Annotated in this window: 58 protein-coding genes (1 of these 58 running past the window's edge); 27 read left to right on the forward strand and 31 right to left on the reverse strand. The window is 73.2% G+C overall.

Features of this window, described 5'->3' with window-relative positions; translation table 11 throughout:
- The coding region (locus ACFO3M_RS11485) for a hypothetical protein (RefSeq protein WP_387988724.1) at positions 1-583 on the reverse strand (583 nt) is incomplete at its 3' end.
- Positions 584-712: 129 nt separating this feature from the next.
- On the opposite strand from ACFO3M_RS11485, the gene ACFO3M_RS11490 reads away from it, so the two are divergent.
- The 4 genes from ACFO3M_RS11490 (at position 713) to ACFO3M_RS11505 (ending at position 2,305) form a co-directional block, all read left to right on the forward strand.
- A complete protein-coding gene (locus ACFO3M_RS11490; protein ID WP_387988725.1) occupies positions 713-1,225 on the forward strand; it encodes a hypothetical protein in 513 nt (170 codons plus the stop codon).
- A 319-nt stretch (positions 1,226-1,544) separates the two neighbouring features.
- Entirely contained in the window at positions 1,545-1,715 is a 171-nt protein-coding gene (locus tag ACFO3M_RS11495; protein WP_387988726.1) for a hypothetical protein, read from the forward strand.
- Positions 1,716-1,765: 50 nt separating this feature from the next.
- Positions 1,766-2,017, forward strand: a complete 252-nt coding sequence (locus ACFO3M_RS11500; protein WP_387988727.1) for a hypothetical protein — start codon at positions 1,766-1,768, stop codon at positions 2,015-2,017.
- Positions 2,018-2,077: 60 nt separating this feature from the next.
- A complete protein-coding gene (locus ACFO3M_RS11505) occupies positions 2,078-2,305 on the forward strand; it encodes a hypothetical protein (RefSeq protein ID WP_387988728.1) in 228 nt (75 codons plus the stop codon).
- Between the two features lie 42 nt (positions 2,306-2,347).
- Here ACFO3M_RS11505 and ACFO3M_RS11510 read toward each other — a convergent pair whose 3' ends face one another.
- Positions 2,348-3,412: a glutathione S-transferase family protein gene (locus tag ACFO3M_RS11510; protein ID WP_387988729.1), complete on the reverse strand. Its 1,065-nt coding sequence runs from the start codon at positions 3,410-3,412 to the stop codon at positions 2,348-2,350.
- A gap of 212 nt (positions 3,413-3,624) precedes the next feature.
- On the opposite strand from ACFO3M_RS11510, the gene ACFO3M_RS11515 reads away from it, so the two are divergent.
- Positions 3,625-4,746 carry a DUF4236 domain-containing protein gene (locus ACFO3M_RS11515; RefSeq protein ID WP_387988730.1) on the forward strand — a complete coding sequence of 374 codons (1,122 nt, stop codon included), beginning with the start codon at positions 3,625-3,627 and terminating at the stop codon, positions 4,744-4,746.
- A gap of 66 nt (positions 4,747-4,812) precedes the next feature.
- On the opposite strand, the gene ACFO3M_RS11520 is transcribed toward ACFO3M_RS11515, so the two are convergent.
- Together ACFO3M_RS11520 and ACFO3M_RS11525 are read right to left on the reverse strand one after the other, a co-directional pair.
- Positions 4,813-5,244 carry a DUF1810 domain-containing protein gene (locus ACFO3M_RS11520; RefSeq protein ID WP_387988731.1) on the reverse strand — a complete coding sequence of 144 codons (432 nt, stop codon included), beginning with the start codon at positions 5,242-5,244 and terminating at the stop codon, positions 4,813-4,815.
- Entirely contained in the window at positions 5,241-5,927 is a 687-nt protein-coding gene (locus ACFO3M_RS11525) for a trehalase-like domain-containing protein (RefSeq protein WP_387988732.1), read from the reverse strand. Before ACFO3M_RS11525 ends, ACFO3M_RS11520 begins: the two co-directional genes overlap by 4 nt.
- Before the next feature lie 72 nt (positions 5,928-5,999).
- Between ACFO3M_RS11525 and ACFO3M_RS11530 the strand changes: the two genes are divergently transcribed.
- On the forward strand, positions 6,000-7,508 hold the full coding sequence (locus tag ACFO3M_RS11530; protein WP_387988733.1) for a class I adenylate-forming enzyme family protein: 1,509 nt from the start codon (positions 6,000-6,002) through the stop codon (positions 7,506-7,508).
- A gap of 5 nt (positions 7,509-7,513) precedes the next feature.
- Here ACFO3M_RS11530 and ACFO3M_RS11535 read toward each other — a convergent pair whose 3' ends face one another.
- From ACFO3M_RS11535 to ACFO3M_RS11555, 5 genes are all read right to left on the reverse strand, one after another.
- Entirely contained in the window at positions 7,514-8,218 is a 705-nt protein-coding gene (locus tag ACFO3M_RS11535) for a class F sortase (RefSeq protein WP_387988734.1), read from the reverse strand.
- A gap of 8 nt (positions 8,219-8,226) precedes the next feature.
- The gene (locus tag ACFO3M_RS11540; protein ID WP_387988735.1) at positions 8,227-8,649 is read right to left on the reverse strand and encodes an excalibur calcium-binding domain-containing protein; all 423 of its coding nucleotides are present in this window, start codon (positions 8,647-8,649) and stop codon (positions 8,227-8,229) included.
- Positions 8,650-8,854: 205 nt separating this feature from the next.
- Positions 8,855-9,136 carry a hypothetical protein gene (locus ACFO3M_RS11545; protein WP_387988736.1) on the reverse strand — a complete coding sequence of 94 codons (282 nt, stop codon included), beginning with the start codon at positions 9,134-9,136 and terminating at the stop codon, positions 8,855-8,857.
- A gap of 187 nt (positions 9,137-9,323) precedes the next feature.
- Entirely contained in the window at positions 9,324-10,139 is an 816-nt protein-coding gene (locus tag ACFO3M_RS11550) for a DUF6308 family protein (protein ID WP_387988737.1), read from the reverse strand.
- Between the two features lie 30 nt (positions 10,140-10,169).
- Positions 10,170-10,946: a DUF6308 family protein gene (locus ACFO3M_RS11555; RefSeq protein ID WP_387988738.1), complete on the reverse strand. Its 777-nt coding sequence runs from the start codon at positions 10,944-10,946 to the stop codon at positions 10,170-10,172.
- 117 nt (positions 10,947-11,063) lie between these two features.
- On the opposite strand from ACFO3M_RS11555, the gene ACFO3M_RS11560 reads away from it, so the two are divergent.
- Positions 11,064-11,633, forward strand: a complete 570-nt coding sequence (locus tag ACFO3M_RS11560) for a TIGR03086 family metal-binding protein (protein WP_387988739.1) — start codon at positions 11,064-11,066, stop codon at positions 11,631-11,633.
- On the opposite strand, the gene ACFO3M_RS11565 is transcribed toward ACFO3M_RS11560, so the two are convergent.
- The 4 genes from ACFO3M_RS11565 to ACFO3M_RS11580 form a co-directional block, all read right to left on the reverse strand.
- Positions 11,630-12,640 (reverse strand): NHL repeat-containing protein, encoded by a 1,011-nt coding sequence (locus ACFO3M_RS11565; RefSeq protein WP_387988740.1) that lies wholly within the window; start codon positions 12,638-12,640, stop codon positions 11,630-11,632. The two genes, ACFO3M_RS11560 and ACFO3M_RS11565, sit on opposite strands and share 4 nt — an antisense overlap.
- A gap of 108 nt (positions 12,641-12,748) precedes the next feature.
- Positions 12,749-13,291: a hypothetical protein gene (locus ACFO3M_RS11570; RefSeq protein ID WP_387988741.1), complete on the reverse strand. Its 543-nt coding sequence runs from the start codon at positions 13,289-13,291 to the stop codon at positions 12,749-12,751.
- A gap of 353 nt (positions 13,292-13,644) precedes the next feature.
- Complete coding sequence (locus tag ACFO3M_RS11575) at positions 13,645-14,235, reverse strand: hypothetical protein (protein WP_387988742.1); 591 nt, start codon at positions 14,233-14,235, stop codon at positions 13,645-13,647.
- A gap of 66 nt (positions 14,236-14,301) precedes the next feature.
- Positions 14,302-15,342, reverse strand: a complete 1,041-nt coding sequence (locus ACFO3M_RS11580) for an NHL repeat-containing protein (protein ID WP_387988743.1) — start codon at positions 15,340-15,342, stop codon at positions 14,302-14,304.
- Positions 15,343-15,467: 125 nt separating this feature from the next.
- On the opposite strand from ACFO3M_RS11580, the gene ACFO3M_RS11585 reads away from it, so the two are divergent.
- Positions 15,468-16,214, forward strand: a complete 747-nt coding sequence (locus ACFO3M_RS11585) for an enoyl-CoA hydratase-related protein (protein WP_387988744.1) — start codon at positions 15,468-15,470, stop codon at positions 16,212-16,214.
- Positions 16,215-16,220: 6 nt separating this feature from the next.
- Here the strand turns inward: ACFO3M_RS11585 and ACFO3M_RS11590 are convergent, their stop codons facing one another.
- On the reverse strand, positions 16,221-16,844 hold the full coding sequence (locus tag ACFO3M_RS11590) for a hypothetical protein (RefSeq protein WP_387988745.1): 624 nt from the start codon (positions 16,842-16,844) through the stop codon (positions 16,221-16,223).
- Positions 16,845-16,960: 116 nt separating this feature from the next.
- Entirely contained in the window at positions 16,961-18,505 is a 1,545-nt protein-coding gene (locus ACFO3M_RS11595) for an acyl-CoA synthetase (RefSeq protein ID WP_387988746.1), read from the reverse strand.
- A 212-nt stretch (positions 18,506-18,717) separates the two neighbouring features.
- Between ACFO3M_RS11595 and ACFO3M_RS11600 the strand changes: the two genes are divergently transcribed.
- Positions 18,718-19,992 carry a GGDEF domain-containing protein gene (locus ACFO3M_RS11600; protein ID WP_387988747.1) on the forward strand — a complete coding sequence of 425 codons (1,275 nt, stop codon included), beginning with the start codon at positions 18,718-18,720 and terminating at the stop codon, positions 19,990-19,992.
- 13 nt (positions 19,993-20,005) lie between these two features.
- Here ACFO3M_RS11600 and ACFO3M_RS11605 read toward each other — a convergent pair whose 3' ends face one another.
- From ACFO3M_RS11605 to ACFO3M_RS11620, 4 genes are all read right to left on the reverse strand, one after another.
- The gene (locus tag ACFO3M_RS11605; protein ID WP_387988748.1) at positions 20,006-20,788 is read right to left on the reverse strand and encodes a hypothetical protein; all 783 of its coding nucleotides are present in this window, start codon (positions 20,786-20,788) and stop codon (positions 20,006-20,008) included.
- Entirely contained in the window at positions 20,788-21,822 is a 1,035-nt protein-coding gene (locus ACFO3M_RS11610; RefSeq protein ID WP_387988749.1) for a hypothetical protein, read from the reverse strand. Before ACFO3M_RS11610 ends, ACFO3M_RS11605 begins: the two co-directional genes overlap by 1 nt.
- Positions 21,819-23,525 (reverse strand): Eco57I restriction-modification methylase domain-containing protein, encoded by a 1,707-nt coding sequence (locus ACFO3M_RS11615; RefSeq protein WP_387988750.1) that lies wholly within the window; start codon positions 23,523-23,525, stop codon positions 21,819-21,821. The genes ACFO3M_RS11610 and ACFO3M_RS11615 overlap by 4 nt, the downstream gene beginning before the upstream one ends.
- Before the next feature lie 142 nt (positions 23,526-23,667).
- Positions 23,668-26,775, reverse strand: a complete 3,108-nt coding sequence (locus tag ACFO3M_RS11620) for a DEAD/DEAH box helicase (protein ID WP_387988751.1) — start codon at positions 26,773-26,775, stop codon at positions 23,668-23,670.
- Positions 26,776-26,864: 89 nt separating this feature from the next.
- Between ACFO3M_RS11620 and ACFO3M_RS11625 the strand changes: the two genes are divergently transcribed.
- A complete protein-coding gene (locus tag ACFO3M_RS11625; RefSeq protein WP_387988752.1) occupies positions 26,865-27,779 on the forward strand; it encodes a GIY-YIG nuclease family protein in 915 nt (304 codons plus the stop codon).
- A gap of 24 nt (positions 27,780-27,803) precedes the next feature.
- Here ACFO3M_RS11625 and ACFO3M_RS11630 read toward each other — a convergent pair whose 3' ends face one another.
- Entirely contained in the window at positions 27,804-28,706 is a 903-nt protein-coding gene (locus ACFO3M_RS11630) for a phosphorothioated DNA-binding restriction endonuclease (protein ID WP_387988753.1), read from the reverse strand.
- A gap of 93 nt (positions 28,707-28,799) precedes the next feature.
- On the opposite strand from ACFO3M_RS11630, the gene ACFO3M_RS11635 reads away from it, so the two are divergent.
- The 4 genes from ACFO3M_RS11635 (at position 28,800) to ACFO3M_RS11650 (ending at position 32,139) form a co-directional block, all read left to right on the forward strand.
- Positions 28,800-29,324, forward strand: a complete 525-nt coding sequence (locus ACFO3M_RS11635; RefSeq protein WP_387988850.1) for an HNH endonuclease — start codon at positions 28,800-28,802, stop codon at positions 29,322-29,324.
- Positions 29,325-29,474: 150 nt separating this feature from the next.
- Positions 29,475-30,338 carry a hypothetical protein gene (locus ACFO3M_RS11640; protein WP_387988754.1) on the forward strand — a complete coding sequence of 288 codons (864 nt, stop codon included), beginning with the start codon at positions 29,475-29,477 and terminating at the stop codon, positions 30,336-30,338.
- Positions 30,335-31,723 (forward strand): DUF4407 domain-containing protein, encoded by a 1,389-nt coding sequence (locus tag ACFO3M_RS11645; protein ID WP_387988755.1) that lies wholly within the window; start codon positions 30,335-30,337, stop codon positions 31,721-31,723. The genes ACFO3M_RS11640 and ACFO3M_RS11645 overlap by 4 nt, the downstream gene beginning before the upstream one ends.
- Positions 31,724-31,734: 11 nt before the next feature.
- Positions 31,735-32,139 carry a hypothetical protein gene (locus ACFO3M_RS11650; RefSeq protein WP_387988756.1) on the forward strand — a complete coding sequence of 135 codons (405 nt, stop codon included), beginning with the start codon at positions 31,735-31,737 and terminating at the stop codon, positions 32,137-32,139.
- Positions 32,140-32,147: 8 nt separating this feature from the next.
- Here ACFO3M_RS11650 and ACFO3M_RS11655 read toward each other — a convergent pair whose 3' ends face one another.
- Positions 32,148-32,666, reverse strand: coding sequence for an HAD domain-containing protein (locus tag ACFO3M_RS11655; RefSeq protein ID WP_387988757.1), 519 nt, complete (start codon positions 32,664-32,666; stop codon positions 32,148-32,150).
- A gap of 144 nt (positions 32,667-32,810) precedes the next feature.
- On the opposite strand from ACFO3M_RS11655, the gene ACFO3M_RS11660 reads away from it, so the two are divergent.
- Together ACFO3M_RS11660 and ACFO3M_RS11665 are read left to right on the forward strand one after the other, a co-directional pair.
- A complete protein-coding gene (locus ACFO3M_RS11660; protein ID WP_387988758.1) occupies positions 32,811-33,287 on the forward strand; it encodes a hypothetical protein in 477 nt (158 codons plus the stop codon).
- A gap of 56 nt (positions 33,288-33,343) precedes the next feature.
- Positions 33,344-33,922, forward strand: a complete 579-nt coding sequence (locus ACFO3M_RS11665; protein ID WP_387988759.1) for a TerD family protein — start codon at positions 33,344-33,346, stop codon at positions 33,920-33,922.
- 109 nt (positions 33,923-34,031) lie between these two features.
- On the opposite strand, the gene ACFO3M_RS11670 is transcribed toward ACFO3M_RS11665, so the two are convergent.
- Complete coding sequence (locus ACFO3M_RS11670; RefSeq protein ID WP_387988760.1) at positions 34,032-34,319, reverse strand: hypothetical protein; 288 nt, start codon at positions 34,317-34,319, stop codon at positions 34,032-34,034.
- 558 nt (positions 34,320-34,877) lie between these two features.
- Between ACFO3M_RS11670 and ACFO3M_RS11675 the strand changes: the two genes are divergently transcribed.
- The 4 genes from ACFO3M_RS11675 to ACFO3M_RS11690 all read left to right on the forward strand — a co-directional run bounded on the left by ACFO3M_RS11675 (position 34,878) and on the right by ACFO3M_RS11690 (position 38,839).
- A complete protein-coding gene (locus tag ACFO3M_RS11675) occupies positions 34,878-35,459 on the forward strand; it encodes a TerD family protein (protein ID WP_387988761.1) in 582 nt (193 codons plus the stop codon).
- An 86-nt stretch (positions 35,460-35,545) separates the two neighbouring features.
- Positions 35,546-36,187, forward strand: coding sequence for a TerD family protein (locus tag ACFO3M_RS11680; protein WP_387988762.1), 642 nt, complete (start codon positions 35,546-35,548; stop codon positions 36,185-36,187).
- Positions 36,188-36,245: 58 nt separating this feature from the next.
- The gene (locus tag ACFO3M_RS11685; protein WP_387988763.1) at positions 36,246-37,346 is read left to right on the forward strand and encodes a DUF475 domain-containing protein; all 1,101 of its coding nucleotides are present in this window, start codon (positions 36,246-36,248) and stop codon (positions 37,344-37,346) included.
- A 239-nt stretch (positions 37,347-37,585) separates the two neighbouring features.
- Positions 37,586-38,839 carry a hypothetical protein gene (locus tag ACFO3M_RS11690; protein WP_387988764.1) on the forward strand — a complete coding sequence of 418 codons (1,254 nt, stop codon included), beginning with the start codon at positions 37,586-37,588 and terminating at the stop codon, positions 38,837-38,839.
- A gap of 181 nt (positions 38,840-39,020) precedes the next feature.
- Here ACFO3M_RS11690 and ACFO3M_RS11695 read toward each other — a convergent pair whose 3' ends face one another.
- From ACFO3M_RS11695 to ACFO3M_RS11705, 3 genes are all read right to left on the reverse strand, one after another.
- Positions 39,021-40,229: a hypothetical protein gene (locus tag ACFO3M_RS11695; RefSeq protein ID WP_387988765.1), complete on the reverse strand. Its 1,209-nt coding sequence runs from the start codon at positions 40,227-40,229 to the stop codon at positions 39,021-39,023.
- Positions 40,230-40,319: 90 nt separating this feature from the next.
- The gene (locus ACFO3M_RS11700; protein WP_387988766.1) at positions 40,320-40,712 is read right to left on the reverse strand and encodes a type II toxin-antitoxin system VapC family toxin; all 393 of its coding nucleotides are present in this window, start codon (positions 40,710-40,712) and stop codon (positions 40,320-40,322) included.
- The gene (locus tag ACFO3M_RS11705) at positions 40,709-40,939 is read right to left on the reverse strand and encodes a FitA-like ribbon-helix-helix domain-containing protein (RefSeq protein ID WP_387988767.1); all 231 of its coding nucleotides are present in this window, start codon (positions 40,937-40,939) and stop codon (positions 40,709-40,711) included. Before ACFO3M_RS11705 ends, ACFO3M_RS11700 begins: the two co-directional genes overlap by 4 nt.
- 657 nt (positions 40,940-41,596) lie before the next feature.
- On the opposite strand from ACFO3M_RS11705, the gene ACFO3M_RS11710 reads away from it, so the two are divergent.
- Positions 41,597-42,328, forward strand: coding sequence for an endonuclease/exonuclease/phosphatase family protein (locus ACFO3M_RS11710; RefSeq protein ID WP_387988768.1), 732 nt, complete (start codon positions 41,597-41,599; stop codon positions 42,326-42,328).
- Between the two features lie 63 nt (positions 42,329-42,391).
- Here the strand turns inward: ACFO3M_RS11710 and ACFO3M_RS11715 are convergent, their stop codons facing one another.
- Both ACFO3M_RS11715 and ACFO3M_RS11720 read right to left on the reverse strand, forming a co-directional pair.
- Positions 42,392-42,769: a type II toxin-antitoxin system death-on-curing family toxin gene (locus ACFO3M_RS11715; RefSeq protein WP_387988769.1), complete on the reverse strand. Its 378-nt coding sequence runs from the start codon at positions 42,767-42,769 to the stop codon at positions 42,392-42,394.
- Positions 42,766-42,963, reverse strand: a complete 198-nt coding sequence (locus ACFO3M_RS11720) for a ribbon-helix-helix protein, CopG family (RefSeq protein ID WP_387988770.1) — start codon at positions 42,961-42,963, stop codon at positions 42,766-42,768. The genes ACFO3M_RS11715 and ACFO3M_RS11720 overlap by 4 nt, the downstream gene beginning before the upstream one ends.
- A 254-nt stretch (positions 42,964-43,217) precedes the next feature.
- Here ACFO3M_RS11720 and ACFO3M_RS11725 point away from each other — a divergent pair, with 254 nt between their 5' ends.
- From ACFO3M_RS11725 to ACFO3M_RS11745, 5 genes are all read left to right on the forward strand, one after another.
- A complete protein-coding gene (locus ACFO3M_RS11725; RefSeq protein ID WP_387988771.1) occupies positions 43,218-44,030 on the forward strand; it encodes a hypothetical protein in 813 nt (270 codons plus the stop codon).
- A gap of 89 nt (positions 44,031-44,119) precedes the next feature.
- Positions 44,120-45,514, forward strand: coding sequence for a DUF4407 domain-containing protein (locus ACFO3M_RS11730; RefSeq protein WP_387988772.1), 1,395 nt, complete (start codon positions 44,120-44,122; stop codon positions 45,512-45,514).
- Positions 45,515-45,571: 57 nt separating this feature from the next.
- Positions 45,572-45,844, forward strand: coding sequence for a type II toxin-antitoxin system Phd/YefM family antitoxin (locus ACFO3M_RS11735; RefSeq protein ID WP_387988773.1), 273 nt, complete (start codon positions 45,572-45,574; stop codon positions 45,842-45,844).
- A complete protein-coding gene (locus ACFO3M_RS11740) occupies positions 45,841-46,131 on the forward strand; it encodes a type II toxin-antitoxin system RelE family toxin (protein WP_387988774.1) in 291 nt (96 codons plus the stop codon). The genes ACFO3M_RS11735 and ACFO3M_RS11740 overlap by 4 nt, the downstream gene beginning before the upstream one ends.
- Positions 46,132-46,367: 236 nt before the next feature.
- Complete coding sequence (locus ACFO3M_RS11745) at positions 46,368-46,961, forward strand: VOC family protein (protein ID WP_387988775.1); 594 nt, start codon at positions 46,368-46,370, stop codon at positions 46,959-46,961.
- Here ACFO3M_RS11745 and ACFO3M_RS11750 read toward each other — a convergent pair whose 3' ends face one another.
- The 4 genes from ACFO3M_RS11750 to ACFO3M_RS11765 all read right to left on the reverse strand — a co-directional run bounded on the left by ACFO3M_RS11750 (position 46,962) and on the right by ACFO3M_RS11765 (position 52,209).
- Entirely contained in the window at positions 46,962-48,362 is a 1,401-nt protein-coding gene (locus ACFO3M_RS11750; RefSeq protein WP_387988776.1) for an ADP-ribosylglycohydrolase family protein, read from the reverse strand.
- Positions 48,363-48,366: 4 nt separating this feature from the next.
- Positions 48,367-50,697, reverse strand: coding sequence for a GDSL-type esterase/lipase family protein (locus tag ACFO3M_RS11755; RefSeq protein ID WP_387988777.1), 2,331 nt, complete (start codon positions 50,695-50,697; stop codon positions 48,367-48,369).
- A complete protein-coding gene (locus ACFO3M_RS11760) occupies positions 50,694-51,743 on the reverse strand; it encodes a PASTA domain-containing protein (RefSeq protein ID WP_387988778.1) in 1,050 nt (349 codons plus the stop codon). The genes ACFO3M_RS11755 and ACFO3M_RS11760 overlap by 4 nt, the downstream gene beginning before the upstream one ends.
- Positions 51,744-51,912: 169 nt before the next feature.
- Positions 51,913-52,209: a hypothetical protein gene (locus ACFO3M_RS11765; RefSeq protein WP_387988779.1), complete on the reverse strand. Its 297-nt coding sequence runs from the start codon at positions 52,207-52,209 to the stop codon at positions 51,913-51,915.
- A gap of 201 nt (positions 52,210-52,410) precedes the next feature.
- Between ACFO3M_RS11765 and ACFO3M_RS11770 the strand changes: the two genes are divergently transcribed.
- Positions 52,411-55,110 carry the 5' portion of a TM0106 family RecB-like putative nuclease gene (locus ACFO3M_RS11770; RefSeq protein WP_387988780.1) on the forward strand. Its footprint extends 573 nt past the window's final position, so 2,700 of the gene's 3,273 nt are visible here — the first part of the coding sequence; it begins with the start codon at positions 52,411-52,413; the stop codon falls past the right edge of the window.

Consider the following 55,110-nt stretch of genomic DNA (forward strand, 5'->3'; position numbering starts at 1 on the left):
GGTGACGGAGCCGGTGGCTCCGGTGGCCGAGACCGTGACGGAGCCGGTGGCTCCGGTGGTCGAGACGGTCACCGGACCGGTGGCTCCTGTCGTCGAGGTGGTCCCGCCGGTGGTCGAGCCGGTCGTGCCGGTGGTCGACGACGTCGTCCCGCCGGTGGTCGAGCCGGTCGCCAGTCCTGTGGCTCCGGTGGTCGACGCGGTGGTCGAGCCGGTGGCACCAGTGGTCGAGCCGATCACACAGCCGGTTGGCCCGATCGTGGAGCCAGCCGCGCCGATCGTGGAGACGGTGACCGACCCGCTCGTCCCCGTTGTCGAGGACGTCGTCACCCCGGTCCTGGGACCGGTCGCTCCCGTCGTCGAGGACGTCGCCGCACCGGTGGTCGGCACCGTGATCGACCCGGTCGCGCCCGTCCTCGAGACGGTCCTCGATCCGGTCGCTCCTGTCGTCGACACGGTCACCGCGCCCGTCGTTCCGGTGGCCGAGGTCGTCACCGGGGCGGTCGGTCCGGTCGTTGACGCGGTGATCGAGTCGGTGATGCAGCCGCTCGTGCCGGTGGTCGAAGCTGTCGCGCCTGCGGTCCAAGCCGTCGCGCCCGTGGTGGAGACCGTCGTTGCGCCCGTGGTGGAGACCGCTGTCGAATCCGTGGCGGTGGCGGAGGCTGTTGCGCCGGCGACGGAGGTCGCTGCCCCAGTGGCGGAGGCCGTCACGCCGGTGACGGAGCCGGCCGCCGAGGCGGTGGCCACGGCGGCCGCCAGCACCGCCACCGCGCAGGTCACGACCTCGTCCTCAGCTCCGGTCGCCGGGACCGCCCCCGCGGTCGGGACCGCGACCACCCAGACCGCGCGGGCCACCGGGCTCGCCGTCGCCCCGGCGACCGTGGCCGTCCTACTGACCGCCCCGCGGGCCGAGTGCGACGCGGCCGACGAGGCCACCGCGGCCCCGACGGCCAGGACCACGCAGCGGCAGCACTCCGCCGCTCCCCGGCCCGCCGCCCCGCCGCGCGGGAACGACCTCCCCACCGAGCCCACGGCGCCGGTGGCGCCCGAGCCGAGGCCGATCGCGCCCCCGGCGCCCACCATGTCGGCCTCCACCTGGCTGACCACCCTGGCCGCGATCTGCCCGTCGGGCGTGCCGGCCACCGCTCTCTGCACCGTCCCGGCACCGGCGTCGGCCCCCGCCGTCGCCGCCGCCGTCCTGCGCGACCCGTCCTTCTCTCCCGACTGACCTCCCTGCCAGGCGCGCACCAGCCGCCGGCCGAGGTCGGGGACCCTCCCGCACCGCACCGCCGACTGGGCGCTGCCTTCCCGGGCGTGACCCCGACCTGGCCCACCGCTGGGCCGGGGCCACCGGGCGGGGAGGTATCGGGGCTGGGGGTTCCGCGCACCGAGCGGTCGCGGCACCCCTGACCTCCCCGCCCGACACTCCGGACGACGGGGGCGGTGGCGACGCCCGCGCCCCGCCCCCGTCGACCGATCCGACCGTGACATCCGCGGGACGCCGAACAGCCATGTGCACGACATGTCCGTGTGCTAGTCATGACGTCATGACGACTCCGTGTGTGCTGCGCCCGCTGCCGGACCGCGCCACGGTCGTCGACGTGTACGGGTCCCGCTTCCTGCTCGAGTGGCTCGACCGGGACACCCTCGCCACCGCCGCGGCGACGGCCCGGTGTGCGGCCGAGGTGGAGCGGGTCGAGGTCCGCGCGGCGAGCTGAGGCGCGGAGATCACTGGCGCTCGGTCGACCTGTCCGGCACGGTGCCGCTCGTGCTCCCGTGGATCGTGATCGCCCTGGTCCTGCTCGTCTTCACCGCGATGTTCACGGCCGCCGTACGCGCCGCTCGGCGGGGTGGCGGCCGGCGCTCCGGCGGTGACGGCGGAGGCTGGTACGGCGACGGCGGCAGCTGGAGCGGTGACTCCGGCGGCGGACACCACGGCCACCACGACGGCGGCGGCTGGGGCGGCGACTCCGGCGGCGGCGGGGGAGACGGCGGCGGCGGAGGCGGCGGCGGGGACTGACCGGATGAGCTCCTGCGGCGAGAGCTGGCGCCGCGGGCCGCGCCGGTCCACAGTTCACGCATGACAGCCCTGGCCGTGCTCGCCGTCGTGGTGGCAGCCGTCTTCCTCATGGCCTACGCGATGCAGCGCTCCCGAGCAGGAGCCGAGAGCCGTGGCACCGTCGGGGGGCGCACCGGTCGGGCGCACGGCCCCGGCGTCGTCACCGCCGGTGGGTTCATCGCCGGCACGGACGCGGGCGGCGGCTTCGACGGCGGCTGCGCCGGCGACGGCGGCGGCGGGGGCTGCTGACCCCGACCTCCGGGCCCGCGCCGGCCCGTCCGTGACCGGCCGCTAGGGCCGGGGCGGGCGCTCGTCGTCGGGCCGGTGCCCGATGCCGCCGGGACCGTGCGACGCCGGCACCTCCTCGCCGGCGGCCACGGGCCCGGGCGGGGTCCCGTCGCCGAAGGGGGCGCCGCCGAGCTCCTCGCGCCCGTGCGGGGTCAGCCAGTTCGACGTGTCCGGCCCCATCGGGATGACCTGCGTCGGGTTGATGTCCGCGTGGACGACGTAGTAGTGCTCCTTGATCTGCGGGAAGTCGGTGGTGTCGCCGAACCCCGGCGTCTGGAACAGGTCGCGCGCGTAGCCCCACAGCGCCGGCATCTCGGTCAGCTTCTGCCGGTTGCACTTGAAGTGGCCGTGGTAGACGGCGTCGAAGCGGGCCAGCGTGGTGAACAGCCGGACGTCGGCCTCGGTGATGGTGTCGCCCATGAGGTAGCGCCGCGTCGTCAGCCGCTCCTCGAGCCAGTCCAGCGCCGTCCACAGCCGCTCGTAGGCCTTGTCGTAGGCGCGCTGCGAGCCCGCGAACCCGCAGCGGTACACGCCGTTGTTGACCTCGGTGTAGACGCGCTGCATCACCTCGTCCATCTCGTCCCGCAGGTGCTCGGGGTAGAGGTCGGGGGCGCCGTCGCGGTGGTGGGCCGTCCACTGCGTGGAGAAGTCGAGCGTCATCTGCATGAAGTCGTTGGTGACGACGGCCTTGGTCGGGACGTCGACCATCGCCGGCACCGTGATCCCGCGCGGGTACTCCGGGTCGCGGGCGAAGAACGCCTCCTGCAGCCGCTCGTAGCCGAGCACCGGGTCGCGCCCGCCCGGGTCGAGGTCGAAGGTCCAGCTGCGCTCGTCGTGCGTGGGCCCGCAGATGCCCATCGAGAACGCCGGCTCCAGCCCCAGCAACCGGCGCACGATCGCGGCGCGGTTGGCCCAGGGGCAGGCGCGGGCGATGACCAGCCGGTAGCGGCCCGGCTCGGCCGGCCAGGGGCTCGAGCCGTCGGCGGTGATCCGGTCGGTGATGTAGTTGGTGTCCCGCGTGTACTCCTGGCCGCTGCTGACGTAGCCGGATCCCTGGTCGTCGCTCACACGATCAACTCTCGCCGACCGCGCCTCCCACCGCCCGGCGGACCGGGGTGACCCGCAACTCCTGTGCCGCCTGGGGCCGCGCCTCCTGCGGACCGGCACTCCGGTCCCACCCGTCCCACCCGGTGACGACGCGGTCGTCCCCTGCCCGGTTCCGTCCCGTCCCCGTGATGGCATCCGGAACGGAACGGTCCACGGACGACGACAGGTGGGACATGGGACTGAGCTTCTCGGTCAAGCTGGCGCCGGGTGTCCGGGTGCGCGCCTCCAGCCGGGGCGTGCGGACCAGCATCGGGCCGAGAGCGGCGCGCGTGCACGTGGGAGGGGGGCGCACGTCCTTCTCCACCGGCGCCGGGCCGTTCACCTACTCCACGTCGGCGGGAGGCGGCAGCCGCAGACGCTCGACGGCCGGCCGTCCCTCACCGGCCGCGTACCAGCGGCAGCTCGCGGCCGCGGCGAGGGCGGCCGAGGAGGCGGCGAAGGAGGAGGAGGCCCGGCGACTGGCGGCGATGTTCGCGGAGTTGCTGAGCGTGCACCGCGCCGAGTTCGACCGGACGCGGCACCCGGTCGCGCCGCCGGCCCCCGAGCCCGACGTCGACGCCGTCCGCGCACGGCACCGCGAGGCGGCGACCGCCGGCCTCGGCCTGTTCCAGCGGGCCGCGAAGGAGGCGGCACGCCGGCAGGCGGACGTCGCTGCGGAGGCCGAGATCGCGGCCCTGTGGCAGGAGGCGCAGCGGCAGCAGGCCGACCTGCAGGCCCGTCTCGACGAGTGGTGGTGGGCGCTGTCCACCAACGACCCGGACACGGTGATCGCCGCACTCGCCGAGGCGTTCGAGGACAACGAGGCCGCCGCGGCACCTCTCGGTGTCGACGGCGACGAGGTGGCCCTGGTCGTCCTCGCGCCGCCGGAGACCGTCGTCCCCGAGCGCATGCCGGCCACCACCCAGGCGGGCAACCTCAGCCTGCGCAAGCTGCCCAAGGGCGAGCGGGCGCGGCTCTACACCGAGGCCGTGATGGGGCACGTGCTGGTGACGCTCAAGGAGGCGCTCGCGGTCGCGCCCGCGATCCGCTCGGCCCGGGTGGTCGCGCTGCGCGCCGCGGGCACCGACGCCTACGGCCGCCCCCGGCTCGACTGCCTGCTCGCCGGCCACTGGACCCGCGCCGCCCTCACCGGCGTGCAGTGGTCCACGGCGGACGCCTCCACGATCGCCCGGGACACCGCCGCGGAGCTGCTGGTCGACGTCAAGGCCAAGGAGCTGCGGCCGCTCGACCTCACCGGCCAGCCGGGCCTGCAGGCGCTGCTCGACGTCGTCGACGTCGACGAGCTGACCGCCTGACCGACCTCTGCCTCGCTGACCCGTGCTCTGCACACACCTGCAGGCAGGGCACGACTGCGCGCGGGACTACAGCCGGGACGTCGTCGCGTCGTCCTCCTCGCCGCCGAAGTACTGCTCCAGGACGGCGCGGAACACCGGCTGCCCGGGGTCGGCGTGCGCGAACAGCGTCATCGACGAGCGCAGCTTCACCGCGTCGACCGGCCCGAGCACCGCGGCGGCGTCGGAGCCGGGCAGCTCGGTGAGCGCCTGCGCGGACTCGACCAGCCGCGGGCCGAGCACCGGGTGGGCGAGGTAGGCGCGGGCCTCGTCGAGGCCGGAGATCGCGAACCGCTGCGCCGTCGCGCTGCGGCCGAGGCCGGCGACCTGCGGGAAGACGAACCACATCCAGTGGCTGGTCTTGTGCCCGGTGCGCAGCTCGGTGAGCGCCTGCGCGTACGTGTCGGTCTGCGCCTCCACGAAGCGGGCCAGCCGGTACGGGTCGTCGGCGGAGGAGGTCATCGGTCGTCTCCCGGGGTGGTGTCGGCGGTTGTCGGCGGTGACGTCGTCGGCGCTCGTCGTGCGGACGGCGAGGGTGAGCCCGGCGACGCGCAGCACCGGTCCGTGCGCGGTCTCGTGCACCCACGGGCCACGGTGTTCAGGCAGGTGCCGGGGCGCACGGCGGCGCGCATGCGCACCGTGCCCTCGAGCCCGCGGCGGGCCAGCTCCGACCACGGCAGCCGCCCGGCGACGACGGTGGTCAGCGCGTCGGTGACGCGGACCCGGCCGGTGGGCGTGCTGAACGTCGTCCGCAGGACGTTCGTGTCGCCGGCGTAGCCGCGGCTGACGGTGAGCTCGCCGTCGGGGCACAGCTCCAGGCAGCCGCCGTTGTCGGTGTCCAGCAGCGCGCCGAACACCGGCGGGCCGTCCATCTCCGGCAGCGGCAGCCAGTCGATCCGGCCGTCGCGGGCGACCAGGGCGAGGGTGCGGCCGTCGCCGATGGCGGCGTAGGTGCGCAGGTCGGCGTAGCCGAGGTCGTCGCGCTCGGTGACCGCCGAGTCCTCGCCGGCGCCCCAGCGCAGGCTGTCCACGCGGACGGCGCCGGGGCGCGGGACCTCGGTGCGGTCCGGGTCGACGCCGGAGTCCTCGGGCGCGGGCGGGATGCCGGGCATCGGGCGGGCGGTGGATCGCGCGGTGCCGGTCACGGGTCGCCGGTGCCCGGCCCGGGTCCGGGCGACACCCGGGTGGCCGCGCTCACAGGAGGACGATCGGCGCACGTGAGCTCGACCGTCTTCGACAGCACCGGCATCGAGACCGGCCCCGACGGCATCCGCCGCTACACCGGCCTGGCGCCCACCCTGCCCGCGCTGCTGTCCGCCACCGCCGCCCGGGTCCCCGGCCGCACCGCCGTCGTCGAGCCGGGCGGGCCGTCGGTGACGTACGCCGAGCTGGAGGAGCGCGCCCGGGTCGTGGCCGGCGGGCTGCGCGCCGCAGGCGTCGGGGTCGGCGACCGGGTGGCGCTGCGCATCGGCAACGGCCTGGACTGGGTGCTCGCGTTCTGGGGGACGCAGCTGGCCGGCGGCGTCGTCGTGCCGCTGAACACCCGGCTGTCGGAGCCCGAGGCGCGGTTCGTCCTCGACGACTGCGGTGCCGCCTACGTGGTGGAGCCGGGTGCTCCGCTGCCGGCCGGGGAGCCCGTCGAGCCGCACGACGCCGCGCCCACCGACGTCGCCGCGCTGTTCTACACGTCCGGCACGACCGGCCGGCCCAAGGGCGCGATGACGACGCACGAGAACTTCGCGACCGCCGCGGAGAACATGCGCCGCGTGCTCGGGCTGTCGCGCGAGGGCGGCGAGACGTCGCTGATCTCGGTGCCGCTGTTCCACGTCACCGGGTGCAACTCGCAGCTGCTCGGGCAGACGGCGATCGGCAACACCGTCGTCGTGATGCCGCGGTTCAGCCCGGCCGCGGTGCTGGAGGCGATCCCGGCGTTCGGTGTCAGCCTGCTGACCAGCGTGCCGACGATCTTCGAGCTGCTGCTGCGGCACCCCTCGTTCGCCTCGACCGACGTCAGCGGCGTGCGGGTGCTCAGCTACGGCGGGGCGCCGATCGCGCCGGAGCTGGTGCACCGGCTGATGGCGGCGTTCCCGAACGCGCGAGTCGGCAACGGCTTCGGGCTGACCGAGACCGCGGCGCTGGCGACCTACCTGCCGCACGAGTTCGCGCTCGAGCACGCCGACTCGGTCGGCTTCGCGGTGCCGGTGGACGACGTCCGGGTGGACCGGCCCGACCCGGACACCGGCGTGGGCGAGCTGCTGGTGCGCGGGCCGAACGTCGTCGCCGGCTACTGGGGCGACCCCGCGCGGACGGCGGAGACGTTCAGGAACGGGTGGCTGCGCACCGGCGACATGGCGCGGGTGACCGACGGGATGGTGCGGATCGTCGACCGCGCGAAGGACATGATCAACCGCGGCGGCGAGAACGTGTACTCGGTCGAGGTGGAGAACGCGCTGGCCGAGCACCCGGACGTCGTCGAGGTGGCCGTGGTGGGCGTGCCCGACCCGGTGATGGGGGAGAAGGTCGGCGCGGTGGTCCAGCCCCGTGCCGGCGTCTCGGCCGAGGACCTGGTCGCCTCCCTGGCGCCGTTCGCGCGCGAACGGCTGGCGGACTTCAAGGTGCCGCAGTTCGTGAAGGTCCTCGACGCGCCGCTGCCGCGCAACGCCGGCGGGAAGGTCCTCAAGCACCCGCTGCGCGCGACGACCGACTGGACGCCCGTCCCGCGGTAGGCGCGTCAGGGACCCCAGTCGGTGAGCCGGGCGAAGACGACGACGTTGTCGAGGTAGTCGCCCGACTCCTCGTCGAACGCGCCGCCGCAGGTGATCAACCGCAGTCCGGCATGGTCGGTGTCGCCGTAGACCTCGTCGGTCGGGAACTCGTCCTTCGGGTGCTCCTCGACGCGGTCGACGGTGAAGACGGCGGAGGTCCCGTCGGCCCGGTCGACGACGACCTCGTCGCCGGGCAGGAGCTCGTCGATGCCGGAGAACGCGCCCGGTTCGCCGGCCCAGTCGACATGAGCAGCGAGGATCGCCGGGCCGAGCTCGCCCGGCGTCGGCGACCCGTCGTACCAGCCGGCCGGGTAGGCGCCCGGCGGGACCTCCATGGTCCCGTCGCGTTCCAGTCCCAGGTCCATGAGCCGGGAGGTCATGTCGAGGGCGGGGATGGAGACGCGGGTCGGCTCGGACGGCGGCAGCACCAGCCTGCGCGCGTCGGCCGGGATCGGACGCACGGGGAGGTCGAGGTGGAGCACCCGCCCGCCGGGCGACGAGGACGCGGCCTCCGACACGGTGACCGGCGCCGCGGAGACGCGGTGCGTGCCGCCGTCGCCCTGCTGGGCCGAGAGCCCCGTCGTCAGTGCGCCGACCACCAACAGCGCAGCGGCCGCTCCCGCCCAGGCCTCGGAGGCCTCGGCGGGAGCGGCCGCTGCGCGGTGCGGCACTGACGGAGTCAGGCCCGGGTGCGGGCGGTGCGGCGCGCGGCGACGGCGGCCCCACCGGCGGCGACGAATGCGACGCCACCGAGGACGAACGGCAGGCTGCTGCCCTCGTCGGACGAGCTGCCGTCACCGGCGGCCACGGCGCCGGCCGGGCGGGTGGCGACCTGACCGCCGCTGGTCGCGGGAGCCGGGGTGACGGCGGCCGGCGCACCCGCGCCGGTGGCGGCGTAGGCGTAGCTCTCGCAGGCGATGCCGTCGTTGTCGTCGTCGAGACGCTCGGGGTCACCGGGGACGGCGTCGAAGGCGGCCTGAGCCTCGGCCTGGGACGCGAAGTCGGGGCAGTCGCGGTCCGGGGCCGCGGACGCGGTGCCGGAGAGGACGACGGAGAAGCCGGCCGCCAGGACGGCGGCAGCAACGGTGCTGCGGATGCGCATGATCACTCCTAGTGAGGTGACGGTCACGTAGGAGGCTAGGAAGACGGCCCGGCTCCGTCCGGGAGCGACAGCGGGCTCGGGTTGACGAAACCGCGACCGGACGGTTGTCAGGACGTCGGCTGGAGCCCGTCGCGGCGCCTCGGCCGGTCTCCGCCGCCTCGCTGGGCGACCGCGCACCTTCCCCGGGCAGACGTCGTACCGCCGGTCAGGCAGCGCCGGCCTGCGCCTCGCGGGAGGCCGCGGCCGCCTCGGTGAGCGTCCGGGCGATGGCCCGCACCGCGGCGCCGGTGACCGGGACGCGGCGCCGCTCCACCCGCTCGGGTGCGCTCCGTCGTTCGGCCGGAACGAGGCGCGGGGCGGGGACGGCGGCGGGACCGCTTCCCCGGGGCGGGAGGACGTCGCGGCACCAGCGCTCGCAGTCGGCCAGCAGGTTCCCGGTGGTGAGGGGAGCGGCCATGACCGTCTGGAGCCGGGTGCGGGGGTGCATGCGGTCCTCTCGTTCCGGGGGCATGGTCGCGCCCGTTCCCTACTCGTATCGGCAGGCCGGCCCTCATGCGGAACGGCGCGCCGGTGCTGCAGTCGATCATCGTCCGCGTGCCGCTCACGCCGGCGTGTCAGCGCGTGTCGCGTGCACGCAGCCGATGATCAACTGGCTGGGAAGAGGCGCGGCCGTCTCACCTGGCCGAGCGGTCCGCGTCCTGTCCGGCGGTGATCTCGTCGGCCGCGACCCCGAGATCGGGGAGCGCGTCCAGAGTCGGGGCGTCGGCGCGGAGGCCGGGTGCCGTCACGGCGGTCGCCCGCCGCTGCTGCGTCGGCGGCAACCGGAGGCCGGCGCAGTTCGTCTGCGTGTGCTCGCGGTGGTGCCGCATCCAGGTGATGACGTCGAGGGTGCGCAGGTCGGTCACGCCCGACGGGATGCCCGACGCCTCCCGGGCCGCGCTGAGGCGCTCGCCCAGCACCCCGCCGTCCTCCGCGAAGAGGCCGAGCAACCAGTTCCACACACCGGCCGGCCGCCCGAACGCGCACCGGACCACGCGGTCGTACACGGGGATGAGCCTCGGTCGCTTGCGGGCCAGCAGCTTGCCCGTGATCACCCAGCCCATGCCGTGTGGTTCCTCCAGCAGGTCCCAGACGACGCGGGCGTGGGACGCGGTCGCGAACAGCTCGACGGCCCGCGGATCGCTGATCGCGACGTCGGTGGGCATGTGCGACAGGTGGTCCGAGACGGACAGGCCGAGGTCGCCCTCCAGCAGCGCGAGCGCGACGTCGCCGGGGACGTCGACCTCCAACATCGTCACCGCCACCAGGTCCTCGTAGGTGATCCGGTCGGCGGTGTCGGGCCGGTCGCCACCGCCGGCGAGGAACTCGAACCGGCTGCCGGAGTAGGTCGGCATCCGGCGCGGCGGGCGACCCGGCTCGTAGTAGGCGACGAGGTCGTCCACCGCGCGGGGGTCGTCAACGAGGCGCAGCAGGTCATCGAGCGTGAGCACGCACGGCACCCTGCCCGACGCGTCCGACGGTCACGCCGGGAGCAGTGCCTCCAGGCCCTGCTCGGAGTCGGCGGCGATCGCGCGGCCGACGGCGACCGCGTGGGTCATCCGCAGCGAGCCGGACAGCCACAGCAGGACGTCGTGCAGCCGCACCCGGCCGAGCGGCCGGCCGAGCAGCCGCGCCGTCGCCGCCTCCAGTGCGGCGAACGCGCCGGCGTTGGCGGTGAGCTCGCGGTGGACGATCGCCGCGGCTCCGCTGTCGCCCTCGCGCAGGTGGCCCCACAGCTGACGGCGGGTGTGCCCGTCGGTCAGTGGTATCAGCGCGGGGGAGCGGTGGTGCAGCGCGGCGACGACGTGCCGCGCCCCCGGCCCCTCCGCCACCGACCGGAGCGACGCCCCGACCGTGCCCGGTTCCATCAGCACCGAGAACTCGTCGGCGGGCAGCTCCCACAGCGGTCGCCCGTTCGCCCGCGCGAGCGCCGCGGCGTAGTCCGGCCAGACGTCGTCGAGCCGGCCGCGCACCTCCCGCCACCCCGCCGGGTCGAGCCGGCCGTGCAGGCCCTCGGCGAGCAGGACGTCGCGGTCGGTGGGGCCGTCGCCGGTCGCGGGCGGCTGCCCGTCGAAGCGGTCGAAGGCGTAGGCGAGCACCTGCACCCACCGGCCCTGCGGCACGCTGGGGGAGCGGAAGAACAGCGGACGACGGCCGCGCGCGTACCCGAGGACGGCGGCCAGTGCGGTGGCCAGCGGGATCGGGTCGGGCCCCGCGCTCGGGAGCACGAGAGCAGCCGCGTCCGGTCCGACCGACACGGGCCCATTCAACTCCGTCCGCGGCTCGGCGCGGCCGAAGCGGGAGGACGCGCGCCGGGGAGTCGGTCGTACCCGCCGCACCGCTCATTCCCGGGGACGGCGGCGGTCTGCCCTGGCATGACGATCGACCTGGGACCCGCAGCGGCCGCCACGGCGGGGGTCGTGGCCGGGATCCGCGACGACCAGCTCACCGCCCCCACCCCGTGCGACGGGACGACCGTGGCCGGGCTGCTCGGCCACCTCGCCGGGCTCGCCTACGCCTTCCGCATGGCCGCGGAGAAGACGCCCGTCGACGGCACCGCCTCCACTGACCCCGCGCACCTGCCCGCCGACTGGCGCACCTTCGTCCCCGCGCAGCTCGACGCGCTGGCCGCGGCCTGGCGGGATCCCGCGGCGCACGAGGGCATGACGGCGGCCGGCGGGGTGGACATGCCGGGGGAGGTGGCGGCCGTCGTCGCGCTCGACGAGGTCGTCGTCCACGGCTGGGACCTCGCCGCCGCCACCGGTCAGCGCTACGAGGTCGCCGACGCGGACGCCGACACCTGCCGCGCGTTCGCCGAGTCCTTCGGCGACGACCGCCCGCCGGACCTGTACGGCCCGGTCGTGCCGGTGCCCGCCGACGCCCCGGCGCTCGACCGGCTGCTCGGCGTCACCGGCCGCGACCCTGGCTGGAAGCCGCCGGCCTAGCCGAACCGCCAGAGCACCGGCTCGCCGCGGCAGTCGCTGACGACCGAGGCGCGGCCGGACCCGTCGACGTCGGACCCGTCGACCGCGCCGCCGTCGCACAGCTCCACCTCGGCGACCACCTCGCCCGCCGCCAGGTCGACGCTGCGCTGCAGCACCCGCGGCACCTCGCCGTCGGCCACGGTGTCGACGAGCGTGGCCCTGTCCCCGTCGACCGTCACCAGCGCCGGCAGGTCACCGGGCACGGTGGCCAGCACCTCGGAGCCGCGGGTGATGGAGACGTCGCCGGACCCGCCGACGGTCGCGTACACGTCGCCGTCGACGACGGTCAGCGGGCCGGCGGCACCCGGGCCGGTCGGCACCTCGCCGATGATCTGCAGCGCGGCGTCGACGATGACGACGGAGGCGCTGCGCCCGGTGTCCGTGGCGACGACGACCATGCCGTCCCCCGAGACGTGCAGGTCGCGCGGCGTGCCGGGCAGCGCGACCTCGTCGCGGACGACGCCGCTCTCGGGGTCGACGGCGACCAGCCGGTGCGCGCCGTCGATGCCGCTGAGCGCGAGGAGCAGCACGCCGTCGATGACGACCGCGTCGAGCGCCGAGACGTCGGCGGCACCGAGCGTGCCGACCGGCTCCGGCGCGTCGGCGCGCCGCAGGTCCGCCTCGACGAGGGCCACGCGCCCGGCGGCGAACCCGACGACCACCACGCCCTCGCCGTCCGCGGCGATGCGGGTGAGGCCGGGCCGCTCGGAGTCGAGGCCGCGGAGCGGGACGACGGTGACGGTGCCGTCGGCGGCGACGTCGGCGAGGGTGAGCGGACCGCCGGGCGGCGCCAGCAGCGCGACCGACCGGCCGTCGGCGGTGGCGGCCACGTCGAGCACCTCGGCGTCCGCGCCCGCGACGTCGGCCAGCGACACCGTCGTCGGCCCCGGGATCGCCGTACCCGCGATCGCCCCGCCACAGCCGGTCAGCACGAGAGCGGCGAGCACGAGCCCGGGGCTGGGGCGCATGCCGGCAGAGTGTGACCGGGCCCCACAGGCGCGACAAGCAGTCGCGACGCGGCCGGACGCGCGAGCCCTTCGCGCGCGAAAGGCCGCGGCGGCTGTCCGACGAGCTGGTCAGTCGTAGGGGTTCGTGAGGACGGCGGCGGCCTCGACGACGTCGAACGTCACCGGCGGCCCGTCGGTCGTGGTGGTGCCGGGGACGTCGGCCGGCGCGCTGCCGTCGACGGTGAACGTGGCGCCCCAGGTGACGGTGAGCGACGCGGTGTACGTGCCCGAGCGGTAGAGGTGCTCGGTGGCCTGCTCGGGATAGGCGCCGCCGGGGACGGTCGTGGTCAGCGTGGGCGCGGCGGGGTCGCCGGTGCGCCAGGTGTAGCGCTGCGCCTCAGCGACGATGACGACGGCGTAGCCGCGGACGTCGACGGTGAAGGTCTGGGTGATCGGGGCGTCGGTCCAGAAGACGACCGGCAGCCCGGCCAGGCCCCGTCCCGGCGGCGCGTGCGAGGTGGTCAGCTGCGGCAGCGGCAGCCGCTGGAAGTAGGCGAACACCTCCTCCGGCGACGGCGGCGGGTTGAGCGCCGTGATGTCGATGCACGCTGTGCGGACGGTGGTCCACCGCCCGAGCAGATCGCCGGGCTGCGCGCCGGGTGGCACTTCCACCACTGCGCTTCCGTCCGAGCGGACCACCGGGCGCTGTTGCACGGCGAGCCATCGCACCACTTGGCCCAGTTCGGCGGGGCAGGCCTGGAAATCAACGCCTGTACACGACCCTGCTTCTTCGTCGGACAGGACGCACGGCTGGACCAGGCGCCAGACGTAGTCGATGGCCGCAGGCCCGCCGCCGCTCACTAGCTCACCGACCCCGCCCCCGGCGTACTCGACCATCGCTGATCCGCCATCGAGCCCAGTCGACCCGCACGAGTCGAACGAGCATGCCAGCGCATTCGTCTTGGGTGTTGTTGTGACCAGCAGAAGCGCGATGCCGACCAGAACGACGCCCCAGCGCAGTCGTCTCATCCGAGTTGAAAGCCTGTGACGGTCCAGGACCGCGTCGACTCCGACCACTCAAGCCCGAGACCCGAGAAAAGCCTTGGTGCCAGATCAGGCTGAGCCTCAAGGACAACGCCGGAGCTGTCCACGAGCGAAACAGGCTCCCGCCGGGCACTGAAGCTGAACTCAGCACTTGTCCCGTCGAGCATCACGGGAGGCACGTCGACTAGCGAGACCTCGCCACCCACATATCTATTTCCCGCGGCAGCCGCCTCGTCATAGTTGTTGGCGATGCGCCGGCACTCATCGCACTCGGGACCGAGGTCGCGCAGTGGTTGCCCGGCCGGGATGGCGCGCTGCCGGTTCAGCAGGTCGATCCAGTAGCGGAGGAAGGCCTCGGCGCCGGCGGCGTCCTGGGTGCGGGCCTCGGGCGGCACCGGGAAGTCGGCCGGACCCACCACGGGCAGCGCCTCGGTGGTGCTCGCCGGCGCCGACGTCGTCGGCAGGCTCGTGCTCGGCGCCTCGTCGTCAGGAACTGAGCAGGCGGGCAGCAGCAGCGCCGCGCCGAGGACCACCGCGATGAGGCTCGTCCGTCCGGTGCCGGGGTTCTGCACGATCGCGGACGATAACCAGAACAGCACCGCTCCGGATCGCACCCTGGGGACAACCCACCCGAACGGCTACCCGAGCACGAACGCGGTGGTCGACGAGTTGTCCCCTCCGACGCACGCGCCGATGACGGTCAGCCGCTCGCCGGTGAGCGCCACCCGGCCGAAGGTGCCCTGCCCCTCGCACAGCCGGCCGGCCGCGAGCTGCTCGCCGCTGGACAGGTCGAGCGTGACCAGGCCGGACTCCACCTCGAACCCGGCCACCGCCAGGTAGGCGACCCGCCCGTCGGGGGAGAGGGCCAGGTCGGCCGGGGCGCGGTCGGTGCCGGGGATGGGGTGCGCGGCGGTCACCTCGCCGTCCTCGACGACCGTCACGCGGAACGGGTCGTCGCCGTGGACGGTGAGCGTGACGACCGCGTCGCCGTCGTCGGTCAGGCGCAGCGCGGACGGGATGCTGGCCGGGCGGTCGGAGGCCAGCTCGACGAGCTCCGCCTGTCCCAGGTCCTCGGCCCAGGTGCTCAGGACGGCGACGTCGGCCAGGTCGAGCGCGCGGGCGTCGCTCATGAGCGCGACCGGCCCGTCGGGTCCGGCGGCGAGGGTCTTGACCGTGAGGCCGGGGTCGAGGTCGGTGGTTGCCTGCACCTCGCCGGTTGCCGGGTCGAGCGCGGCCAGCCGACCTCCGCCGGTGACGTACAGACGGCGGCCGTCGGGGGAGAGGGCGGCGGTGTCCCCGTCGACGCCCAGCTCGACGGTGCCGCCGCCCACGGTGGTCAGCCGGCCCGGGCCGAGGACGAGGACGGCGCCGTCGGGTCCCACGAACAGCTGCTCGCCGGGGCCGTCCAGCCGTTGGACCGCGCCGACGCCGTCCTCACCGACAGGCGCCAGGTAGGTGACCGACGGGTCGGCGCTGTCAGCGAGGAGGACGAGGGCGCCGTCCGGACCGGCCGCCAGGTCGAGGACATCCACGCCGGCGGGCGCGACGGCGTCGAGGTCGGCGGTGGCGAGGAGCTCGGTGAACGTCGTCGGCGCGGGGCTGGGGTCGCCCTCGACGCCGGTGCAGCCCGCAGCCATCAGCGCGACAAAGGCGACGGCAGTGACGCGGCGGGCGGGCATGCGAAGGCTCCGGAGGTGGGAAGCCGAGTGTGGGACCGGCCCGCGCAGGGCGGCAACACGGCGTCGTGGTCTGATGCCTGCGGATGGTCCCCCGGGCCCGCGGGCCCCGATCCGGAGGTGCACTCGTGGCTGACGCCGAGGTCCTGCTCGAGGTCGACGGCGGCGTGGCGGTGGTGACGCTCAACGCGCCCGACCGCCGCAACGCGCTGACGCCGCAGATGGCCGGCGAGCTGATCGACGTGTTCGACGAGGTCGATGCCAAGCCGGAGGTCGGGGCGCTCGTCGTCCGGGCGGTGGGCAAGTCGTTCTGCGCGGGCGGCGACGTCGCGACCCTGACGAACGCCGGCAAGGACCCGGCCGCGCCCGACGCCTACGAGGGCATGGGCCGCATCTACGACTCCTTCTACCGGCTGGGCCAGGTGAAGGTGCCGACGATCGCGGCCGTCCGCGGGTCCGCCGTCGGTGCCGGGATGAACATGCTGCTGGCGGCCGACCTGCGGATCGTCGCGGACGACGCCCGGCTCCTCGCCGGCTTCCTCAAGCGCGGCCTGCACCCCGGCGGCGGGCACTTCGTCATCCTGTCCCGGCTGATCGGCCGCGAGGCCGCTGCGGCGATGGCGCTGTTCGGCGAGGAGATCAACGGCACCAAGGCCGTGGAGCTGGGCCTGGCGTGGGAGTCGGTCGACGACGCCGCCGTCGAGGACCGCGCCCTCGAGCTCGCCCGCCGCGTCGCCGCCGACCCGGAGCTCGCCCGCGTGGCCGTGGGCAACTTCCGCAGGGAGGTCGTCAACGGCGCGGTGAGCTGGGAGGTCGCCACCCAGTTCGAGCGCCCGGCGCAGATGTGGTCGATGCGCCGGTCCGCCAAGGACTGAGACCGCTCACACCGCCTCGGGGACGTGCAGGTGGGCGAGGACGAGGTCCATCTCGGCGACGTCCACGATCTTGGCGCCCAGGGCCTGCGCGAACTGCTCGCGCAGGGACCGGGCGTGCCGGCGCACCAGCCCCGCGGCGTCGCGGTCCTCGAAGCTGGTGACGCTGACCGTCCGGCCGAGGCGCCGGTCGACCAGCATGCTGACGCTGCAGAAGCCGGGCAGCTCCTGCAGCTTGGGCAGCAGGTTGTGCCGGTAGGCGTCGAGCAGGTCGTCGAGGTGGTTCGGCGCGATGCGGGCCCAGGTGACCTGCGCGCCGGCGCCGTCCCCGGCCGGACGGTCCCGGTGGAGGACCGCGATGTCCCACTCCCGGACGTCGGCGTGCCCGCCGCCGAGGGTGTGCAGCAGGCGGTGCTGGACGGTGCGGTCCTCGGCCGCGGTGGCGCGCATGGCCTGCTCGTCCCTCCAGGCGGTCGCGACGATGCAGCGGCCGCTGGCGCGGTCGGCGAGCATGGAGAGGCCGACGCAGCCGTCGGTGTTCTGGACCGTCGGCAGGACGTCGTCGCGCACGTAGGCGATGGCGGCGTCGATGCCGGCCGTGTTGCCGCGGATGCTCGTGGACCGTGCGTGCATGCGCCGCTCTCCTGACCTGGTGGGGACGCCCCTGCGGCGTCACGGCTCAGCCTGTCGACGCTCGGTGCGCGAGGCAATGGCCCAGCCGTCGGGCAGCCTCCCCGGGCCGGTCCACGTCAGTGGACGGCGCGCTCCTGCCCGGCCCAGTAGGGCCGGCGCAACTCGCGCTTGAGCACCTTGCCGACGGGGGAGAGCGGCAGCGCGTCGACGACGTCCATCGACCGCGGCGTCTTGTACCCGGCGAGCCGGGCGGCGCAGAAGGCCCGCAGCTCCTCGAGGGTGACGGTGGCGCCGGCCGCCGGGACGACGACGGCGTGCACCCGCTCGCCCCAGGTCTCGTCGGGGACGCCGATGACCGCGCAGGTGGCCACCGCCGGGTGCTGGGCGAGGACGCTCTCCACCTCGACCGAGTACACGTTCTCCCCGCCGGAGATGATCATGTCCTTGATGCGGTCGGTGAGGTACAGGTAGCCCTCGTCGTCCATCCAGCCGGCGTCGCCGGTGTGCATCCAGCCGCCGCGCAGCGCCTCGGCGGTCTCCTCCGGCCGGTCCCAGTAGCCGAGCATCACGTGGCCGCCGCGGACCACGATCTCCCCGACCTCGCGGCGGGGCAGCTCGACGTCGTCCGGGCCGACGACGCGCACCTCGGCGTGCGGCGCGGCGCGCCCGACGGAGCGCCGGTGCGCGGGGTCCTGGTGGTCGTCGGGGGTGAGCACGGTGGCCGCCGGGGCGAGCTCGGTCATGCCGTAGGCCTGCATGAACCGGGCGTTGGGCAGCGCCTTCATCGTCCGGCCGAGCAGGGCGTCGGACATGGGGGAGGCGCCGTACATCACCCGGCGGACGCTGGTCAGGTCGAACTCGTCGACCCGCGGGTGGTCGACCACGAGCTGGATCATCGTGGGGACCAGCAGCACGTCGGTGACGCCGTGCTCCTGGACGGCGGTCAGCACGGCGACCGGGTCGAACACCGGGATCATCACCTGCGTCCCGCCGACCACGACGGCGCCGACCCAGTTGGAGAAGGCGGCGAGGTGGAACATCGGCGCGGAGTGCAGGCCCACCCGGCCGGGCGGGAAGTGGTCGGTGGCCAGCCCGCCCATGGACGACGTCAGCAGGTTGTCGTGGCTGAGCATGACGCCCTTCGACCGGCCGGTGGTGCCGCCGGTGTAGAAGACGCCGGCGAGGGCGTCACCCCCGCGGCGGACGTCCTCGATCGGCTCGTGCGCTCCCACGAGCTCCTCGAATGCGAGCATGCCGTCGGGGGTCGGGCCGTCGCCGGCGTGCACGAGGTGCTCCAGGCGCGGGTGGGCCGCCCGGATCGGCTCGGTGTACGCGGCGAAGACGTCGTCGACGACGAGGACCCGGGCGTCGACCTCGGCGAGGGAGTCGGCGATCTCGGGGACGCTCCACCGGATGTTGACCGGGACGACGACGCCCCCGGCCCACAGCGTCGCGCCGAGGAACTCGTGGTAGCGGTCGGAGTTCAGGGACAGGACGGCCGCGCGCTCGCCGTCCCGGATCCCGAGCTGCTGGAGAGCGGCGGCCAGGCGGGCGATCCGGTCGACGGACTCGGCGTGGGTCCGGGTGCGGCCGGCGCAGACGGTGGCGATCTCGTCCGCGCGCTGCTGGACGTGGCGGTGCAGACCCTGGGTGACGTACACGGTGCCGACCTCCCGATCCGGGTGGGACCCGGAGCGTCGCGACGACGGGTTGTGCGGCGACAGAGGCGGACGGCCCTGGGGCCGCAGGAGGGCGCGGTCCCGCCGAGCTCGAGGCCACCATCGGGGAGGGCCGGCTCGGCGCCTCGACGTCGAGGTGTCCCGGTGCCGCAGCGTGTTCCGTCGGTGACGCTCGGCCGCTAGCGTCGCCGCGCGTGACCGCCGCCGTCCCGACGCCCCGCCTGCCCGACTTCGCGCCGGCCGGCGTCCCGCTGCCCGATCCGCGGGCGGCCGTCGCCGAGGCGGCCCGGCTGGCCGCGATCGCCAGCTACCGGCTGGGCGGGCACGCCGGGGTGTCCGACCTCGACGCCGTCGTCGCGTACATGGCGGAGACGGTGGAGGCGCCGATCGCGGTCATCAACCTGGTCGGCCCGGACGAGCAGTGCTTCCCGGCCGAGCGGGGCGCGGGCGCGCCGTACTCACACGTGCCCGACGAGTTGTCGTTCTGCGCGTACGTGGTGGCGCTGCGGACGCCGCTGCAGGTGGCCGACGCGCTCGACCACCCGGTCTTCCGCGACAACCCGGCCGTGGCGGCCGGCGCGATCCGCTCCTACCTCGGGGTGCCGCTGATCGACGAGGACGGCTTCGTCCTCGGCTCGCTCGGCGTCTTCGACGACGAGCCGCGGGCGTTCTCGTCGGCCGAGCAGGAGCTGCTGGAGAACCAGGTGCGGCTGGTGCGCAGCGTGTTGTCGCTGCGGCGTCAGGTGGCCGCGCACCGGTGGGACGGCGAGCTGCTGGCCGCGCAGGGCCGGACGCTGGAGGCGGTGGCAGCCGGGCTGCCGCTGGAGACGGTGCTCGAGACGCTGGCCTCGTCGACGGCGGGGCTGGCCGAGGACGCGGACGCCGACAAGGCAGTGCGGCTGCAGGAGACGGTGGACCGGCTGACCGCGGTGGCGACCAAGGCCGACGGCTGGCGGCAGGCGCTGCTGCGGTCGGCCCGGCAGGACCCGCTGACCGGGCTGGCCAACCGCAGCCACCTGCTCGATACCGGCCGGGCGGCGCTGGCGGTCGGGGGAGCGGTGCTGTTCGTGGACGTCGACCGGTTCAAGGAGGTCAACGACCGCGGCGGGCACGCGGTGGGGGACCAGCTGCTCGTCCGGCTCGCCGACCGGCTGCGCCGGCACGTGGAGCGGGAGCTGCCGGGGGCCGTGGTCGGCCGGCTGGGCGGGGACGAGTTCGTGGCGGTCCTGCCCGGGGTGGATGCGCCAACGGCGGAGGCCATCGGGCACGGGCTTGCCGCCGCCCTGGTGGACGAGGTCGAGGTGGGACGGCGGACCGTGCGGGTCTCGGCCTCCATCGGGCTGGCGATGGCTGCGCCCGGGACGACGCTTGACGAGGTCCTCTCGCTGGCGGACCGGGCCATGTACGGCGCCAAGGAGCGCGGCCGCGGCGTCCTGCATCTGATGACCGCTGAAGACTCATCGGCCTGATCGCTCAGGCCCCTCACCTGTTAGTGGAAGCAGTGATCTCCCGCGCCATTCGTGCAAGAGCGTCGTCGAGTGCTAAGCCGCGCGGTGGGCGCACCCGCGCGTAGGTCGTGCGGCCGACCGGCGTAGAGATGTCAGTCGGCCGGTATAGGACTAGGCCGACACCATTGGCGTACGAGTTGCTGAGCATCTGCGCTTGAGCAACAAGCTGCTCGTGATCGTAATCGTCGGCCACACGTAGACCAAAAAGCGCGTAGAAGGCTGGTGACTGCCGCTGAATCCAGGTAGCAATATCACCGATTGGCTCGGCGCGGCCGGCGGGCGCGGCCAACTTCAAGTCGATTACGTTGAGGGCGATCTCGCGGATGCGCTTAGGTAGATCAGCCGTGCTCCTGCGACCCCTGATATGTTGCGACGTCTCATTTCGGGGATGCTGTGGCGTGCCTAGCATCTTAGTTTCTGCAATGACCAGCGGTGCCCCGTCTAGTGGGAAGCAGAGGTCGACGTCGACGTTGTCAAGCAAGACTCCGGGGCGCTTGCCCCGCTGAATAATGGGCTGCCCGGTCAGGTTCTGCAGCAACGCTGCGGTCAGTTCGTTGAAGAACTTGCCCTTCCCCTGATTATCGCCGCTTGTCCACTGGCCGCCCGGACGAGCGATCTCCGTGTCGAACGCGCCCATGGCAGCAATAAAGTGAGCTTCGATGGACGAGAAGCGGGTGATCGCCTGCTCCTCGACGGCCGCAAGCAGGTCTGCGAACGGCGCAAAAACGCGGCGTTCGCGACGGCGACGAGGTGGCATTAGGCAGGGTTCGCCCGTCGGCGGCGAGCCTCGCGGTGGAAGTTCACCGGGCTATTGTCCAGGACGCGGTTAACGATCGTAGCGAAAAACACCTCGGGCGAGAGAGTTGACGGAACGGCTTTCCGGTTCAATTCAACCGCAGGTAGTTGACGCAGTTGGCGGTCCACTTCACTTTCGGGCAGCTCTAGCGGCAACGGCTCATCCTCAGGCAGCCTTGCACTAGTGAGTCCGGCAGACACGAGCGGATCCTCGCCGTCACCATCGTCGCCAGACGGCTCGGCCACCTCGTCGGACCATTCGGGGATGATGAGGCAGACGGCGTCATAAGCGTCGTCTTCGCGCCCAAGCTTTCCGAGTAGGTCAACGATCCAAGCGGCGACGTCCTCGAACTGCGGCTTCAGGGCGGTCGAGCGCAAGCTGAAGAGGAAGCCAAGCGCCGCCTGAGGATGGCGGCTCCGCAGGTTTTTTGCGTCGCCGTAGCTTTCCTCCACACGGTTGGCGGCGTTCTTGCCGAAGGACGAGTCCATCCGCTTGGTGGAGATCAGGATCTCGGGTCCGGTGTTCCAGGCGGACATGACAACATCAACCTGCTTGACGTAATTCTTGCCGAGAATGTTGGCGCTGGCGCCAGTCTCGTTGTTGTACGTCTTGCCGGACTGCAACATGCTGTCCAGCACCCGCAACTGCTCCCGAGTCGCTTCTCGGCGGAGCGCCACGAGGGTGCTAGGCAGGATGCGTGGCGGGGTGGCCCGCGGCCAGACGAGATCAGGTTCAAATCCAGCACGGCGAAGCTCATAGGACGTCCAGACGTCGAGCCCTAGAGCTGGCACACCCGACTGCGAGGGCGCGTTGAGCAGCAGGGGGACGCCGAGCAGCTGCTGCAGGACGGCGTAGTCCGGCCAGTAGGTCAGGCGACCATCGGCATAGCGGAACCAGGGAGTGCCCGTCGTCCTCCCTTCGCTGGCAGCCGCCAGCTCCACAATGCGGTCGAACAGGGTCCAAGCTTGCGCCTTAAGGCTTTTCGCATCGCTCACGGCAGCGGCTTGGCCTCCGCCCCACGTGCCATGCGGCGAGCGCGGAGAACCTGCTGCTCCTCATGCAGTGAGGCGACGTCACTTACAGGGATCCCAAGTTCGCCGACCAACAGCACGTGATCGACGAGTGCGGCTGCCGCGTTGAGCTGTCCAAGGCGCAGCCGGCGGGCCACCTTGGGTCGGATGGCCTTTAGTCGGATGGCTGCTGCAGTAAGGACGTCAGGATGAGGCACGGGCAAGAGATCGGCCTCACGCGGCTCGAGCTTGAGCAAGCCGCCGCCGTAGGAACGGCCGACGGTCTCGGCGCCGACTAGTGTGACAGAGTTCAGCGAGCCGAGCGGCAGTAGGCTGCGTCCCACTGCACGAAACGGTGCTCGGAGATAGAGGCCGTGAACCGAGTTGAGGTTGTGCGCCTTTGCCTGATTCGTTGTCAGGCGCGGCGTATCGGCGTTCATGTAGGTCAGAAATAGGTCGGCTGGTGGCACGTACGGCACGCGCCACCAGGGGTCGCGCACCTTGCACTTATAGGCCAGGTGCACGTCTGCTTCCTTGCCTGCCTCGATGTAGGCCCAGGCTGCTGCAGACGGCTCGTCCTGCGGTCGGAACAGCAGCGTGGACTGCCCGTCAGCGCCAAGTTGAACGAGGTCTCGTGTAGTCAGCGCAAGGTTTCGCAGATGTCGTGATCCGGGAGGTGAAAGGGCGATGAGGTCGCTAGCCGATAGGCCGCGCTCGGCCGCCTGAGCCGGGCTCATTGTGAAATATTTGTTGTTACCGGTGACCATGCCGAGCGTCGTGTCGCCCCAGGTCTCCAACTCGGTGAAGTTAGCGCCGTCGATAAGGCTGGCGTAGGCCGTCAGGGCGTCGCCGGCTAAGAGCGCCGGCGTCCACTTGTCAGCGGCACGCCTTGGCCGAAAGGTACGCCAGTGCGGCTTCTGGCCCAGTGCTGCGGCGTTCTGAAGTTCAGTGACCCGCGCATGATCCGTCGGGCCCTGGTCGTAACCATCAGCCAGCAGCAGCACGACCTCGGCGGACACGCCCGGAAACACGCGCTCCTTGAAAAGCACGAGATCAATGGACCGAAAGCGCTCCAGCAGGAAGCGGCGGACATCGGCGGCGTAGTTAACGGAAAGTAGCTCCGCCGGCAGGACCAGGCCAAGGCGGCCACCTGGCTTGAGGAACAGAGCTGAGTGCACCGTGAAGGCGGCCCAGGACGACGCGAGGCCCGTCAAGCTGACGCCAGCGGCTGCCGCCGCAGCTCGTGACAGCGCCCGGGCTTCACCGCTGAAGTCCTGATAGCGGACGTATGGCGGGTTGCCGATGACCGCGTCGTACTTGCCTGTCGGCGGGATGGTGAAGAAGTCGGCCGTCTGCACCCGCGCCGTGACGCCGGCCTGATCGAGCAGCCGCTGGGCAGCCTGCGCCGATGGCTCATGCAGTTCGATGCCATCGAGGACGATCTTCCCCTCTGGACGCATCAACGCGAGGTCGGGAAAGAGCTGCAGGTCAGGCGTGCGGCCGAACCGGTGGACGGCGGCGAGGAGGAACGCGGCTTCGCCGCATGACGGCTCCAGCACATGGTCGGTAGGGGAGCGGACCGCCCAGTCGGTGATGTGCTGCGCCACCGGCTCAGGGGTGAAGAAGGCGCCGCGAGCCTTACGGATCTCGGCCGTGTCTGAGGCGGCGGATGTCACCGGAGCTGCCACGCAAGCAGTCTGACTGATGCCAGGGACAAGCCGGCGCGGGGACACGGCTGTGGGCCGTTCATGCTCGCAATACGGCTAGGTCCTTCAATGAGGTCGTCTGTCTCAACTCGCTTCCGGCAGGAGTCTGACGCTCGGTCGACGCTCAGGCCACCTTGGCGGCGTGGAAGACGTCCGCAGGCAGGGCGTAGTCCAGTTGCCAGAGGATGCGCATCGGGCGTTCCCCGGTGTGGGACACGTAGGACATCGGCCCGGCGTAGAGGTGGGGCGGCGTGCCGAGCGTGCCGTCCACCGTCTTGGACTCGCGGATGAACAGGTGCACGGACGTGCCCATCTGCCGGTGGTTGACGTAGCGCTGCCCGGTCGCTGATCGCTCGGCCGTCGCGTTCTGCGACTCCCACTGGAACAGCGTCGGCGTGATCGCGTGGTCGGCGTACATCGTGGTGGGCGAGAAGTGCGCCTCCGTCTTCTGCAGGGTCACGAAGAATACGTCCGCACGGTCGCCGGGCACCCAGCGCACGCCGGAGCCCCAGGTGCCGTTGAGGTCCTCGAGTCCGAAGGCCGCCAGCGCCTCGTCGCGGCTGTAGCGCGCGTGCACGTGCAGCGGACGGTCGCCGGCCTCGCTCAGCGGACTGGCCACCCGATGGATCCGCTTGTGCAGGACGTCGCTCAGTTCGATCAGTTCCTCGATTCGCCCCTGGTTGGCCAGCAGGCGCGCCAGCGATTCCTCAAGGCTGCTGAACGGCGTCCGCGAGCCGAACAGCGAGAAGTGCATCATCGCGGCCAGCCGCCGCAGTCGAGCGCTGCTCTGCGCTCCTGCATCGGACTGGTGTAAGGACCGGCAAAACCGCAGCCGCTCTAGGTCGTCCACGTGCAACATCCGCCCGAGCGCAGCAGCCAGCGCGGCGTCGTCCGGTCCGGGTGAGTATTCCACCCAACCGGCTGCCCGCTTGAGGTCCAGCCAACTGCGGCCGCTTCCGCGGTAGAGGTCCTCGAGCTCGACGCCCGTCTCCTCGAGGAAGTCGACCAGCGACGGGGACTCTTCGCGCTTGGCCTCGCTGACCAGCCCCTTCCACGACACGCTCAGCGACTGCTTGATGTTGTCCAAAACGATCCGCTGCGCCACGCGGTCGAGCTCGATGTGGCACCCGGCCGGCAGGGTCGGGAAGCCCTGCTCGACGTCCCGCTGCACGCCTCGCCGCGAGCTGCCGGTCAGTGCGCGGAAGCGCAGGTCGAAGCGGAACTCCCTGTGCTGGGCGCCGATGAAGTCGAGGACGGTCAGGCAGGCCTTGTCCTCGGCCAGGCGCAGGCCACGGCCCAGTTGCTGGAGGAAGACCGTCGCGCTCTCCGTGGGGCGCAGGAACAGCACGGTGTCGACGGTCGGGATGTCGAGACCCTCGTTGAAGAGGTCGACGGTGAACAGGACGTTGACCATGCGGTCGCGCAGCGCGGCCAGTGCGGCGGCCCGCTCTTCGCGAGACGACGTCGACGTCACCGCGCGGCTCGGGATGCCGGCGGCAGTGAACCGGTCGGCCATGTACTGCGCGTGCTGGACGCTGACGCAGAACCCGAGGGCTCGCATCCGGCCGGGGTCCTCGACCTTGTCCTTCACCGCCTGCAGGACGAGCCGGACGCGGTGGTCGTCGCCGGTGTAGACGTTGGTCAGCTCGGTGGTGTCGTACCCGCGGCCGCGCTTCCACCGCAGCTGGTCGAGCGCGACGTCGTCATGGATGCCGAAGTACTGGAACGGGGCGAGCAGACCCTGGTCAAGCGCCTCCCACAGCCGCAGCTCGACGGCTGTGCGTCCGTCGAACCAGGTGCGCACGTCGGCGCCGTCGGTCCGCTCGGGCGTTGCGGTCAGCCCGAGCAGGACGGTGGGCTTCAGGTGCTCGAGCAGCCGCCGGTAGGTGGCCGCCTCGGCGTGGTGGAACTCGTCGACGATGACGACGTCGAAGTGCGCGGGGTCGAGCTCGTCGAGGTCGAGCTGGTTGAGCGACTGCACGGAGCCGAATACGTGCCGCCACTCGCGGGGCCGCTGGCCGCCGACGAACAGCTCGCCGAAATCGCCCTGCCGCAGCACGTGCCGGAACGTGGACAGGCTCTGGGTCAACAGCTCCTCGCGGTGGGCGACGAACAGCAGCCGGTCGACCATGCCGCTCTCGCGGAGGCGCCGGTAGTCCAGCGCGGAGACGACCGTCTTGCCCGTGCCGGTCGCCATCACCACGAGGTTCCGCCACCGGTTGTGGACAGTCCGCTCGGCGTCGAGCGCCTCGAGGACCTCTCGCTGGTAGCCGAAGGGCCGGACGTCGAGCGTGGTGATCTCGATGGGCAGGTCAGAGGGGCCGCCGCGCTCGGCAGCCAGTGCCTCGCGGAGCCGGTCGCCGTCGCGGTGCGGCTCGTAGGTCTCGAACGACGGGTCGAGCCAGTAGCTGTCGAAGGTCTCGGCGAACGTCGTGAGCAGGTGCGCCTGCTCGACGTTGGACAGCCGGACGTTCCACTCGAGACCGTCGGTCAGAGCGGTGCGGGAGAGGTTCGACGAGCCGACGTACGCCGTCGACAGGCCGGTGGCGCGGCGGAACAGCCAGGCCTTGGCGTGCAGCCGGGTCGTCCGGGTCTCGTAGGAGACCTTCACCTCGGCGCCCAGCTCGACTAGGCGATCGAGCGCGCGCTGGTCGGTGGCGCCCATGTACGTGGTGGTGATGACGCGCAGCCGGCCGCCGCGCTCGCGCAGCTCGCCGAGCTGCTTCTCGATGACCCGCAGGCCCTGCCACTTGATGAAGGCGCACAGCAGGTCGACGGAATCGGCAGAGGCGAGCTCGCGGGCGACCTCGAAGCCGATGCGTGGCTGACCGCGGCCGTTGACCAGCAGGGCGCTGGTGGACATCGGGACGGCCGGTCGCTCGGGAAAGGTCGCCGGCCCGGGCGTGGGGGAGGGCTGGGCGATGGCGAGCAGCGTGCGCGGTGGCTCAATAACGGAGTCCTCGGGCGCGGCCGCGTCCGGCGCCAGTGCGGTGATGGCCTTGACGATGTCGTTGGCCAGCGCGACCTGTCGGCTGACCGTAGCCCGGTCACTGCCGCCGGCGATCCGCAGGGCTCGAGACGCCAGCTCGGTGATGTGGCGGGTCAGCGTCTCGTGCGCGTCGACCGGGTCGAGCTCACCGAGCGAGACGAGGTCGGAGTCCGTGCCGGCCAGTCGACCGTTCAGTGCCTCCGTAAGCAGGTGCTCATAGACGCCAGGTGTCAACTGGTCCACTGGGGTGACGCTAGTAAAGCCTCATAGGGACTCGCCGTAGCGACAGGCCACTTGGTTGTGCTGTGCCCCGATGTGTTCCCATCGACGGCATGCCAGTCGGTGCGCCGCGCGGTGTCTCCATCCGCATCTACCTCGCCGATGGGAAACCGCAGGGACTACGCGTCGTTGATCGTGCTGGATGGACTGGGACGTGTCTGGCTTTCGCTCGGGCGGACTATGGCGAGGCACGCCTGCGGGACGAGTTGCGCCGCTCCGGTGCCTACGTCTTGATCGGACCGCAGGAGGACGGAAGGCGCCCGAGTCGGGTCTACATCGGCGAGGGCGACGAGGTCCGAACGCGGCTGGACAGCCACCACCGCGAGAAGGACTTCTGGACGCATGGGTACGTCCTGACGACCAAGGACGATTCCCTCAACAAGGCGCATGTCCGGTACTTGGAGGCACGCCTGCTCCACCTTGCAGCCGAGGCCGATGCGGCCGTCCGAGAGAACGGCACGCTGCCTCCTGTTCCGCGCCTCGGTGAATCTGAGGAGGCGGACCTGGAGTGGTATCTCGACACGACGCTCACGCTGTTGCCGCTGGTCGGGGTGACCATCTTTGACGTGGTCAAGGACCGACCGGCGGAGGTTGACCACTCGACTGGCGCCCGCGACGAGAGTCCTCTCGAGGGAGTGGAGTACTTCCTGCAAGCGGACCTGACGGAGGCCACCGCTCGCGATGACTCCCGAGGGTTCGCCGTGCTCGCTGGGGCTCTTGGTCGCTCAGAGGCCAAGGTGATGACGCCGAGCTACAAGGAGGCCCGTGATCGACTCATCGCAGAGCGCGTCCTGGTGCCCCACGGGGACAAGCAACTGCGCCTCACCAAGACCTACCTGTTCGACAGTCCCTCCCAGGCGGCAAGCGTGTTGGCGGCAGGGAGCAAGAACGGTCGCGATGCCTGGCGGGATGCCCAAGGTCGCACGTTGAAGCAAAATCAGGAGCGAGTCGCTGCTGGGCTCGGCTGAGCCCCCACGCGCATCTAACCGGCGTTATGCAGCCAGCGGCCGCCCGTGGAAGACCTGCTCGCGGTGCCAGGTGACGTGCTGGACGGCGGGCGTCGGGGTCCCCGGACGCGGCTTCAGTCGGCGGCCGTGGAGGTCGTACACGGCGCGGCCGTGCGGAGTGCGGGCGGAGAACCGCTGGGACACCACGAGCGTCAGGTCGTCGTCGAGGCCGAGGACGCCGCGATCGAACAGCTTGTGGTGCAGCGAGCAGAGCGCCAGGCCGTTGTCGAGCTCGTCGGGCCCGTCGACGGTGAACCACCGGATGTGCGCCGCCTCCAGGCCGACCGGAACACCTCCGACCTGGCCGTCGAAGCCGCAGAAGGCACACTGCCGGTCCCAGGCCTCCAGCACCTGAGCCGGCCACGAGCTGCTCCTGCGTCGGCTCGTCGCAGGCGCGACCGTGCCGCCGTGCAGGAGTTCCGGGTCGAGCCCGACGGCGACCAGCACGTCCGGTGCGACGGTGGCGGGGAAGTGCGCCTCGACGAGCCCGCGGGCGACGTCGTCCACCAGACCCGGGCGCGACCGCAGCGCCGCCTCCAGGGACGCCTCGAACCGCCCGGTCACGCCCGAGCGCAGGGGCGTCACCTTGTCCATGGGCACGTCCTGGTCCAGCGTCCACACGCCGTCGGACCGCAGCCGGGTAAACGGGAAGGCGGCGCTCTGCGCCCTGCCGGTCCTCGACGGCGGACCGAACTCCTGGATGAGATCCGCCAGCTCCTGCTCCGCGATGTCCCACGGCAGCTCGCTCGAACCGCTTGCCGCGAGCCGGCTCAGGGCCAGGAGGACCAGCAGCGGCTTGTGCGGTGAGCGGCGCCCGTCCTGCTGGTGCTGCCGAAGAGAGGCCAGTTGCTCCAGGACCTCACGGCCGTCAACCTCGGGAGTCGCCACGGCTACCCACTATCGCCGAGCGACGTGCACACACCTGGGTGAACCCGCAGCGCGACGCTCAAGGTCCCCATCCGGGTTCCCGACGTCGGTGTGATGACCGTGCTCTCCGTCCAGGTGCTCGCGACCTCCGTCGTCGACTCGACCGATGTCCTCGGCGGCCTGCTCGACGGCCTGGTGCGTCAGCTCGCCGCTGAGCCCTGGCTCGGCGTCCTGGTCGTTCTGCTGCTGGTACACGCGGCGATCCGGAGGATCCCCAGCCTGGTCCACGGACGACGGCAGCGCGACCCCCAGCGGTGCTTCCTCCGGGAGGACAAGCGGGTGATCCTCGGCCGCGCGGGTCACCGGTGCGAGCACCACTCGCTCCTCGGTGGTCGGTGCCGCGCCACCGAGGACCTGCAGGCCGACCACGTCCACCCGCACAGCCGCGGCGGTGCGACGCGCGTCGAGAACGGTCAGGCGCTGTGCCCGCGGCACAACGGGCGGAAGGCGGCGCGCGTCCCGTGGACCTGGGAGCTCCGTCGGCTCGAGCGCCGGCGGGAGGCCTACTTCCCGTCCGGTATCCCGACCGGAGTCCTGCGGCACGGGGCTGCGGATGTGAGTCCGCACGCAGTTCCTTGAGCATCCGGTGCCTCGCCTGACCCGTACGGGTGAGGCGCCGCTGCCTTTCGTCGGTCCCGCCCGGTACCAATCCCGAGGACTCCGATCCGATCGGGTTCCGTTGGTCCGACGGTGTGCTGACAGGCGGGTGCGACCCGCGACGGGGGAGAGATGTTCCGGAGACCGCTGCGCCGCGATCCCCTCGTCGTCGGCTGGGCCGTCGTCCTGCTGCTGGCCGGCTTCGTCGCGCTGAGCAACAACACCGAGTGGAGCGGCTCCGTCGAGGCCGAGCGCGTCGCGGGCTTCCTGAAGGACCTCGCAGAGGCCTTCCTCTGGTCCTTCTTCCTCCTGCTCCTCCTCGCCTGGCTGCGCGCCAAGGGCTGGTTCGGCGACCCCGCCGGCCCGGCGCCGAAGCACCCGAAGCCTGAGCAACCCCGGTCCTCGCTGCCCTGGACCGACCGCTGGATCCGCGACTGGCGCGAGGAAGCGGCCCAGGGCCGCCCGGCCGACGCCGAGCCCGAGCTCCTCGCTTGCCGGCACGGCGTCCCCGCCGGCCCGGTGCCCGACGGCCAGGTGCCCGTCCTGCGCGCGATCTCGGTCAGCCACACGATCGTCCGCCCGAGCTCGGAGGTCCTCGTCACCTGGTGCTTCGAGCACGCCCGCGACGTCCTCGTCGACGGCCACCGCGGCTCCCCGCCGTGTGGGGAGGCGCTCGTCCGCATCGACGCCAGCCGCCGGGTCGACGTCACCGGCCGCAACCGCTTCACGACGACGCCCGCGGCCACCCCGGTCGTCGCCGCCGTGGCCGTTCCACAGCTCGACCTGCCGAGCGTCGCCGCGCCGCCGCCGGTGTCCCTGCGCGCCGACGTCGCCGCCACCGTCGGCGCACCCTCGCCGGTCACCGACCGGCTCGACGCCTTCTGGGCCACCCAGGACGCCCTCCGCCCCCGGATCGAGGTGTCGCCGCGCCTCGTCGGCGTGCCCGACGCCCTCATCGACAGCCTCCGGCGTGCCGGAAGGAAGGACACCCCGTGAGCCGCCGCCGGTCCCTCCGCGCCGTCCTCGGCGAGCAGCTGCTCACCGTCGCCGGCGCCAACCGCGAGGTCCTGCAGGACGCCCCCAAGGAGCGCGGCAAGCAGGTCGCGATGGGCGCGGTGCTCGTCTGCACCGCAGCCCTCGCCGCGGTCTCGGCGAGCTACGCGCTGTACGTCGCGCTGCACCTGTGGGTGCCCGTCGCGGTCCTCGGTGGCCTCGCCTGGGGCCTGGTCATCCTCAACCTCGACCGCTGGCTGGTCGTTTCCACGCCGCGGCTGACGAGCAAGGTCGGCACGATCGCCATGGCGCTGCCGCGGGTGGCCCTCGCCGTGCTCATCGGCGCGGTCGTCTCGACGCCGCTCACGCTCGCCGTCTTCAGCGCCGAGATCGACACCGAGGTCGAGGTGATGGCGGCCGAGGCCGAGGACGAGTTCACGCAGCAGCTCGCCGAGGACACCCGCTACGCCGACCTGCCCGCGCAGCGCGAGCGGATCGCGGCGCTGCAGGCCGACATCGCCGACGGCGTCACCCAGGCCGACGTCGCCGAGGACCCCGCCGTCGCCGCCCTGCAGGCCCGCTTCGACGACGTCGACGCGCGCTACAACGCCGCGGAGGCGGCCTACAACGCCGAGCTCGACGGGTCCGGCGGCACCGGCCAGCGCGGCTACGGCCCGGCGACGACGGCCCGGCAGGGCGACCGCGACCGGCTCCGCGCCGAGCGGGACGACGTCGCCGCGGAGCTCGAGGCGCTGGAGGCCCAGACCTACGAGCAGCTGCTCGCCGAGGAGGCGCAGAACACCGTCGACCAGCAGGCGGACCTCGAGGAGCTACAGGTGCTGGTCGCCGACGCCGAGGAGCAGCGCGCCGCCGACGTCGCGGCGCACGACGCGGCCGTCGACGACAGCGACGGCATCCTCGCCCGGATGACCGCGATGGAGCGCATCCAGGACGACGAGCCGACGCTCGCGACGGCGCACGCGCTGCTGTTCGCGTTCCTCACCGCGCTCGAGTGCCTGCCGATCCTGTTCAAGACGATGCTCGCGCTCGCCCCGCCGTCCCTCTACGAGCGGCTGCTCGCGCTGGGGGAGGAGAAGGTCGAGGAGCGGGTCCGGCTGCGGATGCAGACCGAGTACGAGGAGGCCGAGGTGCTGGCGAAGTCGGCGCTCGCGGCCGCCGAGGCGCGGGCGGCCCGCACGCTGGAGGCCGAGTCCCGGGCCACCGGGCTGGTGCTGGAGGCGCAGCTCGAGGTGACCCGGCAGGGCGTCGAGCGCTGGAAGGACCAGCAGCTCACCCCGGCCGGCAGCACCGGGCTCGGCACGAGCTTCGTCAAGCAGCCGCGTCCCGGCCCGCGACCCGACCCGTGGCCGGTCGGGACCCAGAACTGACAGGAGACCTGATGACCCTGACCGAGCGGACGCTGTGGGCGCTGGCCGCGGCCGGCTACCCCGCCGTCCCCGTGCACGACTACGACGCCGTCCACCGCACCTTCGGGCCGGCGTTCGGCCCGTGGCGGCCGGTCGTCGTCGGCCGCGAGGGCGGTCCCGTCACCGTGCTCGCCGCCGGCGGGAACACGGATCCCCTCGCGGCGCTGGCCGCCGTCGCCGAGGAGTGGCGCGCGCTGTGCGACCGGCCGGCGCAGGTGCCGCTCGCCCCGTGCCCGGAGCACCCGGCCGCCGGCGACGTCGCCCGCTCCGCCCCGCAGGGGCTCCTCCTGCGGCACGGCCTGGCCCGGCTCGACGGGCACGCCGACGGGGTCGACGTCCCCTCCGACCTGCGCCTGGAGCTGCGCCCGCGCCGGTAGCCGAGGCGTCACAGCCACGCCTCGATCGCGTCCAGCTGCGCGTGGGTGAGCCCGACGTAGAGGTCCGGCGCGACCACCAGCACGTGCGGGTGGGCGGCCAGCCAGTCGCCGGTGTCCTCCGCCTGCTCTGCCAGGTCGTCGTCGATCCACACGATCCGCCGGTCCGGCTCGGCCGCGGCCACCTCCTGCGCGACGGCGAGCTTCCACCAGCCCGACTCACCCCACAGCGGCCCGAGGAAGCCGGTCGGCGCGGAGTCCGTGCGGGCGTGCACCTTCAGCCCCCGCGGCAGGCCCATCGGCTCGGCCAGCAGCCGGTCGGCGTCGGTGGTCCAGGTGGTCAGCCACTGGATCTCCACCCGGCCCGACTCGTGCAGCTCCCGCAGGCGCGCGGTGATCGTCGGGTCCCAGGACAGCACGAAGCCGTTGAACGTGCCCCGCTGCCAGCCGCCGGGCAGCGTGCGGACGGGCGCGTTGAGCACGCCGTCGACGTCGAGCAGCAGGATCGGACGGTCCCCGGTCGAGCCCATGGGCGGTTCCTACCCCCGGCGAGGGGCGCCCGGTGCCCGCCGGCCGACACGTCTGCAGCGATCCGGTGACGGCGCCGCGAGTCGGTCTGGCGCCCGGACGCATTCTCGGCTTTACTCCGCGGGCCGCCGACAGAGGAGACTCCCGTGGTCGCTGTGCGCATTCCGAGCAATGTGCCGAAGAGGCGTTCCGTCGCCACGCTCGTGGGACTCGTCGCCGTTTCCGCGACATTGGCGGCGTGCGGTCAGGGCCGTTCCGTGGAGGCGTACTGCGACGTCTTCTACGGCGAGGGTCAGGAACTGAGGGACGCCTGGACCCAGGCCGGCAACACCGATGACCCGCTGGCGGGTATGGCGGCCGTATTCTCCGCACCCCGCGATCTCGCCATCTTCTTCGGTCGACTCGCGGAGGTCGCTCCCGACGAGATCGAGCCAGACGTGGCGGCGCTGCGCGACGCGTTCCAGGAGCAGGCGGACTCCCTGGGCAGCCAGGCGGGCGAGCTCGTGGACAACCCGCTGGGGGCCCTGGCCGGCGCATTCGCTGCCGGGTTGTCGACCAGTGGCGCGGAGCAGCGGGTCAACCAGTACACCCTCGACAACTGCGGTCCTCCGCCGACGAAGTGACGGAGGACGCCGTTGCGGGTCAGGACACCCACAGGGAACGAAGGAGACGTGCCGGAGTGGTCAACCTCAGCAAGGGTCAGACGGTCTCGCTGCAGAAGCGGGGCGGAGGGTCGCTGACGCAGGTGCGCATGGGGCTGGGCTGGGACGCCGCCCCGCGACGGGGCCTGTTCGGCAAGACGAAGAGCCAGTCGATCGACCTGGACGCGTCGGCCCTCCTCTTCGACACGGGAGGCCGGCTGGTCGACCAGGTGTGGTTCCAGCAGCTGCGCAGCAGGGACGGATCGGTGCAGCACACGGGGGACAACCTGACCGGCGAGGGGGTGGGGGACGACGAGTCGATCCTGGTCGACCTCCAGCGCGTGCCCGGGAACGTCAGCCAGATCGTCTTCGTGGTCAACTCGTTCACCGGCCAGGACTTCAGCCAGATCACCAACGCGTTCTGCCGGCTCGTCGACTCCACCGCCCACGACGCCGAGCTCGCGCGCTACGACCTCTCCGGGTCGGGGACGCACAACAGCCAGGTGATGGCCAAGCTCAGCCGGAACGGCGGGTCCTGGAGCATGACCGCCATCGGTGCCGTGGCCAACGGCCGGACCTTCCAGGACCTGCTGCCGACCGTGGCGGGCCACCTCTGAGGGATCCCGTCGTACCGCCCGTCGGCTGCCGACCGGAGCAGCAGCCGAGCGGGGATCCGTGGCGCGCGGCCACGGATCCCCGCTCGGCAGCGGATGACCGGGCCGGTCCTCACCAGTAGGCCGAGTCCCAGTCCGTGGCGTCGTCGAGCACGGCCCCGGAGTCCGACGAGCACAGCTGGGACACCGCCTGGGTGACGCCCTGGACGTTGCCGGGGTCGACCGTGTCCAGGTCGTGCTCGTCGAGCAGGTCGGAGAGCGTCTCCGTCTGCTCCACGAGCCCCTGGGCGTTGAACTCCCCGCAGGTGAGGTCCCCGGTGCTGCTGCAGCCGGTCAGGCCCGCCACGGGGACGAGGACCAGCCCGAGAACGGCGATGGTGCGGTGGTGTCGAACGGTCATGGCGGTGCCCCCGTGTCGTGTCGTCGCCCGGTCCACCGCGGCGCCGAAATGCGTCCGCGGCCCGGCGCGGCGGACAGTGAAGCGCACCAGGTCACCGCCGACAAGCATTTCCGGAAGGGCCTCCGCCGGCTCGCCTGAAGTGTTGTCCGCATGCCGATCCGGGAATGCCGTCACGCAATGTCTTGCGCCGGCGAGGTGGCGCTGATAATCGCGCGAGCAAGTGCCTCCTCCGCATTCCGGCGCGCCATTGCCACTCGAGCGCAATACCGGCGAGTGCGACGTCCCCGCGGGCGGGGGTTCCCGTACCTGGTGTCAGGGGATGCTTCCGGTCCTCGGCGCCGTCCACACCCCGTTCGTCTCGTCCGGCTCTCGGTCCGTGCGCACGAGTCACAGGCGTCCCGCGATCACCCCTGCGGGGCGGGAGGTCGTGGTGCTACCGGTCACGGTGCGGCAGCATCCCGACCCGGTCCGCCACCGTTCCGGATCGACCGGCTCCGCGACGCGGGGTGCGGTGACCCGCCGCCTCAGCAGCCGCGAACACCACGGGAGAAGAACACCATGACCGTCGTCCTCGCCAAGGGTGGGAACGTCTCGCTGTCCAAGGAGGCCCCCGGCCTCCGCGCCGTCAACGTGGGTCTCGGGTGGGACGTCAACACGTTCTCCGACTTCGAGTACGACCTCGACGCCTCGGCGATCATGCTCGACGCCAGCGGCCGGGTGACCCCGGACGACTCGGGCTTCGTCTTCTACAACAACCTGCGCAGCCCCGACGGCTCCGTCCTCCACACCGGCGACAACCTGACCGGTGAGGGCGACGGGGACGACGAGATGATCCAGGTCGACCTGACGGCCGTCCCGCAGTTCGTCCAGAAGATCGTCTTCCCGGTCTCCATCCACGACGCCGACAACCGCCGGCAGAACTTCGGCGGCGTCCGCAACGCGTTCATCCGCGTCGTCGACCAGGTCACCGGCCGGGAGATCACCCGCTACGACCTCACCGAGGACGCCTCCATGGAGACCGCCATGGTCTTCGGCGAGCTCTACCGGCACAACGGCGACTGGAAGTTCCGCGCCGTCGGCCAGGGCTACGCCTCCGGTCTGCGCGGCATCGCACAGGACTTCGGCGTCAACGTCGCCTGACCCGGCCCTCGGCAGTCCGGCCCCGCGGCGACGAGCGCGGGGCCGGACCGCCGGCCTGAGCCCTTCCTCCTCAGAACAGGCAGGTCATGATCGACTACACCCGCCCGCCGAAGCAGAAGCCGGCCGGGGTCTCCCTCGGCAAGGTCACGCTGACCAAGGCGGCGCCGTCCGTCTCGCTGTCCAAGGCGCAGGGCGCCCGCGGGCGGATGCGCGTCAACCTCAACTGGGACCAGCGCCCGGGACGCGGGTTCTTCGGCAAGGCGGAGGCGGTCGACCTCGACCTCGGCTGCCTCTGGGAGACCACCGACGGCGACAAGGGCGTCGTCCAGGCGCTCGGCAACGCGTTCGGCGACCTCGACTCCCCGCCCTACGTCCTCCTCGACGGCGACGACCGCTCGGGCAGGAACGCCGGTGGCGAGAACCTCATCGTCAACCTCGACCACCTCGACGAGATCAGGCGGATCCTGGTGTTCGCGTACATCTACGACGGCGCCCCGAACTGGGCCGCGGCTCGAGGTGTCGTGACGCTGTCCGCCCAGAACGACAGTGAGATCACCGTCGACCTCGACGAGCACGCCGACAACGCGCGCTTCTGCGCCATCGCCATGCTGACCAACCAGCGGGGCGAGCTGCACGTGCAGCGCGAGATGCGCTACCTGCAGGGCAGCCAGCGCCACCTGGACCAGGCGTACGGCTGGGGCCTGCGCTGGACGGCCGGCAGCAAGTAACCCGACTCCCCACACCCACCCGCGACCGCCTCCGCCGCGGTTCCCTGAAAGGCGTCCCTTGATCCGCTACTTCGGCTTCTCCGTCTTCCTGACGGCGGCCGCCCTCGTCACCGCCGTGCTCTTCGGCGGTCCCGCCGCGCTCCTCGCCGTCGCCGTCCTCGGCGTCCTCGAGGTCTGCCTGTCCTTCGACAACGCCGTCGTCAACGCCAAGGTCCTCCGGAACATGAGCCCGCTGTGGCGGAAGCTGTTCCTCTACGTCGGCATCTTCATCGCCGTGTTCGGCATGCGGCTGCTGCTGCCGATCCTGCTCGTCTCGGTGACGGCGCAGCTGTCCGTCCCCGAGGTGTGGGACCTGGCGCTCACCGACCAGGAGGCCTACGCGGAGAACGTCGAGGCGTCCGCCGAGGCGATCTACACCTTCGGCGGGATCTTCCTGCTGATGATCTTCCTGAACTTCGCGTTCGACGAGGAGCGCGACGTCCACTGGCTCGCCTGGCTGGAGAAGCCGCTGGCCAAGGCCGGCAAGCTGCCCTACCTGTCGATCGTCATCGCGCTCGCGGTCATCTACACCGGCTCGCAGATGGCCGACGACGACAAGTACGGCACCGTCCTGCTCTCCGGCCTCGCCGGCCTGTTCACCTACCTGCTGATCGGCGGGCTCAACGAGCTCATGGAGTCCGACGACGACGAGGACGAGGAGTCGACGCCGTCGGCCACCGGCACCGCCACCAAGGCGGTCGCGGGCGCCGGTGCCGCCGCCTTCCTCTACCTCGAGGTGCTCGACGCGTCGTTCAGCTTCGACGGCGTCATCGGCGCGTTCGCCATCAGCAGCGACATCCTGATCATCGCCCTGGGCCTCGGCATCGGCGCCTTCTGGGTGCGGTCGCTGACGATCTTCATGGTCGACCGCGGCACGCTCGAGCAGTACCGCTACCTCGAGCACGGCGCGATGTGGGCGATCGGTGTGCTCGCGACGATCATGATCCTGGAGCTGCGGTTCCACATCAGCGAGTACGTCACCGGCCTCACCGGGCTCCTGTTCATCGTCGCGGCGGTCGTCGCCAGCGTCGTCGCGCAGCGGCGGGAGGACGCCCGCGAGGTCCCCACGGCGTCGTCCGACGAGGACCCGCAGCCCGAGCGGGAGACCGTCTCGGTCTGACCGCCTCCCCTGCACGACCCGGTGCCCCGGCCGCCTCGCGCGGCCGGGGCACCGGCGTCTCTGCGGTGCATTGGGAGAGCGCCGGCGTCAACGCACGGAGCCCGTGAGACGGATGTGAGAACGGTGGAATCCGTTTCCGGCCAGGTGGAGCGCGCAGACTGTTGACCTTGAGCGCCGTGCGCTGTCTTCCGAAGGTCTGGACGCCTACAGCTTCGCCCGCTCGAGACCTGGAGACGACGATGACCAGCGAAGTCCAGCTGATCAGTGACGGTGATGGCCTGGCGGTCATCGGCGATCGGGCGGCGGTCGAGCGCTTCCTCGTCTCCGAGAGGCTGGCCTACGGGTCTCGCGAGCTGCCCAGGCTCGGGAGTGTGCTCAGCCGGGCGGCCGCGCTCGCGGACGCCGGCTCGACGATCGGGGAAGCGTCGGGGCGGTGGGTGAAGCTGACCAAGCAGTCGGCGGATCGGGTCGCGAAGCACGGGCTGATGCCGACCAAGAAGCACGGCGTCAGCCACGCGATGATCGGAGAGCCCGGATCGATCGAGAAGTGGCTGCAGATCGCGCAGGGGCCCGGCTCGAAGGCGGCCAATCCGGCGCTGCTCAGCGGTGCTGCGGGGATCATGGCCCAGCTCGCCATGCAGCAGGCCATGGACGAGATCACCGACTACCTCGCCACGATCGACGAGAAGCTCGATGACGTGCTGCGCGCCCAGGAGGACGCCGTCCTCGCGGACATGATCGGGGTGGGCTTCGACATCGACGAGGCGCTGACCATCCGGGAGCACGGCGGCCGGGTCAACGAGGTGACCTGGTCGAAGGTGCAGGCCTCATCGTCGACGATCGCGCGGACCCAGGCGTATGCGTTGCGCCAGCTCGACGCGCTCGCGGAGAAGGTGGAGCGCAAGGCGAAGATCGGTGACCTCGCCAAAGCGACGAAGGACGTCGAGACGAAGGTCGGTAGCTGGCTCGCCGTCCTGGCCCGGTGCTTCCAGCTGATGGATGCCGTGGCGGTGATCGAGCTGGACCGGGTCCTGGACGTGGCTCCCGACGACCTGGACGGCCATCGCCTCGGGTTGAAGGAGGTCCGACAGAAGCGGCTGGAGGCGATCGCGCAGACCACGGAGCGCCTGCTGAGCCGCATGACCGCAGCAGCGGCCACCGCCAACTCGAAGGTGCTGTTCAACCCGGTGGCGTCCCCGGCCGTCGTGCAGTCCAGCGAGTACGTCGTCACCGCCGTCGGAGACCTCCACGGACGGCTCGGTATCGAGTCCGGACGGGAGTCGCTGGAGGCGAGGGGCTGGACGGACGCGGCCTCCGAGCTCCGCGACCGGGTCCTGGAGACCGGAGCGGACGGCGTGGACGCCTCACTGCGCCTCGGTAGCGAGACCTTCGACCGCGCCCGGTCGGTGACGGGCCGGCTCTCCAGCGGGATCGCCGCGCGCACGTTCGGTCGGCGCGCGGATGACGACGGACGTGACGGCGCCGTCGAGTAGGCGCTGGCCCAAGGGTCCTGCCGTATTCACGTTCTTGACGCTGCCGTTCCTCGTCAGCATGGCCGTCCCCGCGTCGTCCAATGAGGACCCGCAGCCCGAGCGGGAGACCGTCTCGGTCTGACCGCCTCCCCTGCACGACCCGGTGCCCCGGCCGCCCCGCGCGGCCGGGGCACCGGCGTCCTCAGCCGACGAGGACGGCGAGGTCGGCGGCGAGGCTCTCGTCCTGCTCGCAGGCGACGGTCGCGGCGACCGTGCGCCCGTCCGCGGCGAGGGCGAGCGGCGCGGGGCTCCCGTCCGCGCACAGCTCGACGTCGGCGACGGTCTCGCCAGTGGCGAGCTCGACGGTGGCCAGGCCGACGCCGGCCCCCGGCCGCCCGTGCACGAGGTACACGTGCCGCCCGCCCGGCTCGACGACGAGGTCGGTGCCCGAGCCGGGCAGGACCGCGGTGGCCTGCACGGCACCGTCCCGGACGGTCACCAGCCGCGGCTCGCCGGTGTCCCACTCGCCCGCGACGACCGACGCGACCGCCGTCCCGTCGGCGAGCACGGCCAGCGCGTAGCCGGTGCTCTGCTCCTCCTCGACCAGCTCCACCGGCTCGCCGGCGGGCAGCAGGTCGGCGTCGTACTGCGCCAGCACGACGCCGTCGACGTCACCCTCCGCGTCGCGGTCGACGGTCACGAGTGCCGCCAGGCCGCCGTCGGGACGCAGGGCGACGTCCCGCGCGACCGCCTGACCCGGCGTCTCGACCTGCAGCGGCGCGCTCGCGGTGACCTCGCCGGTGGCGACGTCGACGGTGGCCAGCCGGCTGACCGTGTCCCCGTCGACGTACCACTGCAGGCTCGCGTGCAGCGTCGTGCCGTCGGGGGAGAGCACGCCGGTGCCGGTGTCGGGAGTGCCGAGCTCGGCGTCGGCGGCGATGCGCCGGACGTCCGGTTCGTCGCCGCCCGGTTCGAGGACGGCGAGGGCAAGGTCCTGCTCGCGGCCGCGGCCGCTGGTGTCGGCGGGCACGATCGGCGCGAGGGCGACCACCGTGCCGTCGGGCGCGACGTGCACCTCGCCGAGGTCGAGGGCGGGCGGGCCCTCGGTCACCTGAGCGACGGTCAGGCCGCCGTCGCCCGCGACGAGCTCGACCAGGACGCTGCGGTGGTTGCCGGCGAGGTCGCCGGTCATGAGGACCACGAAGCCGCCGTCCGGGGTCGCGGCGACGTCGGAGAGGCGCACGTGCCCCTCGACGTCCGCGTCGACCTCCACCCGGCCGAGGACCTCGGTGAGCGGTCCGGCGGCGGCCGGCCCGGCCGGCTCGGCGACGCCGACGACGGAGGTCGAGCAGCCGGCCGCGACGACGGCGGAGGCGAGCAGCGCGGCGGCGCCGGGACGGGACGAGCGCATGGGGAAGAGCTCCTGGGGTGCGTGGGCTGTTGCCCGCACCCTCCGGCCCCGCCCTTGCGGGCCCCTTGCGCCCGGCTTCCCGCGCGGACGTCAGCCGATCGTCGTCACCGGACACCGCAGGCCCGGTGCGCGCGCCAGCCGGCGGTCGCCGGTGACCAGGCCGGCCCCGAGGATCTCCGCGAGCGCGACGTAGACCCCGTCGTAGGCGGTCACCGCGTGGCGGAGCTCCAGCGCCCGGTCGAGCAGCGGGTCGTGTCCGTGCCGGACCACCGGCAGCTCGCGCACCGCGTCGACCGCACCGCGTGCGGCGGCGTCGCTCAACCGCCCCCTCAGCGCGTGCCGACGGACGGCCGAGAGCACCTCGACGTCGAGGAGGTGCGGGGCGTGGGGCTCGTCCCCGAGCAGCGCGTCGCGGGCGGCCTGCCCACCCGAGCCGGCGTCCAGGAGCGCCGCGACGACCGTCGAGGCGTCGACCACGATCACCGGCCGTCGCGGTCGGCCCGGATGCCCTCGACCACCTCGTCCATCGGCAGCGGGATCCGCAGCGCCGCGGAGCGGGCGAGGACCTCGGCCATCGGCGACCGCTCACCGACGCGGCGCAGTTCGCGCAGCACGTAGTCGGACAGCGACATCCCCGCGGCGGCTGCGCGGCGGCGCAGCTCGGCGTGCAGGTCGTCGGGCACGTTGCGGACCTGCAGCATCTTGCCCATCCAGCGAGGCTACATGCGATCCGCATGCGCGGGATCGGTCACGGTGGACGGTCGGTCGGAGGCCTCGGTCGGTCGTCCCACTCAACCTTGAGCGGCCGACAGCGGACCACCGTCAGGTGAGCCGAGGACAGCGCCCTTTCCGCAGGTGAGTCGGCGGCGACCGTCCGCGGGATCCCGTCGTCCAGCGGGATCGCCGCGGCCAGGTCGTCCATCCAGGCACGGCCGTCAGGATCGTCCAGACCGACGGCGGACGGGGAGGCCAGGACGCGCTCGGCAAGAGCGGGCGGTCGGCCTCGCTCCACTTCGGCCGCGGACTGCGGAGGCCGCCGGCCAGCAGCAGGCGGGACGCCCACTCGACCAGCGGCCGACAGGCCGGCCAGGGTCCCCCTCCAGCCACGGGAGGCCCGGCCGGCTCGGCCACGCCGGTGACGGCGGTGGAGCAGCCGGCCGCGAGGACGCGGCGGCGAGCAGTGTGATGGTGGGACGAGCGCATGGGGGAGTGCTCCGGAGGCGCCTGGGGCTGTTGCCCGCACCCTCGGCTGCCGCGATTGCGGCGCCATTGCGTCTCGCCAACGCGGGTGACCGCCCCGCGCGCCGACGCCGTTCCGGTATCGGCAGGCGTCAGTGTGTCGGTGAACCGACCACCTGAGGAGCACCGTGCGCATCGGAACGTGGAACCTGCGGCTCTGTCCGAGCCCGTCGTCGGAGAAGGGCCAGAGGATCTCCGCCTGGCTCGATGACCAGAAGGCCGACCTCTGGTTGCTGACCGAGGTGCACCGTGACTGGGATCCGCGTGGTGGCCGTTTCCTCGCCTCGCCGCCCCGGAGCTTCGACGGCGACAAGCCGAAGCGGTGGGCCGGCATCGAGACGGGTCTGCCCGTGACCGCGTTGCCGGCCGGCGGTGAGCACCCGGGGGAGGAGGGGCTCGTCCTCGCCCGCGTCGACGTCGACGGGACGTCGGTCCTGGTCGCCTGCTCGGTCCTGCCGTGGAAGGGGGCTCATCAGTACTGGCACGGGCTCCCGACCGGTCACTTTGCTCAGTTCCACCTCGTGCTCCAGCACCACGTCGAGCGGATCCGCGGTGAGCGCCGTGCCGGTGAGCCGCTCGTCTGGGGTGGGGACTTCAACCAGCAGCTCCAGCGCCCCCTCGACGGGGCCACGGTCAAGGGGATGGCCGCGCTCCAGTCCGCGTTCGACTCACTCGGGCTGGTGGCCCTGACCGCGGGGGCCGAGCACCTCAACGGTCGGATGCGCTCGATCGACCACCTCGCTGTCAGCAAGCACTTCGACGGGAGCGCCGCACAGACGCACCGTCCGACGTGGCCCGACGGGAAAAACCTCAGCGACCACGCGGCCTACACGGCCGACGTCGTCCTGCCCCGGACATGACGGAGGCCGTCCCGCCGCGGTGGTGAGCCGCAGTGGGACGAACCGAACCCCGCGTTCGGGCCGTCACGTCCAGGGAGCTGTGCCCGCCCGGAGACGTCCGGAGATCGGCTCGACGTCGTCGAGCTGCCCCGAGGCGATGGCCATCACGAGCTCGTAGGCATCGTCGTTCGACAGGGTCAGTTGCATGCCGTTGAGGCCGTAGAAGGCGATGGTCGCGGCGAGCGAGAGCCGCTCGTGGCCGTCGACCAGCGGGTGGTTGCGGGCGATCGAGTGCAGCAGCGCAGCCGCCTTGTCGTGGATGGACGGGTAGGCGTCCTCGCCGAACGCCGTCGCCTGCGGTCTGGCAGCCGCCGCCCCCAGCAGACCGATGTCACGGACCTCGAAGGCGCCGAGTGTTCGCCCGGCGACGTGGAGCAGATCGTCGAGGTCGAGGTGGATCACCGGCCGAGCCGCTCCAGGGCTTCGGCACAGCGGGGGAGTTCCCGGTCGAGGACTCGATCGAGCAGCTCACGCTTGCTGTTCCGCTCGACGTAGTCGCGGACCGCCTGCCGCGCGACGTCCTGCATCGACCGGCCCTCGAGTTCTGCTCGACGTCGCAGAGCCTCGGTCTCCTGCTCGGTCAGGCGCAGTGTCATGGCCACACCCAGAGGTACCACCGGTGATACCAGAGCGACATGACACAGGCCGTCCTGCCGCGGCGACCGCCCGCTGCGGGACGGCCCTCCTCGGAGGGCGTCGGAGGGTGACGAACTCCATCTCGTCGGCCTCGTCGCCGGCGCGCTCGAGGACGACATCGATGACGTCCTGCTGGTCGACCCGATGGTCGTAGCGGGTCCCGGCGCCTGACGACACGCCAGGACGGAGTCGGATCGTTCCGTAGCGTGGCGGCATGGAGACGCCGGACCCGCAGCTCACGGCCCTCGTGGAGCGGTACGGCGACCACGTCGAGCGCGGGGCGACGGTGGTGGTCGTGCAGGGGCGGGAGATCCACCTCGGCGACATCGAGGCCCGCAGCGTCGTCTTCCGGCGCGACGACGGGCTCTACCAGGTCGACCGCTTCGACCGGGGGGAGCAGTGGTTCGAGATGGAGGCGGAGGCGCTCGCCGAGATCGAGCTCCTGATCGCCGAACGCTTCGGCTCCTCGGTGCACCGTCACCCCGACGCCTGGCGCTTCGACCTCGTGCAACGAGCCGACGGCCGCGTCGAGGTCCGCCAGGCCGGCCGCCTGCGGGCCACCTTCGCCGACCTGCACGGCGCCCGTGCCTTCTCCGGCTTCGCCGCCCTCACGCCGGCGGAGCTGGTCGCCACGCCGCCGCGGGTCGGCTACCGGGGGTGGGTGCCGCCGGTCGACGACGAGACGCGCGCCCTGGTCGACCGGCTGCGCCACCTCCGCCCGCTCGCCGTCGACGAGTACCGCTGCGAGGTCCCCCTCGACGACGTCCGGAACGGGCCCCGCCTCACCCGGGTCGGCGGCGTGTGGCACGTGTGGGAGGGCAACGACTACTCCGTCCCGGACCCGCCGACCCTCATGACGACGGCGGTCGACGTCCTCGAGCACCACCTCCGCCTCCGGTTCGCGGGCGAGCCGACGGCCGGTGAGCCCGTCGGGCATCTCGTGCGCGACGGCGTGGTGGTGGCCCGCGGTGCCGGCGTCACCACGGTCCTGCTCCGCGCCGTCGGGGGCGGCGTGGGACGCGTGTGACGACCGGGTCCTGACCACCGGCGGGACTGCCGATGCCTCGGGGGAGCGGCGGACGAACCACGACCCCCGGCGCTCGGGGAGTGCACGACATGGCTGGACGACGACGGCTCCAGGACCGCCTCGCGGTCCTCGGCGGCGCGCGGCCCGACCTGCTCGAGGCGGCGCCCGGCGCGCGGCCGCGGTTCGCCGCGCTCGGCGGGGTCCTGCTCAGCACCGGCGGCCTCGCCGTCGCCTCGGCGTCGTTCGCGCTGCACATGGCCCTGGGCGTCTGGTGGCCGTTCGCGCTGGTGCTCGGCCTCGGCTGGGGCGCCGTCGTGGTCAACCTCGACCGGATGCTGCTCGTCGGCATGGCGCACGACGCCTCGCTCAAGCGGAACCTCGCCCTCGCCGTCCCGCGCGTGGGGCTGGCGCTGATCCTGGGCGTCGTCGTCGCGACGCCTCTGACGCTGCAGGTGTTCCACAAGGAGATCGACGCCGAGATCACCGTCATGCAGGCCGAGGCTGCGGACGCGTACCGGCAGTCGCTGGAGGCCGACGCGCGCTTCGCCGGCCTCGACGAGCTGCAGGAGCGGGTGACGCAGGGGCAGGACGTCGTCGCCACGGGCGGGCAGAGCGACCCGGCGCTGGCCGCGGTGCAGGCCGACGTCGCGGCGAAGCAGTCCGCCTACGACGCAGCCCTCGCCACCCAGCGCGACCTCGAGGCGCGCGCCCAGTGCGAGCTCGACGGCACCTGCGGCACCGGCGACCCCGGCACCGGCGACGCCTACGTGCAGGCCCGCGCGGCCGCCGACGCGCAGGCCGGCGTCGTCGCCTCGGCCCGGGCGGCGCTCGACGACGCGCAGGACGCGGCGTCCGACGCCGAGTCGCGCAGTGCCGACCTCGCCGCCGCCTCGCTGGCCACCGACTCCGCCGAGCTGGCCCGGCTGACCGCCGAGCTCGATCGGCTGCAGGCCGCGTTCGACGCCACCAACGAGGGCTCCGGCGGCATCCTCCTGCGGCTGGAGGCGCTCGACCGGCTCAGCGACCACAACGCCACGCTCGCCGCGGCGAAGTTCATGCTGTCGCTGCTGTTCATGTGCGTCGAGATCCTGCCGGTGCTCATGAAGGTGCTGCTCAACTTCGGCCCGCCGACCGCCTACGACAAGCTCGCCTCGCTGCGCGACAGCGGCGACGTGGACATCGAGGAGATGCAGCAGCAGTCCCGGCGCACCGTGGCCGAGGCCAAGGAGGAGATGCTGGTCATGGCCGAGCAGGAGCGGCTGGACCGGCAGAAGGCCGCCATCCGCGCCCGCCACCTCGCCGCGCTCGCCCAGGCGCAGGTGGAGGCCGAGGAGGCCGCCCGCCCGGTGCCGCAGCCCGCGGCTCCGGTCGACGAGCCGGTGCAGAAGATCTGGGACACCGGGCCGATCCGCCTGGCCCGCTCGGCCGCGCGCACGATCCGCCCGCCCCGCCGCCCGGCCGGCCGGGCCACCTCCGGCGTCTGATCGGGGGCCGTGAACCATCCGAGGCGTTCTGGCCAGACTTCGGGCTAGAGTCGATCCGTGACGACCATCCCGCTCAGCGAGGCCAAGGACCGGCTGTCGGCGCTGGTCGAGGCCGCCGAGAGGACCCACGAGATCGTGACCATCACCCGTCACGGACGGGAGGCCGCCGTCCTCATGGCGAAGGAGGACCTCGACTCGCTGCACGAGACGCTGTACTGGCTCTCGCAGCCCGGCGTCCGCGAGGACGTCGAGCGGGCCCGCGCCGAGGACGAGAGTGACGAGACCACCCCTGGTGAGCAGCTGAGAGCCGAGTTCGGCCTCGACGGGTGACCGCGCCGTACGGGCTCCGTGTCTCCTCGGCGGCGCGGCGCCAGCTCGGCCGCCTGCCCGCCAAGGTGGCCATGGCTGTCGTCGAGTTCCTGACCGTCGTCCTGCCCGAGAACCCGGTGCGGCTCAGCAAGCCCCTCACCGGGGAGCTGACCGGACTGCGCAGCGCCCGGCGAGGGGACTACCGGGTCCTCATCGAGGTCAACGAGGCCCGGCGGCAGATCCTCGTGGTCCGGATCGCGCACCGCTCCGACGTCTACGGACCTCCTGCGCCGTCCGGCACGGACTGACGCCGGGGACCCGGGCCCTCGGCGTGCCGGGGTGGCGGACGCGCTGCGCCGGCCCGGATGCAGGTGGAGGACGCCGGCCGACCACTTCACACACCGCCCCACCCGCCTGACCCGCTCAGCCACCGCGCTGATCTGTCCCATCCGGCGTCCGCCGAGCCAGGTCGGCCGAAGGGGGCGGGAGGGTGTCGTCCGCGGGGGATGACGCTCCCCGCGCGGCGCGGCAGCACACTGGGACGGTGCTCGAGCTCGACCACGTGCTCTGCATGGTGGGTCCCGAGGACACCTGGGCGCCGCGGCTGACCGCGGCCGGCTGGGAGCTCGACCCCGGGACGGCGCACCCCGGTCAGGGCACCCGCAACCGGCGGCTCCTCCTCGCCGGGCACTACCTGGAGCTGGCGTGGGTCGAGGACCGCGCCGAGGCGCGGGACAACCCGCTGCGGCTGGACCGCCGGGCCGACTGGGCCACGACGGGTGCCAGCCCGTTCGGGATCGGGCTCCGCGGGCGACTCCCGCCGGAGCAGGAGCCCGCCTTCCGGCCGTACGCCGACCTCGGCTTCCCGATCTGGGTGCACCGCGACGACGAGCGCCACCCCGCACGTCCCCTGGTCTTCGTGCTCGACCTCCCGCCCCGTCGGCCCACCGGGTCCGCCTCGCCGGCGGGTGCCCTCCAGTGCGTGCACCACGCCGGTCCCGCCGCGGCGGACGTCCCCTGCTACGCGGGTCCGCGCCTCGTGCACCGGCCGGGCCGGCACCGGCTGGAGCTGGTCGTCGACGCCGGTCGTCCCGTCGAGGTGAGCGACCTGCTGGCCATCCGGGTCACCGACGTCTGACTACCGATGAGCCGCGAGGCGTTCCAGTGCGGCGGTGAACGACTCGTTCCACAGCCCGAGGTGCGGCCAGCGCTCGGCGACGTGCGCCGTCGCCTGCTCCGGCGTCATCCCGTGCTCGCGCACGAGCCAGGCGCGCAGCACCAGCCCGGTCCGTGACGCCCCGCCGTGACAGTGCACGAGCACCCGGTGGCCCTCGGCGCGCAGGGCGGCGAGGTCGTCGAGCACGTCGGCCAGGACGACGTCGACGTCGACGTTGTGGCTGTTGTCGGCGATGTAGGCCATCCGGTGCAGCGTGTGCGGGAACGGCTCGGCCAGCCGGCACAGGCTGATGACGGCGAAGTCCTCCCCGGAGTACCGCGCGCCGTCGAGGTTGCCCGCCCAGATGCCCGGCAGCACCTCGGCCGGGCCGATCCGCGGGATGACGCCCGTCTCCGCCTGGAAGAACTCCTTGCCGTCGAGCGCGGCGGCCAGCGGCAGCAGGTCGGGCAGCCGCCACACGCGGTCCCCGTGCCCGGGCACCCGGCCGTGCACCACCGACGCCCACCGCATCGGGATGCCGCCCATCCCGTACACCGCGCCGGCCAGCCCGCCGGCCACGCAGGCGACCGTGTCGGTGTCGCCGCCGAGGTCGACCACCAGCCGCAGCACGTGCGGGAAGTCCCGCCCGTGCCGCAGCGCCCACAGCGCCTGGCCGAGCGTCGGCCACACCGCGCCGTTGGACTCGGTCGCCATCGACGGCTCCCAGTCCGGCGCCAGGACGGCGGCCCAGCGGTCGCGGTGCTCGTCCGCGACGAGCGCGAGCGCCGCGGGGACGGCGGCCAGCGGGTCGCCGCCGTCGAGCGCCACCCGCACGAGCTCGTGGAAGACCGCGCAGCCCTCGCCGGCCGCCGGGTCACCGTGGGTGAGCGCAGAGAGCCGCCGGGCGGCGTCCACGGTGGCGGCGGTGCCGGACCGGGAGAACCAGATGGCCGCGGGCGTCGTCCGCATGAGCGAGCCGTTGCCGGCCGCGCGTCCGGTGCGCGCGAAGTGCTCGGCCGCCGCACGGTCCCAGGGCAGCCCGGAGTCGAACACCGCCCGGGTCTGCACGCCGATGTCCGGCGGCCCGGCCGCCGCCCAGGCCGCGAACCGGTCGAACACGTCGGCCTCGTCGAGCCCGTCCCGCTCGACCAGCGAATGCGCCACGAGCAGCGCCATCTGCGTGTCGTCGGTGAACTCGCCCGGCTCCCACCCCAGCGACCCACCGCCGCACATCTCGGTGGTGGACCCACGAGCGTCCGTGGGGAAGCGGGCGGAGAACGCCCCGGCCGGGCCGAACTCGAACGGCGCCCCGAGCGCGTCGCCCACGGCCGAGCCGACCAGCGCGCCGGCCACGCGGTGGGAGCGGTGCAGTCCTGCGGTCACGGGCTCAGTCTGCGCGACGGCGGCGCAGCGCCCGCCGCACCACCAGCGCACCGGTCGCGGCGAGCACCAGCCCGAACCCGGCCAGCAGCAGGCCCGGCGCCAGGGGCGGCGACCCGACGGTCATCCCGACCGACCGCTCCAGCGGCGTCCCGTCGGCGGCGGTCCCCGAGACGGTCAGCGTGTGGTCGTCGCCGGGCGCCAGCGTCCGCGGCACCCTGACGACGACGTCCACCGCGCCCTGGTCGTCGGACCACACCGAGGCCAGGGTCTGCGCCGTCGAGCGCACCACCACCAGCACCGGCGTGTTCGGCTCGTACCCGCCCGACCGCACCCTCAGCTCCGCACCCGGGTCGACGGTGAACGGGTCGGCGCCGTCCTGCAGGTCCACTGACCCGTCCTGCGCGAACCAGCCGTCGTAGAGCCGGGCCACGCCGTCCACCCAGGTGTGGTGGTGCTCCCGCGGCCGCGCTCCCTCGCGCGGGTCGGGCACCGAGTGCGACCAGCGGGCGAGCGCCGCCGCGATCGCGCGGTAGCCGTCCGCGGTCGGGTGCACGAGCTCCTGCTTGGCCTCGGCGGCCAGGCCCGACAACGCGTTGCTGCCCCGGTCGGGGAGGCCGACGATCCAGCGGTCCTCGGAGCAGATCGTGTGGGCCGGGCGCACCGCCTCGACGACGTCGGCCGCGTACTGCAGTCGCGAGTCGCCGACCGCTCGCACCGCCCCCTCGATGGCGCCGTTGAGCGCGCCGAGCAGCCACTGCACCGACCGCAGCTCGTCCTCGTCGAACCGCAGGCTCTTGACCCCGTAGACGGTAGCCGTCGTGCCGCTGCACCCGGTGCCCACGGCGCCCGTGGGCACCACGCCGACGTAGGGGAGCACCACCAGGGGCGCGACGCCGGTGTCGGCGAGCACCTCCTCGTAGAGGTACCGCAGGTCGGTCTGCAGGTCGGCCAGCCGCTGGGTCCACCAGCCCCGGTCGCCGAGCCGGCCGCCGCAGTGCTCCTCCGCCGCGCAGTCGACCACGATGTCCTCGAAGCCGATGTCGTTGCCGCCCATCGTCATCAGCACCAGGTCGTAGTCGTCGACGTCGACGAGCTGGGCGGCCTGCGACCGGACGTCGCGGTCGGCCTGCGGCTCCCGGTAGTCCTGGATCACGGCGGCCGAGCAGGCGAGGTTGGTGACCTCCGCGTCGGGCAGCAGCTGCTCGGCGTAGGTGTGCGGGCTGCGGTGGCAGCGGCCGGCACCGCGGTCGTAGTCGCCGGCGCCCTCGCCGGAGCTGTAGGAGTCGCCCAGGACGACGGCGTGCCGGGTGTCCTGCAGCCACGGTGCCGCGTCGGCGAGCGAGAACTCGCGCACCGAGATGCTGCCCGCCTGCTGCTGCGGCCGGACCTGCGCGCCGGACACCCGCAGCGTCCAGTCGAACTGCGTGGGCCCGCCGCCGCCGTCCAGCGAGGGGTACGCCGTCCACGACACCGTCGTCGTGCCGCCGGCGGCGACGTTGCCGAGCACCCGCAGCGGCCGCAGCACCGTCGGGCTGCCGCCGTCGGCGCCGGGGTCGAAGACCAGCGACGCCCGGACGTCGCGCGCGAGGACGGCGGAGGCGTTGGCGACGGTCGCGGTGACCGTGATCGCCGCGCTGGACGACGGCGAGTACGTGGCCGGGGCGTCGACGTCGAGGGTCAGCCGCGGCGCCTGTGTGGCGGCCAGCCGCTCGCCGAGCTCCGCGGAGTCCCGGACGTCGGTGTAGGTGCCGCCGGTGGCGTCGGCGATGCAGCGCAGTTCGTCGGCGCCGGCGTCGTCGATGCGGAAGCCGACGGTGTCGACCGTCAGGTCGAAGCCCTCGTCGACCAGCCGCTGCGCGACCGGGCACGGCGGGTCGCAGGTGCTCTCGCCGTCGCTGACCAGCACGATCGTCGCCGCGCCGAAGCCGGCGTCGCGGACGTCGTCGGCCGACGCCTGCAGCGCCTCGGCGGTGGGCGTGCCACCGTCGGCCCGCAGCGCCCGCACCACCGCGCTCATCGCGCCCGGGTCCCGCTGCGCGACGTCGACGTCGAGGTGCCCGGTGCCGCAGTCGCCGGCGCCGGCGGGGTAGGTGCGCATGCCGATCCGGCTCGACGGCGGCAGCTCCTCGAGCAGTTCGAGGATCGCGGTCTTCGCGCCCTCGATCTTCACCGTCCCCTCGTCGTCGGACTCCGCCATCGACCCCGACGTGTCCACGACCAGCATCACCGGGGCGTCGACCGGCAGGGTCGAGCGGTCGGCGGGTGCGGCGGCCGCCGGGCCGGCGCCGGCGAGGACGAGCAGCAGTGCGACGGCGGCCGCGCGCAGCGTCCTCACGAGCCGGCCAGGGTGTCGATGGCGTCGGGGGCGCCCACGACGCGCGGGTCGCCGAGGACGACCGTCCCGCTCGTGGTGGAGGTCGCCACCACCTCGACGGTCAGCTGCAGCACCCCGCCGACCGGCACGGCGAACGGGGTGGCGGCGCCGAAGCGGACGTCGGCGCGGAACAGCTCCCGCCCGTCGCCGCGGACCACCACCGAGCCGGTGAAGCCGGCGTCGCCGCGGTCGAGGACGCCGACGGTGCCCTCGACCGTGGTGCCCAGCCGGTCGAGCAGGTAGGTCGTCCGCCGCGGGGAGGAGCCGGCCGAGCAGGACAGCGCGTGCCCGTACGTGGTGCCGTTGCTGGCGGCCTCGCCGATGCCGCAGCCGCCCTCGGCGTCGAGGTCGGTGAGGAACACGCTCGACGGCGGCCCGGCCACGGTGAGCTGCAGCTCCTTGGGCAGCGGGCTGCCGGCCGGCGGGTCGAGCGCGAGCACGGTGCCCTCGGCGACGGCGGGGTCGTAGGTCCGCACGACCCGCGCGGCGACGCCGAGTTCGGTCAGCGTGGCGACGGCGGCGTCGCCGTCGGTGGCCACGAGCGCCGGCACGGTGCCTGAGACGGCGACGTAGAGGGTGACCGGTCCGGCGCCCGGGCTGCCGCCGACCGGGTCCTGCCGCACCACGCTGCCCGCGGGCAGCGCCGACGGCGTGTCCACGGTGGACAGCGCGGCGGGGTCGAGGCCGGCGTCGGCCAGCGCCTGGCGGGCGTCGACCAGCGCCAGGCCGCGGACGTCGGGCACCTCGGCGGCGGTGCCCGCGTCGTCGGTCGGCGCGTCGACCACCTGCACCGTGGTGTCGGCGAGGTCGGGCCGGTCGACCGCGGCGTGCGTAGTCCAGCCGATGCCGGCGCCGAGCACGAGCACGCCGAGCAGCAGCAGGACGACCCCGCCGACCGCGAGGCCGCGCCACCTCCGGGGGCCCGCCGGCGCGGGCGGCTCCGGCTGGGCCGGTGGCCACGGCGTCGCCGCGCCGGCGAACGGGTCCCACGATCCGGGCTGGCTCATCTCGACCCCCGTCGACCGCCGGCGGGTGCAGCCCCCGCCGTGCGCGCGGGATCGTCACAGCCGCGGCCGCCAGGCCCGCCCGGACACGCCCACCCGCCGCACCCCGTGATGGAGCTGGGACGGACGTGCCGGCGGTGTCGCGGAGGAGGCGTGTGCCCCGCCCGGGACCTCAGACGGTGGCGCCCGCGGCCCAGCGGCGGGCGGAGCGCGCCAGCAGCCACGTCCCCGCGACGACGAGCACGCCGGCCGCCAGGAGACCCAGCGAGATGGCCCGGTACTGCTCGAGGAAGGACGAGCAGGCGTGGGCGGGGTCGAACAGGTCGCCCGGATGAGGCCGTGCGCCGGCCGGGAACCACGCCGTCCCGCAGGTCGCCACGTCGCCGAGGTCGCCGCGGACGCGTCGCGGCAGGACTCCCACCCACGTCCCCAGCGCCAGCAGCAACCCACCCAGGACGTGTCCCGCCACGTGCCTCTTCCGCACCGTCCGCTCCCCTCGGTCGCCGGAAGTTACCTGCCCCGACCGGCGCTGCATGGGCGACGCGGGACCGAGCCGGCGTGTGGCCGCCGGCAGTCCGGGGAGTGCGATGAGGTCCGTGGGACGGACGTGCCGCCCGCTACGGCGCGGGGAGTCCTCGGTGGCGCCGTCACGTGAGACCGTCCCGTCTCGATGTACCGCACCGACGGCTCCCTGGTCCTGAGCCCCACCGACCTGACCCGCCACCAGGCCTGCGCACACCTCACGACGCTCGACCTCGCCGTCGCCGACGGCCGGCTCGAGCCGCTCGCCGAGGGCCCGGGCGACCACGCCGCGCTCATCGCCGACCTCGGCACCGAGCACGAGATGCGCTACCTCGACGCGCTCGAGGCCGAGGGGCGCAGCGTCGTCCGCATCCCGGCCCGCTTCGACGCCGCCGGCCGCCGCGAGGCCGAGGCGATGACCCTGCAGGCCATGCGCGCCGGCGTCGACGTCATCTCGCAGGCCGCCTTCTTCGACGGGGTCTGGGGCGGCGCGGCCGACTTCCTCCTGAAGGTGCCCACGCCGTCGGCCCTCGGGAGCTGGTCGTACGAGGTCGCCGACGCCAAGCTCGCCCGCCGCGTCAAGGTGCCCGCCCTGCTGCAGATGGCCACCTACGCCGAGCGCCTCGCCGTCCTGCAGGGCAGGCAGCCCGACCGGATCTGCGTCGTCACCGGCGACGGCGTCACCAACCCGTGGCGGCTGGTCGACGTCGCCGCCTACGCCCGCCGCGCCCGCGCCCGGCTGACCGCCTTCGTCGCCGACCCGCCGGCCACCGAGCCCGTCCCCGGCCCCTACTGCAGCCAGTGCACGTGGAAGCCCAAGTGCGACGCCGAGCTGCAGGAGGCCGACGACCTCTCCCTCGTCGCCGGCATGCGCCGCGACACCCGCGACGCCCTGCGCGCCGCCGGCGTCACCACCCTCGAGCAGCTCGCCGAGGCCCCGCCCGAGACGCTGAAGGCCGCCCGCATCGGCGCGGCCACCCGCGCCAGGCTGCAGGAGCAGGCGCGCCAGCAGCTCGACGAGCGCCGCACCGGCGTCCCCAGCCGCACCCTGCTCCCGCCGGCGAAGGACCTCGGTCTGCTGCGGCTGCCCGAGCCCAGCGACGGCGACCTCTACCTCGACTTCGAGGGCGACCCGCACTCCGCCGACGGCGCGGGCCTGGAGTACCTCGCCGGCGTCGGGCGGCGCGACGGCAGCTTCACCGCGCTGTGGGCGCACGACCCCGCCGCCGAGAAGCGGATGGTCGCCGACCTGATCGACCTGGTCCTGGACGCCTGGCGCGCCGACCCCGGCATGCACGTCTACCACTACGCCGCCTACGAGATCAGCGCCCTCAAGCGGCTCACCGGCCGGTACGGCGTCCGCGAGGCGGAGCTGGACCAGCTGCTGCGCGCCGAGCGGTTCGTCGACCTCTATCCGGTCGTCAAGCAGTCGATGCGGATCAGCAAGGGCTCGTACTCGATCAAGAAGGTCGAGGCGTTCTACGGCCGCGAGCACACCGGCGACGTCGCCGACGCCATGGGCAGCGTCATCGCCTACGAGAAGTGGCTCGCCGACCGTGACCCGCAGCGCCTCGTGGACATCGAGCTCTACAACAAGGACGACGTCGACTCGACCCGCGAGCTGCACGACTGGCTGGAGATCCAGCGCGAGGAGCTCGAGCGGGAGTTCGGCGGCCAGACGCGGCCGGTGCTGTCCGAGACGACCGGCCCGGCCGAGCGGTCGGAGGCCGAGACCGAGGAGCTCGCGCTGGTCGAGCGGCTGCAGGCGGCCGGCCACGGCCTGCTCGGCGACCTCGTGCAGTGGCACCGCCGCGAGGCGCGCCCCGGCTGGTGGGAGTTCTTCGCCCGCAAGGACCTCGACGACGCCGCCCTGGTCGAGGACGGCACGGTGCTCGGCGGGCTGTCGGCGCCGGTCGAGGTCGGCACCGAGAAGCGGTCGAAGCTCTACGCGTTCTCGTTCCCGACGCAGGACACGAAGCTGTCGGTGGGGTCGAAGGTGGTCGACGTCGACACCCGCACGCGCGTCGGGGAGATCCGCGAGCTCGACGCCGTCGAGGGTCGACTCGTCGTCAAGTCGACGAAGGAACCCACGCCGCGCGCCCTCGGCCCGGAGGGGCCGATCGACGACAAGGGCATGCGCGAGGCGATCGCCGCGACCGCCCTCGACGTGCTCGCCGGCCGCGACTGCCTCGGCCAGGCGCTGCTGGAGCGGCGGGTGCCCGCGGACTGCCGGCGGCTGCCGGGGGAGGAGGCCGGCGACGCCGTCGTCCGGCTCGGGCTACGGCTCGACGGCGAGGTGCTCGCCGTGCAGGGCCCGCCCGGCAGCGGCAAGACCCGGGCGGCATCGCGGCTGATCCGGGCGCTGCTCGACGCCGGCAAGAAGGTCGGCGTCGCGGCGACCTCGCACGCCGTCATCAGCAACGTGCTGTCCGCCGTCGGCCGGCCCGCGCTGCAGAAGTGCGAGGAGAAGCAGGCCTGCGGCGCGCCGGGCGTGGAGTGGTCGCGGGACGGCAAGGAGGTCGCCTCGCGGCTGCTCGACGGCGACGTGTCGCTGGTCGGCGGGACGGCGTGGTTCTGGACGCAGCCCGACCTCGCCGAGGCCGTCGACGTGCTCGTCGTCGACGAGGCGGGCCAGTTCGCGCTGGCCAACGCCCTCGCGGTGGCGCGGGCGGCGAGGTCGCTCGTGCTGCTCGGCGACCCGCAGCAGCTGGCCCAGCCGACCCAGGCGGTGCACCCCGGCGACTCGGGGCTGTCCGCGCTGGAGCACCTGCTCGAGGGGCACCCCACCGTGCCGGAGGGCCGCGGGATCTTCCTGGACACGACCTACCGGATGCACCCGGCGCTGACC

It is taken from the genome of Geodermatophilus arenarius (genome assembly GCF_042654585.1).
Lineage (GTDB): Bacteria > Actinomycetota > Actinomycetes > Mycobacteriales > Geodermatophilaceae > Geodermatophilus > Geodermatophilus arenarius.

Bases quoted from the DNA above. Each gene is read 5' to 3' on its own strand.
- ACFO3M_RS11495 (WP_387988726.1), top strand. From the start codon at position 1,545: ATGACGACTCCGTGTGTGCTGCGCCCGCTGCCGGACCGCGCCACGGTC.
- ACFO3M_RS11505 (WP_387988728.1), top strand. From the start codon at position 2,078: ATGACAGCCCTGGCCGTGCTCGCCGTCGTGGTGGCAGCCGTCTTCCTC.
- ACFO3M_RS11515 (WP_387988730.1), top strand. From the start codon at position 3,625: ATGGGACTGAGCTTCTCGGTCAAGCTGGCGCCGGGTGTCCGGGTGCGC.
- ACFO3M_RS11520 (WP_387988731.1), bottom strand. From the start codon at position 5,244: ATGACCTCCTCCGCCGACGACCCGTACCGGCTGGCCCGCTTCGTGGAG.
- ACFO3M_RS11540 (WP_387988735.1), bottom strand. From the start codon at position 8,649: ATGCGCATCCGCAGCACCGTTGCTGCCGCCGTCCTGGCGGCCGGCTTC.
- ACFO3M_RS11545 (WP_387988736.1), bottom strand. From the start codon at position 9,136: ATGCACCCCCGCACCCGGCTCCAGACGGTCATGGCCGCTCCCCTCACC.
- ACFO3M_RS11560 (WP_387988739.1), top strand. From the start codon at position 11,064: ATGACGATCGACCTGGGACCCGCAGCGGCCGCCACGGCGGGGGTCGTG.
- ACFO3M_RS11565 (WP_387988740.1), bottom strand. From the start codon at position 12,640: ATGCGCCCCAGCCCCGGGCTCGTGCTCGCCGCTCTCGTGCTGACCGGC.
- ACFO3M_RS11580 (WP_387988743.1), bottom strand. From the start codon at position 15,342: ATGCCCGCCCGCCGCGTCACTGCCGTCGCCTTTGTCGCGCTGATGGCT.
- ACFO3M_RS11590 (WP_387988745.1), bottom strand. From the start codon at position 16,844: ATGCACGCACGGTCCACGAGCATCCGCGGCAACACGGCCGGCATCGAC.
- ACFO3M_RS11605 (WP_387988748.1), bottom strand. From the start codon at position 20,788: ATGCCACCTCGTCGCCGTCGCGAACGCCGCGTTTTTGCGCCGTTCGCA.
- ACFO3M_RS11625 (WP_387988752.1), top strand. From the start codon at position 26,865: ATGCCAGTCGGTGCGCCGCGCGGTGTCTCCATCCGCATCTACCTCGCC.
- ACFO3M_RS11635 (WP_387988850.1), top strand. From the start codon at position 28,800: ATGACCGTGCTCTCCGTCCAGGTGCTCGCGACCTCCGTCGTCGACTCG.
- ACFO3M_RS11640 (WP_387988754.1), top strand. From the start codon at position 29,475: ATGTTCCGGAGACCGCTGCGCCGCGATCCCCTCGTCGTCGGCTGGGCC.
- ACFO3M_RS11650 (WP_387988756.1), top strand. From the start codon at position 31,735: ATGACCCTGACCGAGCGGACGCTGTGGGCGCTGGCCGCGGCCGGCTAC.
- ACFO3M_RS11655 (WP_387988757.1), bottom strand. From the start codon at position 32,666: ATGGGCTCGACCGGGGACCGTCCGATCCTGCTGCTCGACGTCGACGGC.
- ACFO3M_RS11670 (WP_387988760.1), bottom strand. From the start codon at position 34,319: ATGACCGTTCGACACCACCGCACCATCGCCGTTCTCGGGCTGGTCCTC.
- ACFO3M_RS11675 (WP_387988761.1), top strand. From the start codon at position 34,878: ATGACCGTCGTCCTCGCCAAGGGTGGGAACGTCTCGCTGTCCAAGGAG.
- ACFO3M_RS11680 (WP_387988762.1), top strand. From the start codon at position 35,546: ATGATCGACTACACCCGCCCGCCGAAGCAGAAGCCGGCCGGGGTCTCC.
- ACFO3M_RS11690 (WP_387988764.1), top strand. From the start codon at position 37,586: ATGACCAGCGAAGTCCAGCTGATCAGTGACGGTGATGGCCTGGCGGTC.
- ACFO3M_RS11695 (WP_387988765.1), bottom strand. From the start codon at position 40,229: ATGCGCTCGTCCCGTCCCGGCGCCGCCGCGCTGCTCGCCTCCGCCGTC.
- ACFO3M_RS11705 (WP_387988767.1), bottom strand. From the start codon at position 40,939: ATGGGCAAGATGCTGCAGGTCCGCAACGTGCCCGACGACCTGCACGCC.
- ACFO3M_RS11720 (WP_387988770.1), bottom strand. From the start codon at position 42,963: ATGACACTGCGCCTGACCGAGCAGGAGACCGAGGCTCTGCGACGTCGA.
- ACFO3M_RS11725 (WP_387988771.1), top strand. From the start codon at position 43,218: ATGGAGACGCCGGACCCGCAGCTCACGGCCCTCGTGGAGCGGTACGGC.
- ACFO3M_RS11730 (WP_387988772.1), top strand. From the start codon at position 44,120: ATGGCTGGACGACGACGGCTCCAGGACCGCCTCGCGGTCCTCGGCGGC.
- ACFO3M_RS11760 (WP_387988778.1), bottom strand. From the start codon at position 51,743: ATGAGCCAGCCCGGATCGTGGGACCCGTTCGCCGGCGCGGCGACGCCG.